Below are 57671 nucleotides of genomic sequence, written 5' to 3'. Positions count from 1 at the left end.
TATTTGCCGAAAATCTAGCCGCCGTGTTCTCCCGTCCCAGATGGGATATTTCTTTCCATGTAAACACAGACGCCTCCACCTTGATCGGCTGTGATACTTTTGCAGATGGAAAAGTCACTTTCCGTCCCGGTCCGGTCTTCCTCTGCGCAAAATACGGAGGTTTCGCCATATTGGATGAAATCAACATGGCAAGAAATGAAGCAATGGCAGTCCTGCATTCTGCTCTCGATTTCCGCCGTGTCATCGACGTTCCCGGATATGAACGCATACCGCTGCACCCTGCCGCTCGTTTTATCGCCACTATGAATTACGGTTACGCCGGTACGAAAGAACTAAACGAGGCACTCACTTCTCGTTTTGTTGTCATTCAAATGCCAATGATCACAGAGAAACAGCTGCAAAAGCTTCTTCGAGGAGAATTTCCCGCCATGAAGCAAAAATATATTGAGCAATTCGCAGCACTCTTTTTAGATCTGCAGAAAAAATGTGAGAACGCTGAAATTTCCTCCAAATCTTTAGATCTGCGTGGACTTTTAGACGCCCTCTCTCTTATGGCAAAGGGACTAGAAGCGCACACAGCTCTTGACTTGGGGATTACAAATAAATCTTTTGACACCTATGAACAGACTTTGATCCGGGATACCATCCGTGCGCGCCTTCCCCGCCATCTGGACCATAACATATTATTTGAGGTATAACTATGGAGCACCATCTACAGGAAGAAAAACGGGCAAAAAATATCGTCTGGTCCGCTGCCGGAGACTACGGTTTCGACCCGCTTTATCTCGCTTTTGACAGAACAGGAACAGCGGACGTATATCTGAACATCATCATCGGTCTGGTATATAAATGGTATGAACCTGCGGAAATAGAACGTCTTTTTATTTCTCTTGGCTCCGGAAAAAAGGCACTTTATGAAGGAATCTTCTGGCTTGGACTGGAAAATGCCGTCTACGAAAAAGAAGTGGCAAAACGGCCCGCTTTGCAAGAACTTCGAAAAGAGTATGCCGCTTTAAATCTAAAACAACTGCGAAAAGAAGGCGCTTCCTCCCTCCTTTTGCTTCTTCAAAAGGGACGCTGCTGCGAAATACTCGGACAGGACATCTCTCTGCCCGCATGGGAAAAAGACCTGCTGCAGGCTCTGTCCTACAGCGCCTCTCTTTCTTCTCTGGAGATCATAAAAAAAACAAAAGAAATCTATCGGATTTATTTTCAGTATATCCCTCATTCCGCCCCGCCAAAAACAGGGGTGTATTTTCTCCAGAAAGTGCTTCCCGCCTTTTATTCCCTTGGCAGAGTCCATTCCGGTTTTGTACGGATCCAGACTTCCGCAGAAAAAAAGACCTCTCCCGGTCCTGTCGGCTCTCTCACACGCCGATTCGGTATTCTGCTGCAATTTACCCACCCGGAAAATACAGAGCTTTCTGGACAATATATAAGAGCCTGTTTCGGCGAAAGCATACATTCCGAACACACGCTCTTAAAATTAGAACAAGTACTATGCACAGGAAACCACACCGGACTGCATCTGTATTTTACCCGGGGTGTTCTTCCTCCTATCGCAGAATGTCCTGCCAGGGTACAAAAAGAAGTGCAGACATTCCGCCAGGAGACTCTCCGGCAGAAAGAGCAAAATATAGCCTATTATAAACGTTCTCTGCCGCTTCACCACAGCAGTATCCTTCGCCTGACCGAAAGGCTTTCTTCCGTGCTGCATTCCCTTTCCCCGAAAGATATGAGCCGTTCCCGCTCCGGTCTTCTGGATCCTTCACAGATATGGCGTACTCTTCATCTGCATGACGACCGTATCTTTATCAAACAAGAAGAAACGATTTGTGCTGATTTTTCCATCGATCTACTTCTGGATGCCTCTTCCTCCAGAAAAAGCTGCCAGGAAAGTATCGCCGCGCAGGCATATATTCTTGCGGAGAGTCTCACCCGCCTGCACATCCCGGTACAGATCTATGCCTATTGCAGCATCAGAGGCTGCACCGTCATGCGCCTGTATCGTACTTATGAAGAAAAGGAACAAAACCAGGAAATCTTTTCCTACACTGCCGCCGGAAACAATCGTGACGGACTTGCCCTTAGAGGCGCCGCTCATCTGATGAAGTCCTCTCCCTGCGAACGCAGACTATTGATCATGCTCTCGGATGCAAGTCCCTGTGATGACCACGCAGCAAAAGAAGGTCCTTTTTACCGCAACAAAGAGTACACAGACCAGATCGGTATACAGGATACCGCAAAAGAAATCCGTGCCTTAAGGAAACAGGGGATCCAGGTACTCGGCGTATTTATGGGTATAGAAAAAGATATCCCTGCCGCAAAAGAAATCTTCGGCAGGGACTTTGTCAAGATCCGAGATATCAGTCATTTTGCCGACTCTGTCGGAAACATGATCGTCCGTTCTCTTCTATCCTCTTAAACTATTTATTTGTATATCTCCTTTACGCAAAGCGGCTACTGCTCCAGATATTCTTCCAGAGTCAGCCCCTTCTCTGTGATCTCTTTGGCCGCTTCTTTTCCTACATACCGGTAGTGCCATGGTTCATAAATGATCCCTGTCACATCTGCCTTTTCCGGTGGATAGCGGAGTATAAAACCATATTCCGCACAGTGTTCCATGAGCCATTTCTGCTCCGGAGTATCTCCCTGCGCTTCATCTAATTCTTCATAGTCAGACGCAATGATATCCACTGCTAATCCTGTCGCATGCTCACTCGTTCCCGGCACCGCAACCGACTTCTTCGTCTCGTCATATGCGTCCATCGGACCATACCCCTGCACGATCCAGTCCTGCATCGTAGTGTTAAATACTTCCCTTTGCTGCTCATAAGAACGATAGGCCGATGCCACATACATACTCAGTCCTTCGTCCTGCGCATCCTGCATCATCTTTTCCAGATCTTCCGCAATCCTCTTATCTACAGACCGTTCTGTGTCGATCTCCGTCAATTCCGGTACATAATCCGTTGCCAAAGGATGGCTGTCATTCACAAGTGCCAAAGCCCAGCCTTCTTTATCTCCGGCAAGAATCTCTGCGCTTGCTTCAACCGCCGTTTCTTTCTGCAGTTTGCTTTTTAATTCCTTATTCTCTGTTTCCAGCTTTTGATTCTGTGCAGTCAGTTTCTCTTCATGGGAATCCACGACATGTTTTGCCGCGGCGATCGTGAGCAGAATCCCGAATAAAACACCTGCTGCCAGTCCCATCATTAAAATTCTTTTTATTTTTTTACTCATTTTTTTCATCACAGTCTAAACTCCATATGTATTTTAGAATCTATCTCTTCCTGCGTGGAACAAACAGCCATTCTATAGGCTTCCCCCTCTGTCTCATATTCCCGATAATAGTATGGCTTATGAAACGCCTCCGGCTTTTTGACCAGTCTGGGCGGATCGTCCAAAACAATCTCAAATGCGTTAAGCGCAAGTCCCATACCTCTTCCGGTCGCTTTCATAAAACTTTCTTTCAACACCCAATATCGGCAGAATACAGTGTCCTCCTCTTTTTCACAGACAGCTTCTAAGATCCGTTTATACTCAGAAGGGCAAAAAAACCGGCTTGCCATTTGCAGATCTGCTTTTCTTATCTGTTCGATATCACAGCCAACCTGCACATTTGCATTCCCTTCCATTTCTGCGGCACACATCACCCAGAAACCAGAATGAGAAAAATTAAAGACACTGTTTTGTGAGAGCCCGTATTCTGTCTTTATCTTCTCCCACAAAGCCCATACGCCCACGCTCTGGGCTTTGTTTAATTTTCTTTTCATCCTGTCAGCCTTTTCCTGTCTAAAAGCCGGAAGTTCCTCATAATACTTTCTGTAGCGTTCTTCTTCCAGCAGAGAACGAATATCTGCAGCCCAGGCTCTTACCATATCATTTTTCCTTTTTCCCTCTTGCTCATCTGTCTTTTAAGTAGCGCACTTCAAACGTGTCTATTGTGATCGGCTTATTAAAAAGACTTCCTTGTGCATAATGGCATCCTAATTCGTTTAATACATTCAGCTGATCCTGCGTCTCTACCCCGGATGCCAAAACATAGGCGCCAAGCTGTCTGCATATATCGATCACAGCCTTTGCCACGATCCTGCTGCGGCCGCTGCTTACAATATTCGATACAATTCCTTTATCCAGCTTCAGTCCGTCAAATTCCATAACAGACAGTATAGAAAGGCTGGAATCCTTCGCACCGAAATGATCCAGAATCACCCGTACGTTTTCTTTTCGTATCTTATTACTTGTCTCTGTGAGCATTTCCTGATTCATATTTGCGTACGATTCCGAAACTTCCACTTCCAGATATTCACAGGACACATGATACTTTTCGATCAAAGCCATCATCCGATCCGCAATATCCACCTGGCACAATGTTGCCCCCGCGAAATTCACCGATATAGGAAGCATGGGGATGTCTTCTCTTTCCCATCTGCGCAGTGTTTTACATACTTCTTCAAACACATAGAGATCCAGGTAATGCGACAAACGTGTTTCCTGCAGAAGCGTGATATATCTCTCTGGATTTAAAATACCCAGGTCTTTGTGGTGGTAGCGTACAACCGCCTCGGCTCCCACGATCTCCTCTGTCGCGACATCCATCTTAGGTACCAGACATACTATAAAGCTGCCCTGTTCGATATCCTGCAGAAGGTCTTGTTTGATGATCGGCTCTTGATGTCCCTTTTTCAGGTTCCTATAATACTTCTGCTTTTCTTCCCGCATCATATTTTCCGCATGGGCTACCAGATTATCCACATTGATGTCTATTTTCTCCCATGCATATCCCATAGTGACCAGTCCAAGGCTTATATTATCCAGTTTGTCATGCGCCGCATGCACATTCTTCATAAAATCTTCATAGGACGCGTCCTCTGCGATCGCCAGATACTCATCTCCCGTGAGTCGAAATACCATACCGCTTTTGAAGAACTCTTCCAGAACCTCTCCCACACGGATCACGACTTCATCTCCATAGTCACGGCCAAACTCCTTATTAAAGTTCTTCAGTCCATTAATATCTACAGATAAAGCCCCGAGAGTCTTCCACTTTTTCTCTTCCGCTTCTGTCAGATATTGCACAAAGCTATTTCTGTTCAGCAGTCCTGTCAGATCATCATGGTAACTTAAATACTCCTGCTGTTTTTGCTGCTTTTGCAAAACGATCGCCTGCGTGATAAAGGGAAGTACCGCCCGCATCAAGGATAATTCACAGCCGCCTTTGTGTACACCGATGACAGCCAGGATCGCCGTCGTATCTTCTCTGATCTGCTCGAAGATACTGTAATTATCTTCTGTCGTATCTGTGATTTCCTGTTTCATCCATTTGGGCTGCTGCTCTGCCCCCATCATTTTGATCTTATCTCTCTGCCACGGTACATTCTCCGCGCACCATTCATAAATCATCTCTACGTCGTCATATTCTTTTTCTATATAATACACATACTCTGCATCATAATAATCCCTAACTGTACTTAATACATCATTCATGATCTCTACAAGAGATCGTTGTCTCTCTTTCTCGCCCATATGGGATACCTCTTTTTTCAAAATTCAAACTATTTTACGGATAAAAGGGCGCAAAATGCCCTTCCAGCCGATCGAATAAAATTATTGTAGTATAATCCCTGTCAAAATGCAAGTATACATACCTATATCCTGGAATATTTAAAGAAGGGAATACTCATGCCCCAGCATTGAACATTCCCTTCTCCTAGTGGTTTTTCCGTATTCTGCCCACCCTTTATCCAGAAAGTATATTTTATTCTTTTAAAACGACTCGCTTGATCTGCAGCAGAAGAAGTACTAAACTAACTCCCAACAGGATATGCCCGATCCCGGCAGTACCGGAAATCGCCGCATCCATGCCGGAAGACAGCGCAGGCTTTCGCACCTGTGTCACACCTCGCACCACAAACATCGCAGCAGTCAGATTCAGACCAATATGATAGACCGCCAGTATCCGTCCTGTCTTTGCCCCTGTAAAGGAAAAATTCTTTTCCAACAGAAGCAACAGCAAGAAAAATACCATCCCCAGCAGAAAATAATGCGTATGTACCACACCCAGTGTAGTTCTGCCTGTAAAACCATTAAATTTGGTGAACTCGCGATAAAACACACCGCCTGCCATAGCGAAGATTGCATACAACAAAGCCGTATTCATATATTTTTTCATAGTGATTTCTCCTCCTGTAATATTTTTTATCTACCTTCCTTTTTCATAGCAAAGTATCCGATAAGAACCGTCCACACATAGGCGCAGGTCTTAGGAATCATCAACATCCCGATCATGGGGATAGCATCCGCCCACAACACCACCGGGATATAAAAACCAAAACTCAGCACGATCGTCAGCCACATCCAGCGAAATGCTTGGTCTCCACGCTCTTTTGCGCTGCGATAGAACAGAACGATTACCAGAAGCCCCAGCAGCGCAAAAGGAATGTTGCGGCAGATTCCCCAGGAAAGCGGTGCTTCGGCATTGAGCCATTGGTTCTGCGGCATCATGCATAAAGCGATCCTCACACCGGCCAAAACATATACAGCAACAGTCAAGCCTCTCTTTCCCTTGACCTGGTATCGATACCGCCAGACGTAGTACAGCAGCACATAAAAAACGGTCATAGTGATCGAGGTTATCCATTTGCCCAGGCCAAGAGGCACCGTGTAATTCTCCAGCCCGGCAGTACACAATGCGACAGCCCGCGGAATCAAATGAAAGGAATCTCCCGCTCCCAGCACCACAGCCATCCAGCCAAACAAACGGAATTGACGTTCTCCTTTGCTTTCCTTAATCATCAGGATACCGATCGTGATCACAGAGATCAGATAGACTGTATCGAACAGTGTTTCTACAATTGCCTGCATACTTTATTCTCCTTTATATACATTTTTATTTTGCATGGCAGCCACATTAAATACTGCTCTGCAGAAGTTCCTGCCAAACAATACCCCTGCCAGCAGAAGCGAAGCGCCCAGGCCAGTATAAAACACTGCGATAAACCTCTCCGGCGCTATCCCACTTACACGCAGCCCAATACCGCCGGTCATCATCACAGCCATAATGGCAAAAGCTTTTTTATCAAAAAATTTGAGAAAAAAATGTCGTTCTTCCAAATAAGCATTGATTCTGGCAGTATGCTTTTTTACCAATTTCCCAAAAATATATTTCTGAAACACTCCGAAGACTAAGATAGACAATAAAAAATTCAGCACAGACAGATACGGCGGATATGCGATCAATCCGATGCGGAGTATATTGAAGCCCGCCGCGCTCCACACAAGACAAGCGAGAAGCAGCAGCGTATTACGTTTTACTTTCATAGTTCGCCTCCTTTTTTGAACATCGTTCAGTTTAAGGGATAAAAAATCCCCGCGGCGCAGCGGAAATTTTAGTAAAGCGTTCTGCGGATGATCTCCAGCACAGCGCCCGGATCGTAATCCTGCCGCAGCAGTGCGGATAACATCAGAGAAAAGAGAACATCCGAAAATTTCTCAGCTGTAAAGCTATCCGTAAAAGCATCTAAACGGACTTTGGCATCACTTTTTAAGACAAAGCACAGGCCCTCTAAAATATGCTTCCAAGTTTGCTGCATCCGGCGTTTTCCATCTGCTTTATCCTCCTGCATGAACCCCAGAGAATGAAGGGTAAAGAACCCCGGATACTGTTTGTGACCGTATTCCATCCGCTCATACATCCAAGTAATACAGGCCTGTGTATCTCGGAACACAACTTCTTCCTCCGGGCGGTGAAAAATCTCACACCAAATGCTTTCTACCGCAGCTCCCACCAGCGCCGCTTTGGAATCAAAATAATTATAGATAGATCCCACAGACACACCACAAGCGGCCGCAACGGAACGAATATTGACCGCAGACCACCCCTTCTGTCGGATCAGCTCTCGGCTGGTTTTCAAAATTTCCTCTTTTGATGTCACTACTGTATTCATTCTATCACCTCAATATGAACATCGTTCAGTATAGCAGTTTCATTTCTTTTCGTCAAGTAGTTGGCGAATTGCTTCCTACTTTCTCCCCCCTGTATTTTTTTCTTTTTTGTTCTATAATAAAACTGACATCTCATCTGCATATATATTCCTAGGAGGTTCTACATGGCACTTGTACACAAAAACAGACTCCGCGATTTCTTTTTCTGCGGAGTCTGTCTATTCATAAGCGAATTCTTAAAACAACTGCTGCTTACTTTCGCCGTAAACGGCGGAAATTATTACTGGTGGTATTTTCCTTTCCAGCTTTGCAGTATCCCTATGTATCTTATGCTCCTGCTTCCCTTTGTCGGTCCAAAAACGCAGGAAATATTTCTGCTTTTTCTCTCTACCTTCGGTCTATTGGGCGGAATAGCCGCCTTTGCCGATACGAGCGGGCTGAAGTATACCCTGCCTCTGCTTACTGTCCACTCGTATATCTGGCATTTTCTCCTCATCTTGTCCGGCATATATGCAGGCTGTACTCTATCGAAACACATACGATTCCACTTTTCTCTCTCCGCTTTCAGACTGAACGTGCTTGTATATCTTTCCTGCTGCTTTCTTGCAGAATGTATCAATCTGTCCTTTGATTCCTTAGGCACTATCAATATGTTCTACATCAATCCGGATTATCCCATGCAGCAGATCGTGTTCCGTGATATTGCAAATACTATCTCTAATCCCATCGCTATCCTGCTTTATATTTTCGCAACGATATGTGGCGCTTCTCTTCTATTTCTTCTATGGAGGTACGTCCAAAAGCAGTAGGATATCCGATCACTCCTTCTGCTCTTCTATCTGTTCTTCCTCTTCCCGCCCTACGTTTTCCGATACGATCTTTAAAAAATCTCGGTCACTTTTCTTTCTGCGAGGTATAAACCGACGTGCGACTTTCCCCTTCCCCCTGTTCTTTACGTAGAAAAATCCAAGCACAGAGAAGACAGCCGCTCCGATGAAATTGACGATCAGATCATACATCGTATCGATCAGTCCGATATCCAGATATCCGCCAAGTCCCAGTTCCGTTCCATTTACAGCTGTACTGGAAATATGATCGATCACTGCGGGCACGTTCCGTCCTGCCGGATCCAGCGTTACAGAACGGATTACATGGATCACCGTATCTTTCTGCATGTCATATCCCATGATCTGATCCATGCCAAATTCAAAAAATTCCCACACCACGCCAATCGTCATAGAAAAACAAAAAGCTACAATCGCCATGAAGACCGGAGATAAGGTAAAAGAAGTTCGTTCATTGCGGTTTAACAAGTCCACCAGGGAAAATCCGATCGCTGCCGCAAGAAAGCCATTGAGCGTATGCAGCACCGTATCCCAGAACGGAAACATCAGATAAAATTCGCTGATCTCCCCTAATATCTCCGCGGCAAATATAAAAATAAGGATAATGATCTCTAAAGTCGTAGGCAGCTCTATCTTAAAAGTCACTTGGACAAAACTCGGTATGACCAGCAAAAGTAATGTCAAAGCACACAGAAATACATTTTCATAGTTGTGATTTAAAATCTGTAAAACCATCATGACGATCACAAGGAACCGGAGCACAAAGTAGACGATAAAAGAACTTTTGTGCTCCCTCAGTTCCATACCCAAGGCTTTCTGCAAGTTTCTCAGACGTCCTCCTGCCTGTCTTTCTTCTCTATTCTGTTTTTCTCCTCTAATGTTTTTTTCCTTTTTATTCTTCATCCGACAACATACTTCTCCGTTTTTCTTTTTATTCTATCACACTCCCTTTCAAAAGTCACACAAAGACACAAACCGATCCTTTTCCATTACCGGCAGACAGTAAAATCTGCTGCCCCTCTCCATATCCTTGTTATCTTAATCTCTCTACCAACGGTTGTTTTTGAAATTTTCTAACCATGTATTCTGTCACCAGGATCGGAACCAGCAGTATAAATGCCGCATACCCCAGAAAATACCAAACAGGGAAGACAAAATGCATATAATCCGCCCCAAAATACCGAAGGATCTGTATCATTGCATATCCTGCCGCAGTACCGAATATAAGAGATATGACAAGGTTGCCTGCCGCCAGTATGAATCCTTCTATACGCAGCATTTTGCAAAGCTGCCTTTTCGTCATCCCAACAGACTGGAGCATTGCGAATTCATGGCTTCTCGTCAGTATATTCGTGATCAGTGTATTCAAAAGATTGATCAGCGCAAAACCGATGATAAAGATACTTAGTCCTAACATCACCGAGAATAGGATTGTAAACTGGGATTTTGCCATCTGCCGCTGTTCTTCCAACGTTCCCAATGATAAATGAGGATATTGCCCGATCAGGCTTTTTAGTTCCTTCCCGACCTGCGCCTCTTTTTCTGTATCGGTCTGAACTACCAGCTTATCCGTCAAATGGATTCCGTTTGCCATAGCAGCCAATGTCGGTTCTGGGATCAGAAATGTGGTGAATGTATCTCCCAGTTCTTTATCAAAATCATTAGCGTCTATGATCCCCATGACGGTAAATGTCTTCTCCTGTTCCTTCGCCCCATCATACCAGCGCAGCTTCACCGGATCCCCGACCTGGAATTCCCAGCCGTATGCCTCCTCCCAGGCGCCGCCCCGGGTAAATAAAACTCCATCCTCCTGAACCATTTCTTCATAAGAGAACTCCCCTGTATGTCTTTGCTCTTTTAATTTTTCTGTCCGTTCTTTATCCAGAGGTCTTGCGGTGTCGTCCCGGCTTTCCTCATCTCCGTGTGCTTCCCAGGATATTTCCATTGACTGTACCGTATGAACTTTCTCCACACCGTCTATTCCCTCTATTTTCTGCATGATCGTTTCATCCAAAGGATGCTCCTTTTGCAGCTGCATCTCTCCATATTCTGTGGTTTCCGCCACATTATACGAATACCCTATCAGGAATTCTCCATATTTATATTCTCCTTGTCTGGCATATCCCTCCAAATTAGTAGACGTTACGTAAAATGCCGCCAGCATATACAATACTCCGCCGATTCCCAGAGAAAGTGTGGTAAGCACTGTCTTTTTCTTATTTCTGGCATTATTCATAACAGCAAGACTTTCCGGAGTGATCTTTCTGACTGGTTTTTTTGTCTGCCTCTGTGTCCTTTTCTCTTTTTTATGTTCTTCTTCATATCCCGAATATTTTGCCGCTTCCACCGGAGAAATAGAGGCCGCCTTTTTCGCAGGTTTCTGCACGGAAACCAGTACGGCCGCGATATCCGCCAGTGTTACGATCCCTGCAACGACCAACGTATGCACCATATCCCAGCCGCCCGGACGGATAAAATAACTGACCGTGCCTCCGACAAGCAGACCTGTCGGGATTCCAACGGCGCTTAAAAGCAGCCCTTCAATACGTACCATCCTGCGTATCTGCTTCTTTGTCATGCCGATCGTCCGAAGCTGTCCAAACTGGCGTATCCGCCCTACGACGGAAAGATAAAATACACTGTAGATGACAAGTACGCTCACAAAAAGTATGCCGATACCGACGCAGATCACCAACATCGTCTCCTGGAAAGCCATGTCTCCGCCCGGAAGTGCATTTAGGAAATAGTTGTTGATGTTCATCTCTTTCCTGTCCACACCACAATCATCCCCAAAACTATAGACCAGTTCTTCAAAATCCGGCTGCGTCATCTCCTCCGCTTTCGCAAAACAGACGATCCCTTCCCAGGGGACGTCCTTTAACTGACTGCCTTCTCTGGCATACCGTTCGGAAAACAGCACTGTATACAGTGGCTGATGTTCCGCTGTATGATAAATACCGGAGATCGTATATGTCTCTGTTGTGCCGTCCAGCCATGTAAAGGAGACCGTTTCCCCCGGTTCTGCCTGGATATCTGCCAGCTTGCAGTAGGCGTCTGAAAGCATGACTTCATCTGCTTTTTCTGGTATTTTTCCCACTGACGGTGTCACAGTATCTATTTCTACGCCTTCGCTTTTCAAAGGATCCGCCCCATATGCCGCCGGCCGTACCATATGCCCGCCGATCTCCACCGACTGTCCTTCTTTCATTGCCAGCACATAGCTGCTCCGATCGTCTTCTGCCATCTGCATAAGCCGTTCTTCGTCCAGCTCATAATACACTGCATGCTGCATATTAGCAACAATTCGTTGCGTCTCTGTGTTCAGTCCTACATAAAACAGTGCCATAACCATCAAAAGACTGACCGACAGCGCGATCGTCAAAATGACGAAAACGTCTTTCATCTTGCTGCTCTTTACACTGCGCACGGCGAGAGAGCGCACCGTCCCCCGGTTATTATTGGAGGATATGCCTTTATCTCGTCTCATTGTGTCCACCTGCTTTCCGTGATTTTTCCATCCTCGATACGGATGATCCGGTCAGCCGTCTGCGCGATCTCTTCATTGTGCGTGATCATCACGACTGTCTGGTGAAACTGGCGGCTGGATGCTTTGATCAGCCCGATCACATCCTGACTGGTCTTAGAATCCAGATTGCCAGTAGGCTCATCTGCCAACACGATCGCCGGTTTAGATGCCAGGGCTCGCGCAATCGCCACTCTCTGCTGCTGTCCCCCTGAGAGTTTTCCCGGCAGCTCTGTCAGTTTCTCCTGCAGCCCTAACAGACTGATGATCTTCTTCAGATACAGTTCATCTGGCTTTCCTCCATCTAAGGATACCGGAAGGATGATATTCTCATACACATTTAAGATCGGGACCAGATTATAATTCTGGAAGACAAACCCGATACGGCGTCTTCTAAATATGGTCAGCTTCTCCTCGTCCATGCCGGAAAGTTTCTTCCCCGCTATTATGACTTCTCCGGCAGTCGGTACGTCTAAGCCTCCCATCATATTGAGCAGCGTTGACTTGCCGCTGCCGCTTGTACCGACGACGGCAACAAATTCCCCTTCCTCTACTTCCAGTGATACGCCGTCCAGAGCCCGCACGACATTAGGCGACGTCCCGTAATATTTTTTCAGATTTTCTGTAACAAGTATACACATTTTCCCGTCTCTCCTTTACTTTTGCTTGTATAAAAGGATAGCAGGCAAATGTTTCAAAAACCTCTCAAAAAGAAAAAATACATCTAAAAATTCTCAGTCAACATTCAAAAGGTACACAGAAACACTCGTTCCAATGCCTCTTTTTGACTGTATTTTCAAATAGCCGTTTTCTTTTTCTACGATCTCTCTTGTCAGATACAGACCGATCCCCAGCCCTTCTGTGCGTGCCGCCTGCTCTTCCCGGTAGAAGCGTTTGCACACGTCGTTTATATGTTCCGGTGCGATCCCCATACCCTCATCTTGTATTTGGATCCTCGTATATATTTCCATAGGATCAGACTGGATACGGATCGTACTGCCCGGAGCCGAGTATTTCACCGCATTGTCCAGCACATTAAAGAGCGCTTCCAACGTCCATTTTTCATCACAGCGCAGACTCTTTTCCCCGGTACCGCTGATTTCTACCTTTATCTGCTTTTTCTCTGCCCGCACCGCAATGCTTTCCTTAGCGTCTTCCAGAAGCTGTGTAAGCGATACGGTATCTGTATGCAGACAGATTATATTCTGTTCCATCCTGGACATCTGTATCAGCGACTGCACAAGAAATTCCAGCTTTCCCACTTGATGTTTCAGAACCTTCAGGCAGGTGTCCCGTTCTTCCGGCGGTAATTTTGGATTGACCGCTGTATCGCAGTACATCACGATATTTGCGATCGGCGTCTTGAGCTGATGAGAAATATCCGATACAATCCCCTGCACTTCCTGCTTCTGCCGCTCGCTCTCCCTTGCATGGAATTCCGTGATCTCCTGTAGGCGCAGCAGCTGCATCTGTATCTTGGACAGCAGTTCATCCGACTCCGTATCAAAGGCTTCTCCCGCACTCCCTTTCAGTATCTGCTCTATGCTTTCGCAGACTTCTTCCGTAAAGCGGATATACTTACGCCGCATATGCAGCCACACTGCTCCCACAAGCAAAAACAGCAGGACTGCGCTTCCTGCTGTGATCCAAATACAGCTCATCTTCTTCTCCTTTCTGACCACTGATATCCGGTTCCATAGATCGTCTGGATATACTGGTATTCTTCATCTGCGATCTTTGACCGGAGCCTGCTGACAAAAATCGTCAGCGTATGTTCATCCACAAAATCCCTTTCCTTGTCCCACAATTCTTCTAACAGAACGCCGCGGGTAAGGACGATGTCCGGATTCTCCAGAAATTTTCTCAAGAGCTTGAATTCTGTCGGCGTCAGGATCAATTCTTCTCCCTTTTTCCATACTTTATATGCCTTAAGATCCACCTCCAAATTACCCGCTTTCTTTCTGCTCTCCTGCCTTTTTCCGGCAGTATATCGGTTCAGGACCGCGCGTATCCGCTGTATCAGGATCTGCACATGGAATGGTTTTGTCACATAATCGTCCGCCCCGTTTTCAAATCCCGTCATCATGTCCGTATCCATATCCTTTGCCGTCAGAAAGATGATCGGTATGTCCTGCTGCTTTCGGATCCTTCCCGCAAAAGAAAAACCGTCTCCATCCGGCAGATTGACATCCAAAAGAAGCAGATCCCATTCTTCTTCCAGCAGCCGTTTCTCTCCTTCTTTCAGAGTACTTGCCGTCTCTGCGCCAAAACCGGCGAGAGAAAGATTTAATCTGACTCCCTGCGCCAGTATTTCATCATCCTCGATCAGTAAGATTCTTTCTGGTTCCATATTTTTGCTCCTTATTCTTGCACTTTTTTACTGTTCTTGCTACACTGACTCCTGTAGGAGGCGAGCGTATGAAACATCCATTTGACTATGAGATCATATACAGTAACAGAAAGACCACGGCGATCCAGATCACTCCCATGGGAAAAGTATGCGTACGGGCTCCCCGCCGCTGTCCCCGCTCTCTGATCGATACGTTTCTTTCTGAAAAGGAAAGCTGGATCTTAAAGCATCTGTCACAGATACAAAAACACGCCGCCGATACAGTCCCCCATCCTCCGCTTTCCCAGGAGGAACGGGCACGGTATATCCAGACAGCGCGCGATATTTTCACTGTAAAAACTGCTTATTACGCAAACTTAATGCAGGTTACGTATCACCGGATCTCCGTCCGGGAACAAAAGACCCGCTGGGGAAGCTGCAGCAGCGCCGGAAATCTGAATTTCAACTGGCGCCTGCTCTTTGCCCCGGAAGAAGTCCTGGATTATGTGGTCGTGCACGAACTCGCCCATCGGATAGAGATGAACCATTCCAAGGCATTCTATCAGATCGTAGCCCAGGTACTCCCGAACTATCAGGCAAGCCGCAAGTGGCTGCGTGACAATGGAGCCTCTCTGTGGGACGCTGTCTGATCTCCTTCCACATTTCCACTGCTTTTGTCTGTCCTGCCGCCCTACTCGGTTATCTGCCATTTCTTCAGAGTCTGATATACAGAAGAGACCGGCAGTCCGACCACATTATAGTAGTCCCCCTCGATCCGTTCTATGAAGGCGGCAAACCTGCCCTGGATCCCATAGGCGCCCGCCTTGTCCATAGGTTCTCCGGACGCGATATACGCCCGTATCTCTTTTTCCGTCATGGCATGTACATACACCTTTGTCCTGACCGCTTTCTTTACACACTCTCTTTTTCCTCTTGTAAAATACAAAGCTGCTGTACCTGTATAGACCGCATGTTCTCTTCCCTGGAGCCCCTGCAGCATAGAAAAAGCCTCCGCTTCTCCTCTCGGCTTCCCCAAGATCTTCCCATCCTGTACCACGATCGTATCCGCTCCGAGGATGACTTTGCCCTCCCGTTCTTCTTCGGTCAGTTTCTCCGCCACATACTCCGCCTTTAAAAGCGCCAGCTCCTGAACGATTTCTTCCGGCTCTGTACCATGGCAGACTTCTTCCTGCTCGCTGACCATCACGTCAAAATCGATCCCTATCTGGGTAAGTAATTCTCTGCGCCTGGGCGACGCAGAAGCAAGGATCACTCGTTTCATCTGTTCTTCTCCCTTCTTTTCTTCCTCTCACCGATCCCAAAATGTATCATGATCACAGTTACTGCCAATAAAGGCACGCTTAAGATCATCAGGATCCCGGTCGTCCACTCCGGCAAAAAGGCATTTTCTAGATCTACCACCACGGTTCCAAACAGATTATACAAAAAATGCATAAAAATCGGAACAAGCAGACTGTCATATCGCCATGCAAGATATCCCAACAGGAACCCTAACAGCGCCGCATAAACGCCCTGTATCAGATTCTGGTGGAAAATACCAAACAAAACAGCCTGCAGCAGATTCGCGAGCACAAAACATGCTCCCGCCCGCCGCAGATACCGCATGATCAGACCTCGGAATATGATCTCCTCTGTCAACGGCGGCAGGAGCAGCGTACTTACTGCCCACAAAAACGAATATTGCGTTATCCCTGCGCCTTCGACCATGGAATTGTATTCCTGCAGCGTCTCCGGACTGACAAGCTGAAAAAACACAAAAACCAGAGAGGTCGCATGCTGCATCGCCACGGTTAAGAGAATCGTCCAGCCAAAACATGCTCCCGACAGCCTCTTTGTATTCTCCTTCCAATACGTACCCACCCCTTCTCTATATATAATGGCAAAATAAAACCATATAGAAAACAAAAGCAGAACGGGCAGATATATCATAATAGAATAAAAATTCATATGCTCCTCAAGGAACAGATAGACCGCCTCTGTTCCCTGCTCTCCCCCGATGAGCGCTCCTTCCAGCATCGCAGCCACCGACCAGAAAATCCCCAGTCCGTTCATCAGCCCCATCAAGGCGATAAACACCAAGGCCGCATACAGATAGTTCCTCTTTTTTTTCATATATTTGTCCTCCTTTGCAGGTCGTGCCTTACAGGCAGGCGGGCTTCGCCCGACAAGGTATACCCTTTAGGGCATCCCGTAATCCATGCCTTACAGGCAGGCGGGCTTCGCCCGACAAGGTATAGGTTTATCTTATGTATCTTTCCTACTTTTGTCAATCTGTGTCTTTACGTTCTCTTTCTTTTCTTCTATGATAAAAAAGAGAGGAAATATTTCTAAATTTTCTTCTAAGTCTTACCACAAAAGAAAGGATTTTTTATGTTGAAAATCATTGTATCCCCGGCAAAAAAAATGCGGATCTGTGAGGAATATCCCTGTGGATTGACAGAACCTGTATTTCTCAGCAAGACCAAGCAATTACTGGAATTTTTAAAGAAGCAATCCATTACGGAACTGCAGGCGCTCTGGCAGTGCAGCGACAAGCTTGCCCAGGCAAACTTCCAGCGCCTCCATACCTACCATTTATCTCAGCAGACGACGCCTGCTCTGCTCGCCTACGAAGGCATTCAATACCAGTATCTTTCTCCTTCTATTTTTTCCGATACGCAGTGGGAATATGTAAACCAACATCTGCGGATCCTCTCCGGCTTCTATGGGATCTTGCGCCCCACAGACGGCGTCATTCCATATCGTCTGGAAATGCAGGCAAAGCTAAAAACAGACACCTTTCAGGGGCTCTATGATTTCTGGGGAGATCTGCTTTGTGAGGAACTGACAGGGGAAGACACTGACGAGCTTATCAACCTAGCTTCCACTGAATACAGCAAGGCAGTCCTTCCCTATCTGCCGGCGCATATCCGCTGCGTGACCTGTATTTTCGGAGAACTGCTGAACGGCAAAGTAAAAGTTAAAGCCACACAGGCGAAAATGGCGCGCGGAGAAATGGTGCGCTGGATGGCGGAAAAACAGATAAAAACAGCCGCAGAACTTACCGCTTTTTCCTCCCTTTCTTATCGTTATCATCCTGACCTATCCGATACAAATGAATTGGTATTTATAAAAGAAAGCGCACATAAGGGGACTGACACACTATGAAAAAGTGGTACGCAGCCTATCGGCATCAATTTTAATTTTCATTGTTTTCCGAAAATCGGCAAAATCCGTCCATTTTTCGGCTTTACATTTCTCTGTGGTTTTTTGTGGTTTTTATTTCTTTATTATGTGGTTTTATACCAGTTTCTTCAAACTTTATATTGCTATTCCCTTGTGGTTATTGTATAATACCAATATAAATATCGTTTATAAGGAGAACATGCCAAATGAAGCGTTCGAAACGAATCGAAGCATTGGACAAACGTCCGGTAAATCTGGACGGCTACATCAACGAATGGCCGGAAATGGGCTTTGTCGCTATGAAAAGTCCCTATGATCCAAAGCCGTCTGTCAAGGTAGAAAATGGAAAGATCACCGAACTGGATGGAAAGAAACGGGCAGATTTTGACTTTATTGACCAGTTTATCGCTGATTATGCGATCGACCTAGACCGTGCCGAGACTTCCATGTCTGTCTCTTCTCTTGCTATTGCCAGGATGATCGTAGATATTCATGTTTCACGAAAAGAAATCTTGGATTTAATCTCCGGCATCACGCCCGCGAAAATGGCAGAGGTGATGAACCATCTAAATGTCGTGGAACTGATGATGGGAATGCAGAAAATACGGGCAAGAAAAACACCGGGGAACCAGGCGCACATCACCAATCTGAAGGACGATCCGGTACAGATAGCCGCAGACGCCGCAGAAGGCGCTCTTAGAGGCTTTGCCGAGGAAGAGACGACCATGGGTGTTGCACGGTACGCGCCTCTGAGTTCTATCGCTCTGTTGATCGGCTCTCAGGCAGGACGTCCCGGCGTGCTGACGCAGTGTTCCGCAGAAGAAGCGACGGAACTGGAATTAGGGATCCGCGGACTGACAACCTATGCAGAGACACTCTCTGTATATGGTACGGAGAAAGTCTTTATTGACGGAGATGACACGCCGTATTCCAAGGCATTTTTAAATTCTGCCTACGCTTCCAGGGGATTGAAGGTACGTTTTACTTCCGGCTCCGGCTCTGAAGTATTGATGGGAAGCAGTGAGAAGAAATCCATGCTGTATCTGGAATGTCGGTGTCTTTACGCTACGAAAGGCGCCGGAAGCCAGGGGATCCAGAACGGAAGCGTAAGCTGTATCGGTGTCACAGGCTCTGTTCCTTCCGGTATCCGGGAGGTACTTGCGGAAAATCTTGTGGCAGCGCTGCTCGGACTGGAATGTGCTTCTTCCAATGACCAAAGCTTTTCTAATTCAGATATGCGCAGGACCGCGCGTACCATGCTGCAGTTTTTACCGGGAACAGACTTTATCTTCTCCGGTTATGCCGCAGAACCCAATTACGATAATATGTTCGCCGGTTCCAATTTTGACGCGGAAGATTTTGATGATTACAATGTACTGCAAAGAGATATGCAGGTAGACGGAGGTCTCCGTCCCGTCACGGAGAAAGAAGTCATCCATGTCAGGAACCGAGCCGCCAAGGCAGTACAGGCAGTTTTCCAGAACCTGGGGCTCTCTCCTGTCACAAACGAACAGGTCGAGGCCGTCACCTATGCCCACGGAAGCAAGGATACGCCTGCCCGAGATGTCACCGCTGATCTGATGGCGGCAGAAGACGTATTAAAAAGAGGACTTACCGGTATCGATGTGGTACGTGCTCTGGCAGAAACCGGATTTGAAGATATTGCCTCCAGCGTACTCAACATGCTCAAACAGCGTGTAGCAGGAGATTATATGCAGACAGCCGCTATACTGGACGAGCAGTTCCATGTGCTCTCTGGCGTCAATACGCCGAACGACTACATGGGACCGGGCACAGGATATCGTGTCGAAGGAAAACGCTGGGAGGAGATCAAGAAGATCCCTCACATCATCAATCCTAAAGATATATAGGAGGACAGGAAATCATGCAGATCAATGAAGATTTAATCAAACAAATCACAACCGCCGTCCTGACACAGATGGGACAGACTGCTTCTTCCACAGATGCCTCCTCCCCGGATGCTTCTTTGTCTGAAGAGAATATTTCCCTGGCAGGAAAAGAGCGTATCAATGAAGAAAAAACTTCTTACCGAGCGTATCCGCGCGCTGTCAAAGGCACGGACCCCAAGGAAGTCGTGATCGGCGTCGGCGCCGCTTTCCAAAAGGAGATCACGAAAACAATCAGCGGGATCCCGCTGGACGAGGTACTCAGGAATGTAAAAGCAGGGATCGAAGAAGAAGGAATGCTGCCACGAGTCGTCAAGATCCTGGATACGTCCGATGTCTGTTTCATGGCATTGGAAGCGGCAAAACTCTCTGGTTCCGGCATCGGTATAGGTATTCAGTCCAAAGGGACGACTGTCATCCACCAGAAGGATCTGTACCCACTCTCGAACCTGGAGTTATTCCCCCAGGCTCCTCTCATGACGTTGGAAACTTACCGCCAGATCGGAAAAAACGCGGCAAAATATGTCAAAGGGGAACAGGTGGTGCCTATCCCCTGTACAAACGACCCTATGTCCAGACCAAAATATCAGGTCAAAGCGGCGATCATGCATATCGCGGAGACAGAACAGCTGGACCCGGAAACCGGAATCATTGAATGGGAGGGAAAATAAATGCAGTACCCTTTAGGCGAACTGGAAAAGGAACGTATCACTTCTAAAACAGGAAAAAAACTCACGGACATCACACTGGATGAGGTCATGAAAAACCATATCTCGCCGGATGACATCAAAATATCAAAAGAAATACTCCGCGCACAGGGGCAGGTAGCAAAAGAAAACGGCAACGCCCCTATGGAAAAGAATTTCGAGCGCGCCGCAGAACTGGTAGATGTTCCAGATGATGTAATCCTGAAAATGTATGACAAACTACGCCCGAACCGTTCTACAAAGTTAGAATTGGTAATGATGGCACAAGAACTGTTAGAAAAATACAACGCAAAAAACTGTGCAAAGCTTGTGATGGAAGCTGCAGAAGTGTATGAAAAGAGAGGTATTTTACTTTGAAATATATCGCAGGAGTTGATATTGGAAATTCCACAACAGAAGTCTGCGTGGGAGAAGCTGCCGAAAACGGAGCACTTATCTTCCGTGCCAGTTCTTCATGCCCTACTACGGGCACGAAAGGTACCCTGGAAAATGTACACGGCATAAAGACTGCGCTCTCTCGCGCAATGGAAAAGATCGGAGAAGGGATCTCCAGCCTGCGCTGTATCCGTTTGAATGAGGCGGCCCCTGTCATCGGGGACACCGCTATGGAGACGCTGACAGAGACGATCATCACCGATTCTTCCATGATCGGACACAATCCCTCCACTCCTGCCGGCGCCGGCCAGGCGACAGGCGAGATCCTGCTGTATGACAATCTGGTCCGCGCTGTCAAAGACACGCCTTATATCATCGCTGTATCCCGGGAGCATCCTTATGAGGAAATCGCCGCACAGATCAATCTTTTGGCGCAGCAGCTTAAGATCACAGGCCTCATCCTGCAGGCAGATGAGGCGGTTCTTGTCTATAACCGCCTCCGCAAAAAGATCCCAATCATCGATGAAGTCCTGCATATCGATAAGCTGCCGGACGGGGTACCTGCCGCAATAGAAGTCGCACTTCCCGGGCAGACTATCCGCATGCTCTCCAATCCGTATGGAATTGCCACACTTCTCGATCTAAACGCAGAAGAAACACGTACTGTCACCCCGATTGCCAAGAGTCTGATCGGAAAACGCAGTGCCGTCGTCTTAAAGACACCCGGCGGAAATGTGCATGAAAACGTGCTTCCCGCCGGAGAAATCTACTTAAACGGCAGCCAGACGATCTCCATCAATCTGGATGAAGGCGCAGACCAAATCATGAAAGCCGTATCTGATGCCGGCAGTATATACGACATCAGCGGACAGCCTGACACAAACGTCGGCAATATGTTCACCCGTATCAAACAAGGTATGCATGCTTTGGATCCTGCCGCCTCGGCAGATATACGCATTACCGATATCCTGGCTGTAGATACACTGGCTCCTGTACTTATTTCCGGCGCTCTCGCCGGGGAGACCTGTCTGGAAAAAGCCGTAGGGATCGCAGCCATGGTCAAGACACAGAAGCTCCCTATGCAGGAGATCGCAGCTCGTCTGAAAGCAGACTTAGGCACAGAGGTCACTATCGCCGGAGTCGAGGCTGTCATGGCAAGTCTGGGCGCCCTGACCACACCGGGCACACAGCTTCCTCTTGCCATCCTGGATATGGGAGGCGGCTCTACCGACGCCGCTGTTATTTCCGAAAACGGGCAGGTAACGATGACACACCAGGCCGGCGCCGGAGAATTAGTCTCCATGCTCATTGAAACAGAACTGGGACTCGGAGACAGGCGGATTGCAGAGCAGATAAAGAAATATCCGCTTGCTAAAGTGGAAAGCCTGTTCCATATGCGTATGGAAAATGGACAGATGACCTTTGTCGAAGAATCTATCGATCCACGCTTTTTCGGCAGGGTGATCCTTCTGACTGAACATGGATATGTCCGCATAGAGCAGGATATACCGATGGAGAAGATCGTCCAGGTACGCCGGGACGCAAAGCGAAAAGTCTTTGCCGCAAATGCCTTCCGGGCGCTTAGGCAAGTCGCTCCGGGACACAACTTAAAGAATATTTCCAATGTCGTATTGGTAGGAGGTTCAGCACAAGATTTTGAGATACCGGAAATGCTGATGGAAGAATTGGCAGAATACCGTATCGTATGCGGACGCGGCAATATACGCGGCACAGAAGGTCCACGCAACGCAGTTGCCACCGGACTGGTTCTCTCCTATGTTGGTGAACCCTCTGCCTAGGAGAAACAAAGTGTCTTTCACACTTTCCTCTATCTCCATAAAAGAAAAGGAACAAACAGATGATTATAAAAAAGCCCTCTATTTTTATTTATACACATGAGGCAGATTCTGCCGTACTGCGAAACGTATGTGCCGGGATCGAGGAAGAAGGTGTCTTCTATGAGACAACAGAATTTCCCGATACCTGCATGGAAAAGCTTGCCTATAAGGCGGCAAGAGATTCTATGCTTGGTTCGGGCATCGGCATCTTCGGTACCGCCGTATGCTTAAAAATGCGGGGACTGGAAAAGGGACGCAACATAGAAAGTTATCTTCATCCCACCTGGGAAGAAGCCCGCAATATCGGTTCAAATAGCGCGCGCGCAGTCAAAAAGCTGCCGTTTCGATAGGAAAATAAGGAGGACGATCCTATGAACATATACACAAAACAGGGAGACCGCGGAAAGACTTCTCTGATGAATGGAATCACGGTTTCTAAATCTGACGATCGTATCGAACTGCTCGGTACGATCGACGAGTTAAGCAGTCATCTGGGACTTGCAAAAGTGCTCTGTGACGAACCTTTACACAGCCAGATCTCACAGATACAAAAAAATCTGATCCAGATCATGGCCAAGATCGCCGACCCACGCAATCTGGACTATAATCTGGATCCTAAGGAAACTGCTATATTGGAGGAGTCGATCGACCAAATGGAAGCGTCCTTTCCTCGTGCCAAGGAATTTGTTTTATACGGCGGCTGTGAACAGTCTGCCCGTCTGGATGTGGCACGCGCCGTTGCCCGGAGAGCCGAACGGCGTTTCCGTAAAGTGGAACAGAATTACGGCTGTGACGCAAAGGCCATGCAGTATATAAATCGGCTTTCTGATTTTCTGTATATAGCGGCACGTTTTGTTGACTATCAGGCAATGCATACACAGGAAGGAATGATCAAAGAAACTGTCGTACAAAATCTATTGAAAAATAAATAGACTCTGCTACACGATCGTTCCGCTGTTTACAATTGGCTGCGCATCTTTATTTCCGCACAATACAACCAAAAGGTTGCTTACCATCGCAGCTTTTCTATCTTCATCCAGTTGGACGATTTCCTGCTCGTTTAATCTGGCAAGCGCCATTTCTACCATTCCTACGGCGCCTTCTACAATCTTCTGCCGCGCGTCGATGATCGCTGCCGCCTGCTGTCTCTGCAGCATTGCAGAAGCGATCTCCGGCGCGTAAGCAAGATGTGTGATCCTTACTTCTAGAATCTGTATTCCCGCATTTTCCGTTTTTTCCTGCAGTTCCCGGCTCATGATTTCGGCAATCTCCTGGCTGCTTCCCCTCAGCGATTTTTCATCCCCTTTCGCACTCGTATCATAAGGATACTTACGGGCGGTATTTCGTATGATCGCATCACATTGAATAGATAAATAGTTCTTATAATTCTCTACATTGATCACCGCCTTGGTCGGGTCACTCACCTTCCATATTACGACTGCGCCGATTTCCACCGGATTGCCAAGCTCATCATTGACCTTTTGTTTCTCATTATTGAGTGTCATTGTACGCAATGATACTTTTTTATTTGCCATACTCACAGAAGCAGACCGTGCCGAGCCGTTTGCCGTCACAACAGGCGCTGCCGGGCGTACTGTGGGGTTGAGCGCTGTGCAAAATGGATTGACCCAGAAAAACCCTGCTTCTTTTATCGTTCCATAATATGTTCCAAATAATGCAAACACATACGCCTCGTTTGGATTCAACACCTTCAGTCCACATAAACCTATGATAGAGATCAACAGCAATGCAATCCCCAGCATAAGTACCGTTCCCATAATTCCTCCATTCACCTTTTCATATGAATAAAGGAGAGGTCCTGCGATCATAAGACCAATACTTATTATCATCCCCAGGATCCATAATAACAACATGCCATATCCATTTTTTGCCTTTACTGCTTTTTCCTTTCCTACTTGCTTTTCTTCTCCGTTCATCCGATAACCTCCTTCGCTTTCTCTATGATCTCTTTCGGAAAATCTGCAAACTCCAACAATTTTATCGCATTTTGTGAAACAGACGGGCCTTTCTGTATCTTATAACTAAAATAAATGTCCTCATCTCCGATTTCTTCACTGAAATGGTAATTCTCATACTCGTCTGCCAACAGTTCCGTCAGTTCTCTGTCATGGGTTGCCACAAATGCGATACAATTTTTATCATACAGATATTTCAGTATCGCCATAGAGGCTCGTATCCGCTCTCCTGTATTCGTTCCACGCAATATCTCATCGACTACACAGAGCGTCGTTTTTTCCTCCGACAGACTGTCCAGGATCCGTTTTAGATATTTGATCTCTCTAATAAAATAGCTCTCCCCGGCAAACAGATCGTCTTTTACCGACATGGAAGTGATCACCTGGCATTTCGGCAGTTTCATCTCCCTGGCCGTACATGTGTGTATAGACTGTGCCAGGATCGCGCAAACCGCTACTGCCTTTATAAAAGTAGATTTCCCAGACGCATTGGAACCGGTAATAATGCAGCCCCTCTCCAGGAACAGCGAATTTTCCACCGGCTGTTCTAAAAGCGGATGATAGATTTCCTTCATATCGATGATTTTCTTATCTTGAAACTCCGGTATGCAGTACCAAGGCACACTTTCTCTGAAAGACGCAATACTGACAGCCATATCCAGTTCTCCGATGGAACGATATACGATCATATAGTCTTCTATATCTTTACATAGTTTTTTAATAACCTTATTGTATGTAACAATCTGCCACATCGTCACACCCAGAATATAATCCAGCAGTATACCGAAAACATCTCCTGAAAATCCCCCGTTTTTTTGCGACTGCAGCAAGGTAACACTGCGTGTCACATTTTGTAATGCCCGCAGACTCTTCTTTAACTCCGGATATAGATCAGCTACCACTTCCTTCTTCACAAGCTGTCTTCCATGTCTGAGCATATCCACCGCCGTTCCAACCATCTGCAGTTCGACCTCATACCGCATTTTCAAAACAGCGTACAAGACCAGATTCACTCCAAATACTGTACACAGCAATGTGCTTGTCACGGTCCCCGGGATGATAAAGAAGAAGATAAGCGCCGCAAAGAATAAAATTTGCAGTGTCTGATAGAGCCACGTATGTTTCATCCGATATTCTTCCAACGCGTCCATGTAGGATGGGATAAAATACGAACCTCTGTATTTTCCGATCTTCATCAGTTCCCTTTCGATGTCCAGACGGTCTTCTTCCTTTTCTGCTGCCTTGATCTTCCGTTCCAACTGTCTGTATTCTGTATCAGAAAGCTGCCCTTTACGGAGCTGGGCATATAAAAGTTCTTCCCCCGCAGATGTGTCACACTGATTGATCCGGCAGAAAACAGCATCCATAGACAAGTCATTCCAGGTAATATCATCCACGCCCGGCGTATCCACAAATGTCTCGTAATAATTTCTTATGTTTTCATTAAATTCTATGTCCGGTGGAACTGTCCCGAACTTCTCTTCAAGATATATTTTCTGCTTTTTTCGCACTGCTCGCCTGTTCAGCAAAGAAATTGACAGCGCAAACAGAAATATACCCGCCGCAGTCAAAATACCAACCAATATTACGCCTCCCTTTTGTATTATCATGTTAATACAATAGTACTGGCATGATCAATTGTCAATAGAAAAAATATTTTTTCTGTCTTCGGCACTTTTTCTATACTCTTGACATACTGCTGCCCAACTGCTATATATAACATAAAGATGAAAAAAAGAATTCTGCACTACAAAATTCTGCACTTTTGACTATCAATACACGAGGTATGACAAATGACGAAAAAAAGAGCTTCCACACTCAAAAAAACACGAAAAGCACTGTTTCTTTTTTTAATTCTTTTGGCGATTTACATAAGTGCCATTGTGATTCCTTATATTCCACATAAAAAAGTCTCTGAAAATTTTAAAAAACAATTTCAACCGGATTCTTGTTATGGAGATTCCCCCGGAAACGAACGGATTGCCTATATTACAGACAACATGGAGGCGCTTCTTTTTCGTCTGAAGCTTATAGAGAGCGCAGAAGAAGAGATCATCCTCTCTACTTTTGACTTTAATGCAGATGAAAGTGGAAAAGATATGATGGCCGCCCTGTTACATGCAGCGGACAGAGGCGTGCACGTCCGGATTGTGGTAGATGGGATCAGTGGATTTCTGGATATTAAAGGCGATCCCTTTTTTCAGGCTTTCGTTTCCCATGAGAATATCCAGCTGAAGATCTATAATCCTGTCAATTTATTAAAACCATGGAAACTACAGGCCCGGCTCCACGACAAATACCTGCTCATAGACGATTCCATGTATATGTTAGGCGGGCGTAATACGACAAACCTATTTTTAGGAGAGTATTCTTCTCACCAAAATATAGACAAAGAATTATTTGTCTATGAAACTGCCGAAGCTTCCGGCACGTCATTAGCACAACTGCGGGAGTATTTTGAAACGATATGGGCATTGCCTGACAGCAAAGACTTCCTTTGTAAAAAGGAAACCCAAAAGATACAGGACTGCCGGGACACTCTGAAAAACCGCTATACTACTCTGCGTTCCGATTATCCAAAAGCCTGGGAAGAATGGGACTGGAATTCCTGTACAATGTCTGCCAATAAGATCACACTTCTTTCCAATCCTGTAGAAGCCCAAAATAAAGAACCTCATGTATGGTATTGTATCACACAGCTCTTATATACCGGGCAGGATGCATTGATCTATACACCTTACATCATCTGTGGAAAGGAAATGTATCAGGATCTTACTTCCGCCCGCCAGTCGTTGTCCAGTCTGGATATCATCACCAATGATGTCTCCAGCGGAGCGAATCCCTGGGGATGTACAGACTATCTCAATCAGAAAAAACGTATCTGGGATACGAATGTACGCGTGTATGAATATCTGGGACCGCACTCCAACCATACAAAAGCAATCCTGATCGACGACCGCATGAGTATCATCGGTTCTTTTAATATGGATATGCGCAGCGCCTATCTGGATACAGAATTAATGCTCGCGGTGGACTCGCCGGAATTAAATCAAATCATGCAGAAGATGGCGGTCACAGACAAAACCTACAGCCGCTATATGGATGCAGACAGCGGTAACTATCAATATGGAGAAAACTACGTTCCAAAAGAAATGTCCTTTGGGAAAAAAATCTTTTATGCGCTGCTACGTATCATAACCTTACCGCTTCGCAGATTTTTATAATCTTTTCCACTTTTTATTATAGAAAGTATGAGCCTGCAGCACAAAAACTTCTATAAAAAATCTGAGTGCCAACAAAATCGGCACTCAGATAAAATCATATATTGTATTAGAAAAAATAGGGTATACTCGTTCAAACATGCCACAGTACATACGCATGCCATGTACTATATTCTATGCTTTTTTTCTGGCATACAGGATTGCCGATCCAATACCTACACTCAGCACCATAGCCGCCAGAAGTCCATATGTACTACTGTCATCTTGCGTCTGCGGACTCACTTTTTCTCTGTCGTTCTTTTTCTTCTTTCCGCCTTCATCTGAACTTTCTTCCTTGGGAATCTCCTGATTCTCAAAAGAAGCATACGCTGTATCTCCATCCGGTATGACTCCCGCGTCCCCCGTCTTTGTTACAAGATACTCTTTACTTTCTTCTTCCTCCACCGTATAAGAAATTCCGGCGGGAAGACCGGAAGCCGTCTTGCTCTCGCTGTGTTTTAACGTAAAGCGGGCTATCCCTTCTATGAATTCCATATCCCCATATGCTCCTGCTATCGTTGTATCAGACAGCGTAACGGTAAAAGGAAATGCGCGATCTTTATCTGCGCCTGCCACAGTCTTTGAGACAATAAGATTACCGGATGGCTTTACTCGATTTTTAATCGTAAGTGCCATCCTTTTATTTTTCTCATCTCTTGATACATCTGTGTATTCTACCAGATATTCATCTCCTTCTTCTATTGCTGTGATTATCATCCCTTCGCTCAATGAATCTGGATTAGGCAGCTGTGTAAAAGAAGCTTTCCATCCATTCTCCTGATTCAGTGTCACCGTATCCAGAGTATACTCCCCGATCTTCAGGCGTACAGTTACTTCTTTTTTCTGCTCTTCTGGAATTCCATCTGCCCATTCTTTATATATATCCAGATTCCATTCATCCTGCGGTATTCCGATGATAACAGCTCCATTAGATCCCACACCGCCTCCCCGCGGCGCCATGTTTCCTGTTACAAACAGCTGTGCTTCCTTCCGCGCCAGCTGTGCTGCTTCCTCGGATACAACAGATTTAAGGGCGATTCCTTCTTTATTATTCTTAATCTCTGTGATCCTTTCGCCAGGATCATGCGCATCATATCTGGCAGAATCATCCGGCAGTCCTAATACATTGTTCCACTCAAGCGTTGTGGTATACGAACCGCCGTCCTTATACCACGAAACTTCTCCACCGCCCAGCATACGGTCTGCCAGCGTCACAAAATGATTCTTATTCTCCTGAGGTACTGCTACGAAATCATCCCCTGCAGCTTCCGTTTTTAAACCTGACTCTGCCTTTGCCTCATTTCCAAATACTGCTCCGCCATTTGTCACAGTATTCTGGGCATCTCCCGTCGGACAGAACCACAAGCCGCCTCCTAGAATTGTTGCCGTATTTTCTGTGATCAGCGTATCATACATATATAATCTATATGGAACAGCGCCTACATACACACCGCCCCCTTGTCTATTTGCAGTATTGTTTGTGATGTATCCCGCGTGCAGCATTACGCTGTCAGAGCCAACATAGATTCCTCCTCCACATCCTCCATCATTTACTCCGTTTCCAATTGCCATATTGCCATCAATTTTCCCGCCATTCATGATAAATTCTGCCGGAAAAAATTGTTTCCATCTATCTATATCATACACCCCGCTGCCGCCTGCAGAATAATATAAATCATATGTCGCGATACCTCCGCCCGTCCGCGCCTTATTATTCGTAATCTCTCCATCTTCCATAGTAAAAGAGGCCGGACCGATCACCGCAACTCCACCGCCATATGCCTGTGCTGTATTTTCCGTAATTTTCCCGCCATCCATCTTCATAACAGCCAGGGAAGTAAAATCCGGATATGCCGATTCTCCCAAAAACACACCGCCATAATACCCGTGATTGCCTCTGATCTCCCCTCCGCTCATCTGAAAACGGGAATTGCCTTTAGCTTCCACAAACACAGCCGCATTGTTAATCTGCCCTTCAGGACATGTATCATTGTCCATAATATATCCGCCCTCCATTACAAACGCGGCTCCTGCAGAAACTCTCACAATACCGCCAAACTGTTGGGCATATACATTTTCTTTCACCACGCCGCCCTTCATATTAAAATCGGCATTCTTTCCTGCTATAACAATGGTCCCTGTCCAGCTATCATTACAATAATTGTTTTGCAGCGTACCGCCTTCCATAACCAATTGTCCGTTACACGTGATCATCTGCCCCGTATCCTTAGAATGATAATGGGTAAAATTCTCTCCATCCATGATCAGTAATTCATCCTGCCCCGGAATACTTGTCTTTAAAGTCAATTTTCCGCCTTCTTTAATTTCAAACATGCGTTTTGCGTCAGGCACTCCGGAAATCGTCCTAGCCGTCCCATCATCGACGATCGTAATATCCTGTCCGTCCTGAATAATGATCGGTTCCTCCATGACAATATCATTTCCAAGTGTCACTACTATCGACCCGCCCGCCCCTTCGACAACCTGTTTTAATTCTTCGAAAGAACTGACACCCATGCTCGTCCTTGTATTATCCGGTTCCTGCGCACATACTGATATGCCAAAAACAAAAAGAAAGCTGCTCAAGACGAGCCCGCTCCACAAATTTTTCCACATTGCCTTCATACTTTTCCCCCTTAATCAGCTAATTGCATTATATTATATTGAAATATTTCATTCTGAACCAACAATTACAAGCAAAAAATACCAAAAAGGTCAATATATACAATTTTTTTAATACTATATACAATTTTTTAATATATTGTTATTAAGCATAAAGACATGCAGGCAAATTAAACTTTTCCCGTTTAACAATGCTTTTCTGCTCCGGCTATCCAAGAATTTCAGCCGCAGGGAACACAAAGCAAGTTGGAAGAATTTTTTTAGAACAGTCCGTACTAGTTCCTTGATAACCAAAAATTACTTTACTTCTATCTCAAACTGATACGTACTAAGATCTGCTTTAAGCACCGCCTCTGCCTCTTCACTTCTTCTCGTGATGAACAGCTTATCTCCTTCGCTCTCACAGATACACTCTCCGTCAAATGCCGGACATGTATTCCTAAATATCATCAGATCCCGTAGTTTTTCTACAACCGGACGTTTTAGATTTTCTTCTACTTCTTCTGGTGTATAATAATGCCGATTGATATTACGTCCTTCCTTTGTACTCTCCAAAAGCTCCAGATCATTTTCTCCAGCGAGCATACCTACATAATATACCTGCGGAATGCCCGGCGCAAAAAACTGGATCGCCCTTGCCAGCAGGTAGGCGTCATCATTATTGCCAAGAGCAGAATAATAGCTGCAATTAATCTGATAAATATCCAGATTATTATATTCCTCACTGCTGTATTTTTTCTTGACATTCGCCCCTTTTGCATAGAGCAGCTCTTTTGTTTCTTCTATCTCTTCAGGGGAAAGCAGATCTACCACATCCACCACGCCAATCCCGTCATGGGTATCCAGTGTCGTCATCTGCTTTCTAGGACAGATCGTAAGCCAGTGCTTTAACCGATCTCCCCTATGCGTATAAAGCGCATGTAATACCAGCATAGGAAGTGCAAAATCATAGACCCAGAATCCTTTTTGCGCAATTTTAAGCTGGATAGAATAATGCTCATGGATCTCCGGCAGGATATCTACCTCATACTGCTTTGCCATATCTTCAATCTCATATAGCAACTCCCACATCTTGGGCTCTACAAAAAAGCAGCTCGTATCCGGTTCCTTCACCGCATAGGCAAATGCATCCAGCCGGATGACACCTGCTCCGTGTTCACACATAGAGCGGATCGTCTGTTGTATGAATTCTTTCACATGCGGACTATTCACATCCAGATCGATCTGTTCTTCCCCAAATGTGCACCAGATCTTCTCTGTTGATCCGTCTGCAAAAGTCAAATTAACATAAGGCGCTTTCGGTTTTCTTTTATATATTTTATCTACTTGTTCCTGCGTAGGTTCACCATTCTCCCAAAAATCTTTATAACGGATAAAAAAATCTTTATACGCCGAATTTTCCTTTTTTTCTTTAAAATCCAGATAATACGGCGAATGGGCAGAAATATGGTTTACCATAAAATCATACATCAACTCATATTTCTTTCCCAATCTTTGAAGATCTGCAAAGTCTCCAAACTTCTCGTCCACCTTATCGTATCTTTCCGGCGCAAAACCTCTATCCGCTGAAGAAGGAAAGAAAGGAAGGATATGGATACTTCCTATGGCACCCTTATAATGTTTATCTAGGATTTCCTCCATCTCCTTGAAGTTCTTTCCCAAACTGTCCCCATAAGTAATCAACATAATCTGGTTTTTCATATAGCTTCCTCCTTTTAGGAAATCGTTTTCCTATTTTTTATTTTAAAAGAGCTGAAGTCACATCCAGCTCTTATTTTTACTATTTTAATACCTTCACAGTCCCTCTGCGTATGATCTTATGCGGGATGTAATGGGTAGAAGCCTTTGGCTTACTGCCGCTCATATATTTTAACAATTCTTCTGCCGCAGCTTCCCCTTCCTTAAAATACGGTATCCGCACTGTGGAAAGTTCCGGTCTGAAATACGTAGCAAAATCCAGATCATCAAAGCCGATCACCGAGATCTCCTCCGGCACCTGCACACCTTGCCCGTTTAAAAACTGTATGGCTCCTATGGCGATCAGATCGCTCCCTGTGACGACTGCCGTCGGCAGGACACTATTTTCTTCATATATGCGTTTCATCCCTTCGTATCCGCCCTGAAAAGAAAACTGTACTTGCTCTATATAGGAAGAAGGAACCGAAATCTTCAGTTCCCGCAGCGCTTTTCTATATCCTTTCAAGCGTTTCTGTCCGGAAGAGAAATCGTACTCCGGACCGCCCAGATACGCGATCCTCTCATGTCCATTTTCATGCAGAAACAAAACCACATCATAGATGGCCTGAATATTGTCATGTGTCACTGTATCGATGACTTCGCCCTGCACAGATGATTCCTGAGTCACAAGTACGACCGGATACGCTTTCTTCTGCATCGTTTCTATCAATTTCTGATTGACATTTACGCCCGCAAAGAGTACGCCGTCGATCTGCCGTTCCTCCAGTATATGTAAAAGACTCAATTCTCTCTCTAATTCCCCGCCCGATTCGCATACCATAATAGTATATCCCTTGCGGGAACAGACACTGTTTATCCCTTTTGTCAGCGCTCCGAAAACCGCATTTGAAATATCCGGCACGATCACACCTACGATATTTGTCTTCTTTGTGATCAAGCCCTGTGCCAGCGTGTTTGGCGCAAAATGATTTTTCTCTATGACCTGATATACTCTTTCCCGTAATTTAGGACTCACTGGCTTTGTATTATTTATGACCCGTGAAACAGTGGAAATAGAAACCCCTGCCTCCTTTGCGATATCTGCGATCGTAACCCCCATATACATTCTCCTTCTGCAAATAGGAAAACGTTTTCCTATTTCTCTAGATTATAACACTGTATTTTATCTTCTGCAACGCATTTTCCACTCTCGAATCTTTTTTGTAGATTCCCATAATTCTGTGCTTCTATTTTTGTGCAGAATCGCAATAAATCAAGGTTCTTCTATCGGTTTTATGAATTGTTCCTTTGTTTTTTCCACATCCGGCTGTGTATACCCTATTTCCATGGTCAGACATTTTTTGGGGCACATATTGACACAGTTTTCACACTGCACACAGTCAAAACGGCTAATTTCCCATGTTCCTGCCTTGCGGTCTACCCGGATAGCCTGCGAAGGGCATGCCCGCATGCACAGTCCACATGTGATACAGTTCTGCATGTCTATCTCCACATGACCACGCATACGCTCCGGATATTGAGCCGGCTCAAAAGGATATTTTGTCGTTGCCGGCTTTCTAAACAGGTTTTTGAGTACTGTCCCCACAAATGCAAAAGCTTTTACCTTTTCCATATCCTTTCCTCCTATCTCTCCGTACAGCTGATACACGGATCAATCGTCAAGATCAAAAGCGGCACATCTGCTAGCTGACAACCTTTGAGCATCTCCACCATAGGAGGGATATTACTCGTCGTAGGTGTACGCAGACGGAAACGGTCCAGGTTCTTCTTCCCGCTTCCTTTCACATAATAGATTGCCTCTCCTCTGGGCTGTTCTATCCGCATAAAGAATTCTCCGTCCGGGTTTCCTTTCACCGGTATGTTGATCGGCCCATGCGGTATTTTCCCGATTGCCTCCCGAATAAGAGAAAAAGACTGTAAAAGTTCTTTTAAGCGCACCACACAGCGGGCATAGCAGTCTCCGTCCTGTTCCGTGATCGGCTCCACCGATAGATCGTTATAGGCTGCATACCCCAACAGACGGGCGTCATACGCTTCCCCGCTTGCCCGCAGGGTAGGTCCTACTGCTCCTAGGGAGACAGCCTGTTCCTTGGTAAGAATACCCGTATCTTTCAAACGGCTTAATACCGTATAATCCTTCATAAATGTATGAAGAACCGGCTTTAACTCTTTCTCCAGTTCCTGGATCGTATCCAGCACTGCCTGCAGCATAGTGCTGTCCATATCTTTTAAGACGCCTCCTACACAGTTTACGGACAGGATCACTCTGCCGCCCGCAGTAGCGTCAAACATATCCAGGATTTTTTCCCTAAGCCTCCAACTTTCCATAAATAGGCTTTCAAAGCCCATGGCATCTGCCAGAAGCCCCAACCAAAGCAGATGACTGTGTATACGACTCATCTCCATCCAGATCGTTCGCAGATAATCGGCTCTCCTCGGAATTTCCAGTCCCATTACCTTCTCGACTGACTCACAGTATCCTATTCCATGCCCGCAGCTGCAGATACCGCACACTCTCTCTGCTATATATACATATTGTTTAAAATCTCTTTTTTCTACTAATTTTTCCAATCCTCTGTGGATAAAGCCGATACTTGGTATCGCCTCCACTACTGTTTCATCCTCCAACACAAGGTCCAAATGTACCGGCTCCGGCAGTACAGGATGCTGCGGACCAAAAGGTATGATACTTCTCTTTGCCATATCTTTACTCCTCTTTCTTAAATGGTGTTGTTTTATCTATACGGTACAGACGGTCTTGGTAATCCGGGCTGATATTTTCTATCTTTACTCCAAACAATTCCGCGGCCTCATTTTCCTGCAGAAACGCACAAGGGTAGATCTGTGTGATACTAGATATTCTTTCTTCCTCTTTGATCACAAGCCGAAGCGTGATCATCTCATAGTCTTTGCAGAAAGAGTAACTCATCTCATAACCGCCTTCCACAGATACGGCACATAGTTGTACAAGCCTCCAATCTTTTGTTTTCATATCTACCACAGCAGGGAAAAATTCCTGCAAGGTAATTTCTTCTATCCGGCTTTTTTCTTCTATGCAGCTTTTTTCTTTCGTCTGATTTTTGTCTTCCATTGGCGTATCACCCCTTCTTTGCTATCATTTTGGCGCGCTTTTCATCCAGTATCGCCACCGCTTTTATGACTCCGTCTATGATCGATTCCGGTCTTGCGGCACAGCCGGGCACGTATACATCTACAGGGATCACAGTGTCGATCCCGCCTTTGATATTATAACATTCTTTAAACACGCCTCCTGTACAGGCACAGATTCCTACTGCTACCACTACTTTCGGATCCGGCATCTGACTGTACAGCTGAGAGACGACCTTCTCCGTCTGACTGTTCACCCCTCCAGTGATCAGCAGAATATCTGCCTGGAAAGGATCTCCCGTATTAATGATCCCAAACCGCTCTACATCATATTTCGGAGTCAGACAATCCAATACTTCTATATCACATCCATTGCAGCTGCTGGCATCATAGTGCAGCAGCCAAGGCGATTTTGATATTTTTTTCATAACTTTCTTCCTCCCGCTATCGGATCAACATCAAGATCAATATATTGGTACCGCCGGCGACCAGCGTCACTACCCAGCAGCTTGTCAGTACCGTTTTCCATTTCAGTCTAGCACTTATATTATCCCATACGATCTCCAGAAAATAGACGATCCCACAGGCAAAAATCGCCACGATCCAGCTCCACCATTCTCTATTTACAAAAAACAAAAAGAAAATACCAAGCAGAAGGATCTTTTCATAATATTCCGCAATATTCATGATCGCCAGCGTTGCTCCCGACATCTCCGTCGTGATTCCCTTGACCATCTCCTGATGGGCATGATGGCTGGTAGAGAGATCAAAAGGAGATTTTCTGAATTTTAACGCCGCCGTAAACATAAAGCCAAACAGAAGTCCCGGCATCCAAAGAACCGCGCTGTGCGGTGCCTGCACGATCGTTCCTACATGGAACGTCCCCACAGAAAGATAAAAACCTACCGCCACAAGCAGTGTCAGAGGCTCATACGCCATCATCTGCAGCATTTCCCTGCTGGCGCCCATATTCGCATAGGGAGAAGAATCACTGGAAGCCGCCATGATCAAGAACATATCCGCAGTACTCAAAATAAAGAGTACCATCAAAATATCCGCTCCTGCAAAGAGCATCGCCCCTGCGATCATAAGGATCACCAGATAACTTAAGTTCAAGAGAAGCTGCACATTATTTACCGCTATCATCTGTTTCGAAAATAATTTCCCAATATCATAAAATGGCTGCAAAAGCCGCGGGCCTTTTCTGCCCTGCATACGCGCAGTGAGGATACGATCTACTCCATCCAGCAGACATCCGGCAAAAGGAGCCAGCAGCAGATAACATATAACAGAGATTATACTGATCATATGGCACCTCCTATCACAAGACAGAATCCAAGGATCAAAATAGTAAGAGCCACCAATATAGACGGCAGCCGCAGATGTCTCCGGCCAAATTCAAACCGCAGATACCAGTTGCTCAAATATAGATGTTCTCTTTCTCCAAGACTATTTGTAAAGTATCGGTTGTCCCCTTCATTGATCCCATTCATATAAATGGGCACAAGCCGTCTGTGTGACGCACGGCTGATAAAAAACATCACTGTCGGCACGATCAGCACCGAAATCAGCATCACTGCCATTGTCGTCAGCACACTCATAGAGAGAACCTCCTTCGTCTGTCCAAATAATTCCTCCACGATCGGATTCACCAATATCATGGCAATAAACGGAAGTAAAAGGCAAAGCAGGAGCATACTCGCCGCATGAAAGAACATGGACGCATACTCGTCTTTGCGTGTCACATCCTTTATCCCTTCCCTAGGTACATGCTGGCATAAAAGCTTTGCCAGCCATTTTGTCCAGTAAAACATCGTCATCGCACTGCCATAGGCAATAAAGATCACAAGAAGGACATTGCCTGAATCGACAAATGCTTTCAGCGCCACCCATTTCGAGATCAGCATGCCAAAAGGCGCCAGATACATACCGGCAATTCCGATTCCCATGATATACGCAAGTTTCGGTATCTTTATGATCAGTCCATGCATATCCTCAATATCTCTGGATCCCAGACTATTTTCCGTCGCCCCCACAGACTGGAAAAGCATGGATTTGCTGACAGAATGGAAGAGCATAAGGAATACTGCTCCCCAGACCGTTTCTTCCACTCCGATCCCGGCACATCCTACGATCAGTCCCAGGTTAGACACCGTAGAAAAGGCAAGGACCTTTTTCCCGTCATTCTGTGCGATCGCCATAGCACTGGCCGCTATAAAGGTAAAACCGCCGATGCTGGATACGACCATTCCAACCAGATTGCCGTGCAGCGCCGGGGCGAGGCGTATTAACAGATACACGCCTGCCTTTACCATAGTCGCACTATGCAAAAGAGCACTGGACGGAGTCGGCGCCACCATCGCTCCAAGAAGCCAGGAAGAAAACGGAAGCTGCGCGGATTTGGTAAGTCCTGCAAGCGCAAGGAAAAGCAGTGGTATTTCCGCCCCTGAAGCGATCACATCTGTCAACTGTACGGAGCCGCCCGTCACTGCCATATAAGCGATCGCCGCCGCAAAGCCAAAGCCGCCTAACAAGTTCATCCACAGCGCCATAAAACTATTATGCACCGCTTCTTCTGACCGCGTGTAGCCGATCATCAAGAAGGAAACCACACTCGTGATCTCCCAGAAAAAGTACATCCAGATCAGATTCTGCGCAAGTACAAGCCCAAACATGGCTGCCAAAAATAAAAACAACATAGCAAAAAAGAAGGGCTGCCTGTCTTCTACCTCTTTATGGTGTGTGTGATACCCTTTCATGTAACCAACCGTATAAATACAGATAAAACCGCCGATAAACGCAATGATGATACACATCAATATACTCAGCCTGTCCACACTCATATGTGCCCCTTCGGCAAATTCTGTCGTATGTTCGATATAAAACATCAGAGCCGTCTGTGAAACCGACAGGATGATCGGCAGCACCTTTTTATATTTTATGCTTAAATATACAATCAGGCACATCAGGAATATCTCCCCTGCCATCATCCATGTATCCACCATTTCTGTGGATGTATACAAAAGGATCGTACCTGCCCCTGCCTGCTGCCACTGCACAATAAACGCCACGGTAAGAAGCATAATAAGCCCTGCGCCTATATATACTGCTATATCCCGTACTTTTTTCTGGCGGATACATGCCATCAGAACCGCAAGCACTGCCGGAACTCCCATCAAAACTGGAACTAATGTCATAATCCAACCTCCCTCCATTCTCTATTTCACTCAGATTCTATTTTGGGTATATATTTAGTCTGTCATTTTCAGACTATTTCACATCATCCCAAAACATACATTTCTGTTATAGTACTTATTTGCAAATTTTACAATAGATATCATGAGAATTTTTACACTTTTTTGCATATTTTTCATGGTTTCCTCAATTTCCATTCTCCACCCATTGACAAATGTGCTAAAATAGGAATGATTAAATCACAGGAGGGCGTCTCTCATGCACGAACTAAGCATCACCGAACATCTGCTCGAATACTGCATCACGAAAGCTGCTGAACAAAATGCTGTAAAAATACGCTCTGTCCGGCTTTGTATCGGCGCGCTTAAGGGAATCGTGCCGGAGTGCATACAGGTGTACTTAGATCTGCTTTCTGAGGGCACCATTGCAGAAGGTATGCAGGTGCAGGCTGAGATCCTGCCTTTAAAGGTCTGCTGTAAGGACTGCGGCAGAAACAGTGAGATCTCCTCCCGCCAGCTTTTTTGTCCCCACTGTAAAGGTCTGCATCTGCAGATTTTATCAGGAAAAGAATTTTATATTGACAGTTTGGAGGTAGACATAGATGGAAATCAAAGTCTTACATCAGATCATGGAATGGAATGAAGATGTCAGTCAGGAAGTCAAAGAGATTTTACATACGCACCATATCTGCATGATCAATATCATGGGCAGTCCCGGTACCGGAAAGACCAGCCTGATCACTGCCCTGATCCGCAGATTAAAGGATACATGGAAGATCGGCGTCATCGAAGGAGACATAGCAGGACAGATCGACGCAGAACGTATCGCTGCTCTCGGAGTTCCTGCTGTACAGCTGAACACAGACGGAGCCTGCCACATCGAGGCAATGAGTATCCAACATATCCTCCCTAGTCTTCCGTTGGATGACCTGGATGTGATCTTTGTAGAAAATATAGGGAATCTGGTATGTCCGGCCGAATTCAATATCGGCGAATCTCTGCGGATCACTCTGCTTAGTATACCGGAGGGAGATGACAAAGTAGAGAAATATCCGCTGATGTTTACGGACACCAATTGTCTTGTACTTAATAAATCGGATATGCTTCCTTATTTTGATTTTGATATGTCCCGTGTATCTTCCAATTACCGGACGCTCAATCCTGACGCTCCTCTCTTTTGTGTCAGCAGCCGGAACGGAGATGGACTGGATGAACTTGTACATTTTATTTCTGATCAAATAAAAAAAGCAAAATAAGGCCAATGGAGAATCAAAAGCAACAACACGTCAAACTACATATAACGGGTATCGTCCAGGGCGTCGGTTTCCGTCCCTTCTTGCACAGGCTGGCGTCCCGATACAGTCTGCAGGGATGGGTACAGAATACCCTGCAGGGAGTGGAGGGAGAGTTAGAAGGCAGTGCCGGGAATATCGACTGTTTTCTTAGAGAACTGCAGACTTCCCCGCCGCCTCTTTCCCGTCTTGAAGAAATCCGCGTGACAGAGGAAGGTCTTTTTGTCGGGTATCCAGATTTCTCTATCAGAGAGAGCCGTACAGACGACGGTTTTACGCTGCTCTCTCCGGATATTTGTACTTGTCCGGAATGTGAAAAAGAGCTGTATACCCCTTCTGACCGCAGATACCGCTATCCATTCATCAATTGTACCAATTGCGGTCCTCGATATACGATCATAGATGACATTCCCTATGACAGGATCCGTACCTCCATGCAGACATTTTCCATGTGTGCAGACTGTGAAAACGAATATACGACTATACAAAACCGTCGGTATCATGCACAGCCTGACTGCTGCCCTGCGTGCGGGCCTCACGTTTTCTATATGGACAGTACGCACCGTCGGCTTTCTTCTGATCCCTTCCAGGCTGCGCAGGAAGCGCTCCGGGAAGGAAAGATTCTGGCCGTCAAAGGACTGGGCGGCTTTCACCTGGCCTGTGACGCCCGCAATGAAGACGCAGTACAGCGTCTCCGTCAGCGGAAACACCGTGCATCTAAACCATTGGCACTGATGTGCCGCTCCATAGATACTGCCAGGGAATTCTGTATTCTAAATGATGCTGAAGAAAGGCTTCTGACCGGCATACAGCGCCCCATCCTATTGCTGCGCAAAAAGCAGCCGGCCCTTATGAAAACGATCAGTTCCACCTCCCGGCTGGGTATCATGCTTCCTTATACGCCTCTCCATATTCTTCTCCTGGATGGCATGTATGGAGGCCCTGACTCCCTCGTCATGACAAGCGCCAATCTCCCCGGCTGTCCTGTTATGCTTACTAACGAGGAAGCACTCTGTGGACTGTCTGGTATTGCAGACGGGTACCTGCTGCATGACCGGCCGATCCGAAACCGTTGTGACGATTCTCTTGTCATGGAATGGAAAGGAAACCCTTATTTCTTCCGCCGCAGCCGTGGTTTTACCCCACAGCCTTTTTTATCGAGGCAGGACGCAGACGGTATTTTTGCACTGGGGGCGGAACAAAAAGCTTCTTTTGCACTGGGAAAGGAGAAATATGTTTTTTGCAGCCCCCATATCGGTGACCTCAAAAATGCAGAAACGCTTTCCCATTACCGTGAGACGCTTCATACTTTCCGTCGTTTGTTCCGCCTGAAGCCCGCTCTTCTCGTTTGTGATCTACATCCCGATTATCTATCTACACAGGAAGCTTTCCGGCTGTCTGAGAAAGAACAGCTTCCTCTGCTGCAAGTACAGCATCACTGGGCGCATATGGCCTCCTGCATGGCAGATAATCATCTGCATGCACCTTGCTTTGGCATCATCTGGGACGGTATGGGGCTGGGAGATGACGATTCCATCTGGGGCGCAGAATTTATGAAAGGAGATTTTTCCGCTTTTCAAAGGATCGGTACCATCCGCCCGGTTCCGCTCCCCGGCGGCGACCGTGCGACACAGGAGATTGCTCGTATCGCCCTGGGACTTCTTTTGGACGCAGGTATACAAGATACATCTTATATCCCACTTTCTTCGGCAAAAACGACCGCTTTGTCCCGACTCATCGACTCTGGTCTTTGTCTGCGGGCCACCAGTATGGGGCGGCTCTTTGACGGGGTCGGCTCCTTGCTCTTGCAAAAGGTTAAAGCCGATTATGAAGGAGAAGCCGCAGCTTTGACAGAGGCCCTCTCTCCTTATGAAAGCCCAGACGTATATCTGGCTTCTAAGCATATGCGCGCCACTGCTCTTTCGGAAATGTGTTATCCGATCGAATTTTATAATAAAAATGGACTGCGCATCTTTGATACCCGTCCTCTTATCCAGACTTTATACAAAGATCTGGAAGAAAAAACAGACAAGGGGCTCATTGCCTTTCGTTTCATGTATACCCTCTGCCGGATGGCGCTTGAGCAATGCCTTGTTCTAAATCCGCAAAGGCTCCCTGTGGTTCTGTCCGGCGGTGTATTTCAAAATCGCTTTCTTCTCTGCACAGTGACAGAACTCTTAGAACAAAATGGATTTACCGTTTATACTCACAGACATGTGTCTCCCAATGATGAGGGCATTTGTCTTGGACAACTGGCGGTTGCGGCCAGCAAAAAGGAGGAAATAATATGTGTTTAGCAATCCCTATGAAGATCAAAACGATTGAAGGAATGTCTGCTGTCTGTGAGGCAAAAGGACTTTCCCAGACAATCCGCATAGATTTTATCCAAAACGCGTCTCCCGGAGACTATGTCATGGTGCATGCCGGATTTGCCATACAGAAAATGTCGGAACCGGAAGCGCGCGAAAATCTACAATTTCTGGAGGATATTTACGATGCTCTATGAAAAGGAATTCAAATCTCCGCAAAAAACGCAGCAGATCCTTGCACGGGTAGAGGAACTGACTGAAAAGACCGGCAGCATCAGACTAATGGAGATCTGCGGCACACACACCATGTCGATCGCACGTACAGGCATAAAAAGTATCCTGCCTTCCTCCATCCGCCTGCTCTCCGGCCCCGGCTGTCCGGTATGCGTCACGCCGGCAAATGTCATAGACTCGATCCTTTCTCTTGCGGAGGATCCGCATATTCTGATCGCCAGCTATGGAGACCTCCTGCGTGTCCCAGGCACGGATCCCGAGGAAAATCTCCTCTTAAAAAAGGCCAAAGGCGCACATGTCGAGATGGTATATTCTCCCATGGATGCCCTGGAATTGTCCTATGCATATCCCCAGCTGGATGTTCTGTTTTTAGGTGTCGGTTTTGAGACCACCGCTCCCGGTACTGCTGCCTGTATTTTAAAAGCCGCAGAAGAACAAGTGAAAAATTTCTCTGTGCTCAGTCTTTTGAAAAAGACAGAGCCGGCGCTGCGCTCCCTGATCACGGCAGAAGATTTCGCCGTAGACGGTTTTTTATGCCCCGGTCATGTGGCTGCTGTCACAGGTTCTGACGCATTTGCTTTCCTTCCCCGAGAATTTCATCTTCCTGCTGTTGTGAGTGGATTTGACGCGGCTGACCTTCTGTATTCTATCCTGGAACTGACACATATGCTCGCCGTGCACAGACCCGCTCTGGTAAATACCTATACACGTCTCGTACGCCCGGAAGGAAATCCTCTCGCGCAAGAATATATAAACGCTGTATTTCAGACCTGCGAAAGTACCTGGCGCGGTCTTGGAACGATTGTGGACAGTGGGTATACTCTAAGAGATCAGTATCGTCAGTGGGATGCCTGGGAGAAGTTTCACTTCAGGCCTTCTTCCAATGCAGAACACCCCGGCTGCCGCTGTGCGCAAGTAATCCGAGGCGTAGCCTCACCCCTGGATTGTCCGCTTTTTAAGACGGTCTGCTCCCCTGCCCATCCCATCGGCCCTTGCATGGTTTCTTCGGAAGGCGCCTGTGCGGCAGCTTATCAGTATGAAGTTTGATCGATTCTATGGAGGTATACAGATATGGAAGATATTATCACATTAGATTATGGAAGCGGAGGCGGCAAGACCGCAGAACTGATCGATTCTATCCTGCTTCCTGCTTTTAAAAATCCCATCCTTTCCCAGTTAGGAGACGGTGCCCTGTTAAAAGATAGGAGGGGGGAAAATTCTTTTGTCTTTTCCACTGACAGTTTCGTTGTCTCTCCGTGGAAATTCCCCGGAGGCAATATTGGAAATTTATGTGTATGCGGCACAGTAAATGACGTATGTATGGCGGGAGGACTCCCCCAATATTTAAGTCTCTCTTTTATTCTGGAAGAGGGTTTTTCCTTCCGGGATTTCAAAATGATCGTAGACACGATTGCAGAAGAGGCCCGACAGGCAGGAGTACTCATCACAACAGGCGATACAAAAGTGGTAGAAGCGGGCAAAGGGGACGGTATCTACATCAATACAGCCGGCATTGGCTTTCTGCGCGCCCATTTCCCCGGGAAATCCGGTATCCGTAAAGGAGACACGGTCATCTTAAGCGGCAGCGCAGGCTGCCATGGCGCTGCTGTTATGATGGCACGTTCCGGACTGCTCTCTTTACAAGATGCCCAAACATCTTCCTTACGTTCCGACTGTCAATGTCTCCATCTCCTAACAGAAGCTGCCATCCATGCGGCAGAAAAAACACAGACAGCTCTCCCGAACAGTTCTCCCGCCTGCTCCGGCATCCGCATCATGCGGGATCCTACCAGAGGCGGAATCGCAACGGCCTTAAATGAATTTACGGAGAACATGCCTTTTTCCATCGAGATAGAAGAAGATGCCGTCCCTGTAGACGCGCCTGTGGAAGCAGCCTGTGATCTGCTGGGACTGGACCCACTCTACTGTGCCTGTGAAGGCAGGATGCTTCTTGTGACCGCTCCGGAAGCATGCGCGCCTGTCCTGAACGCTCTAAAAGAAGTGTCCGGCGGTGAACATGCGGCAGTGATCGGAACGGTTACAGAAGATATGCCCGGTCATGTGCTCTTAAAAACAAAGATTGGAGGCAAAAGGATCCTTGCCAAACTCAGCGGACAGCAGCTTCCCAGGATCTGTTGACATTTTTTTCTTCCGGAATATCCGCAGAGACTTATTCCAGTGCCATCTGACGGATACGCTGCAGTCCCTTCGACACGGCCGGAACAGACAGAAGAATGACCGTCAGGATCCCTTCTGCCAAAAGGTAGCTGTAGTTATAAACGATCGGATAAATACTCTTCAAAGACTGCGGGAATGTATCCGGCATGTAACTCATCCAGTATAAATATCCGCCCAGCGCATGGAATGCGCCTCTTGCCAGCACGCCGGCAATATAGCCTTTCACCAGCCCATGACTGCTCTTTGCGAAGAAACCTGCCACACCAAGAGCCGCAAAGGCAAGTATATAATCGCAGCATACCTGGAAAAAGGATAAGACGTACGGTTCTTGTAAAAATTGCAGAAGTCCATAGGCAAGTCCCACCAAAACACCCGTTTTCACTCCATACCAGTTGCCTACGAGGACAATGAACAACATGCTGCATAAAGTGACGCTTCCGCCCCATGGAAGCTGAAATACCTTAAGATAGGACGTCAGAAATGCCAGCGCGATCGCCATTGCGCAAAAGACAAGCTGTTTTGCCGACATCTTCTTTTTCCCTGCGCTTTTTCCGGCGAAAAACAACGCTGCGATAAACAGTACGATCCCTGCGATTATACTCACTGCATAGCCGGCAGTAGTCAGTCCTCCCTCTGCATTGACTAAAAAATTTAACATAAAAATCCTCCTTGCTTTTTTCTGAAAACAAGGAGGGCTTAAAAAACCACATATGTATATCCCTACGTTGGCATTATCCAAATCAGGTTACGGGTCGAAGCTTAAAACTTCCTCTCAGCCTGCAACACAAGCTCCCCTTGTCATCATTTTTATATTATTTCGATTCTATATTTTAAACAGAATACCGAGAAAAGTCAAGCGCGGCTCTTTTTTCGGTTATCCTATACAAGATTTTTAAAAAGGAGAAAAAGATGAAATCAGCAGAATCTTTTCAAGCACCCGAAATCCTGTGTATCGGCCAGGTCCTCATGGATTGTATCATCAAAGGCTGGAATGCGGCTTCCGAAAATACACGTGTGCAGACCGCAGACTCTGTCACCCTTTCTCCCGGCGGAGATGCCTTCAACGAATCTGTTATCTTCTCACGCCTCGGACATACTGTACGCACAGTCTGCGTCCTTGGAAACGACCTTGCCGGAAAAACTCTGCATGAACTGCTTGCGGATAACGGTATATTGACCGATTCCATCCTGCACAGCAATAACGTACCTACTCCTGTTTCCCCCTTATTGGTCAATACAGACGGAAACCGAAAATCCATCAATGCGGTTTCCCGCCTAGATGATTTCCTGCATATACCGCCCACATTATTCCAAGATGCGCGGCTTGTCTGCCTTGCCAGCCTTTTCCGCCCGCCTCTTACCCGGCCGGAAACGATTGCCTCCATTTGCCGGACCGCCAAGGCAGCCGGCGCTATCGTAGCGGCAGATACCAAACTGCCCCTGCATTCTCCGCTTTCCCTCACAGATCTTAAAGCTGCACTGCCTTACATAGATTATATCTTTCCCAATGAAAGCGAAGCCGCATTTTATACACAGGAAAAAGACTATACAGCTATGGCAGATGTCTTTTTAAACTATGGTGTAAAAAATGTCATCATCAAAGCCGGCGAGAACGGCTGTTTCGCCAAAAATGCAGCGGCTTCTTTCACTCTGCCAGCATTTCCCGTACATGTCGCAGACAGTACAGGAGCCGGAGATAATTTTGCCGCCGGTTTCCTCTCTTCCATCCTCCGGGGCAAAGACTTCAAGCAGGCGCTCACTTTCGCTTCTGCCTGTGCTGCCCTTTGCATACAATCAGTAGGCGCCACTTCCGGTGTACAAGATCGAGACCAAGTAGAAAACTTTCTTACATAGGACAGCGGTACCGTGGCTTTCCTGCACTTTTTCTTCCATATTCAATAGCCTTTACAGGGCAGACCGTGATGCATGCCATACAGTGTGTGCACATAGCATGCCACTGCGGTCTTTGCTCCTCCATCGTAATATTGTTCAATGGGCAGGCGTCTGCACACCTGCGGCAGCCGATACACTGATCGTCTGCCCAGAATTTCTTCGCATGAACGACCGCCGGATAAAATACTGCATTGACCGGGCCGCTCAAGAAAGCGCCCAAAAACCCTTCCTTCTCTTCTTCCAGCGCTTCTCCTGCGGCGATCTGCTGTATGACTTTTTCTATTTTGGGTTCTGCTTTCTCTATGATTGCTTTAGCCTCTTCCTCCTTGGGGACCTGAAACATAGCAAGATAATTTTCTGGCATGATGATCTGCGCACACCCTTTATAGCAAAAGTCTTTCTCTTTACACAGCCGTCTTATATACTTCGCGGCACTTCCAATCTCGGAACCGCAATTCATTACGAAATATACGTCCGGTTTTCCCGTAAATCTGGATTTTAGAATCCACTCCTCCACCACCTTTGGTATACGCCAGGCATATGTGGGAAGTACAAAAATCATCCGTTTTTGTGTCGGACCTGCGAAAAGTCTGTGCTCTTTGATCTTCTGGTTTAAGGAGCAGATTTCTTCTTCCAAAGCCTGTGCGATCCTCTCTGCAATATACGCACTGTTCCCAGTGCCTGAAAAATACAAGACCATTTTCTATCCCTCCTTCAAATTCAGATATTTATTTCACTTTGAACTCTATCCATTCATTTCCAATTCGTACTACTACCATTCCATCTTCTGCATAAGAGTTAGTATAAAAGCGGTAAAACTATCATTGCTGTCAATCTTTTCAAATTATTTACCTCCATCAATTCCGATTCTTCCTTCGTCAAATTTGAATTTACCGTTTTCTTCACGTCTCTATTATAACAGTTCCAAATATACGCCACAATAAAAAGTCAACTATCCCAGTACGCCAACACTGCTAAAAACAAACTCCAAAAGCAAAACACACAAAAAAACCACCGTCCCCGCGGCTCACAACGTCCGCAAAAACAGTGATTTCTAAGTGCGCGATCAGGGGTTCGAACCCTGGACACCCTGATTAAGAGTCAGGTGCTCTACCAACTGAGCTAATCGCGCGTCCTGCAATATTTTATCTGTTATTTTCATAACGCAAGGGTTATTATATAACAGTTTTTTCAGTATTGCAAGAGGTTTTTTCAATTTTTTCCGGTTTTTGACCTTTTTCTTCATCTCTGTGCCAGGTTTTCTATCCCAGCACAGAAATTCTGCTTTTCATTTATAGTCCTCTATCATCGTTTCCACTCTATCTTTCCCGATCACTCCACTGGCAGCTGCCACTGGTTTCCCTTCTACAAAAAGCACGAAAGTGGGAACTACCGTCACCTCAAACTGTGATACGATCGCCGGCGACTCATCAATGTCAATCTGGCATACCTTTATGATACCCTTATATTGTTCCGTGATCTGCTCCACGATCGCCTGCATCATGGCGCATTTCCCACACCAGGATGCATAAAATTCCACCAGGACAGGCAGATCGGATGACAGTACCTCAAGACTGTAATTCTCCTGTGTGACCCGAATCTTTGTCTTTTCTTTCCTTTGGAACTTATCATTCACTTTATTCACCTACATCTTTTTTCTTTTTCCTCCCCATGACAAAAACCGGTATTTAAAATTCGGTACACTTCATCAAAGGAACATCTTATACACATCAGCCGCCTGTTGATTCCCGGCATACGATACATTTTCTCCCGCATACAGATCTTCCAGCTCTTCTTCCATCTCACAGCATTTTCTCTCCCTTCATGCGGGTACTGATATATATTACTATATGAATAAAGTATGCAAATGTGAAACTTGCAGCGTCTATTTCTTCATTGCGATCAGTTTATTGATCGGATTCCCTTTCGCAGAAAATTTTTCTTCATATTCTGTCATCACATTTCCCTGGTTCATTTCTTCATTATGATGTAAGTCATACGTATACCTGACCAGAAGCCATTCTGCTTCTTTGACCTGTTCCAAAGAAAAATTAAATAACTGTGTATTGTCTGTCTTAAATTCTACCTCACCTTTGTCTGCAAGGATTCCTTCATATCTTCTCAGAAATTCTACAGAAGTAAGCCTTCGTTTCGCGTGTCTTGCCTTTGGCCATGGATCTGAAAAGTTCAGATAGATCTTTTCAACCTCTTGCGGCGCAAACACATCCTCCACATTCCTTGCATCCATACAGATAAAACGGATATTTTCCAACGACTGAAACTCTTCTGTATCGAATTTTTCAATAGCCCGCAGAAGCACGCTGGAATATCTTTCGATCCCGACAAAATTCACTTCCGGGTGTTGTCTTGCCATCTCCAGAATAAACTGCCCTTTGCCCATTCCGATTTCTATATAAATAGGATTCTTATTTCCAAATACTTGTCTCCAGCTGCCTTTCTGCGCTTCCGGTCTTTGTATCACTGCCCTGTGCAGTCTGATCATTCCTTCTGCTCTGGGAATATTGCGTAATCTCATATGCTGCCTCCTTACTATACTATGTATAAAAACTTCCCTCTTTTTCCAATACTCATCTTATATATTTTTTCCTATATCATAACATAGCACAGCCCCCATGCAAGGTCAAAGGGGTTTCATAAAAATATCACATTCTTTTTTGCGTTCTTTTTTGAAAAAATTGACACTTCCTTAACTTGCATTTTTTCAGAAAAGGTGTATGATAAAATAGATTAGTATTCAATTAGTATTTTTCAACAAATAGGAGGGGTGTTATGGACTCTATTGTAAACAAATTGACGGAAATAGAAAAAACTGCTTCCGCTATTGTAGAACATGCCGAAGCGCAAAAAGAGGTTCTGGACAAAGAGTATGACGAGAAGCGACGAGCCTTTGATACCCAGCTGGAAGCAAAGACACAAACGCAGATAGATAAGATTCGTTCTGAACTGGAAAAGAATACCAACCGCCTTTTGGAGTCTCAAAGCGGTGCGAGCAGTTCTGCTATCGAACTTTTGCAAAAAGAATATGAAGAAAAGCATACCTTATATGCACAGGAAATATTAAAAAAAGTTACCGAGGTGTAGCCTATGGGAAATATATTAGCTTACAGCGGTATTGTAACAAAGATCCGAGCAATGGAGGCCAAGCTTTTAACGCCGGCTCAATTTGAGGAAATCGCCAATCTTGGCAATGTCCTTGAAGTAGTCTCTTATCTTAAGGAACATTCCGCTTATGCCGAAGTTTTGAGCGCGCTGGATGATGATAAACTCCACCGAGGCAATATTGAAAAAGTCCTGGTTCAGTCACTCTATCACGATTACAGTAAGATCTATCGTTTCTGCGGGCAGACGCAGCGTCGCTTTTTAAAACTTTATCTGAAACGTTATGAGATCGATCTGATCAATTACTGTTTGCGGATCGTCATCAATCATTACCGGCAGCCTTTTGATCTACTTTATAAGAAGAACTTTTTTGACCACTACTCACAGATCTCTATTGAAAAATTGATCACATCCCGCACAACGGACGAACTGATCGAAAACCTTAAAGATACAGAGTACTATGCTCCCTTGAAAAAAATACAGGAATCCCAGCATATTTCCCTGTTTGATTATGAATTAACATTGGATCTGTACTATTTTTCCACTCTCTGGAAAGAACGAAAAAAAGTACTGAAAAAGGCCGACTTAGAATTATTTACAAAGGACTGCGGTTCGAAAATAGATTTGTTAAATCTGCAATGGATATACCGGGCAAAAAAATATTACCAGATACAGCCCGCAGATATTTATTTAATGCTGATCCCAATCCAGTACAAAATACATGTCGCTCAAATGAAAGAGCTCGTTGAAACAGCTTCTTTGGAAGAATTCATGCAGGTATTGGAGAAAACTTCTTATGCCAGGCATTATAATTTCAAACAGAATCTTACGATCGAGCAGATGTATAACGAATGTCTTCATCGTCTATATTTGATAGACCGGCGTAGAAATCCTTACTCTATCGCTGCCATTAATACCTATCTCTTCTTAAAAGAAGAAGAACTAAATAAGCTGACCACCGCCATGGAATGTATACGCTACAGTTTGTCCCCAGGTGAAACGTTGGCATATGTGGGAGGTAGAATACAATGATCGTCAAAATGAAATTCATCAATATATCCGGTCCGCGCGCTGATATAGACCGCGTAACGGATCTCTATCTTTCCAGATACGAGATCCAGCTGGAGTCTGCACTGTCAGAGCTCAAGACAGTAGACAATCTGCGCCCTTTTGTGGAGATCAATCCTTACCGTGACGCGCTCAACAGAGCCAGCCAGTTTGTCGATCTTCTTCCCAATGCGGACGAGGTCACGCCAGACAGCTCTCTGGGCTTAAACGATATGTTTGAACTCATAAGACAGGCAAATGAAGACTACATGTCTTTGCAGGAAAAAAAGGAAAAATTAAATAAACAGATAGAACAGCTTCGTACAAAGCAGCAGGTGATCGCCCCTTTCCGTCCACTGGACTGCGATCTGCATCGCCTCTTGAATTTCCGTTTTATCTCCTATCGGTTCGGCCGGATCGCTGTGGAATACTACCACAAAATGATCAAATATCTGATGGACGACTTAGGCGCGATTTTTGTAGAAGGAGAACGAGATGATAGTTATGTATACGGAGCGTATTTTGTTTCTCCCGGAGAAGCCCAGAAAGTGGACGCCGTATTCCGCTCTCTGCACTTTGAGCGTATTGAACTAACGGATGAATTCGAGGGGACTCCCTCTAATGCTTACCAGTCTCTTGACAGTGAGATCGCCCACATCCGCTTAGAAGCAGAAAACTTAGATAAAACCGCCGGAGAAATGCTTGCCGGGAGAGCAGCACAGCTTGTTGCCTCAAAAAACCGCCTGGAGGAATTATCCAACAACTTCGACGTGCGAAAACTTGCCGCCCGTGTAGAAGATAAAAAAGAAGATTACTATATACTATGCGGCTGGATGGCAGAAGAAGATGTAGATAAATTTTTAGAAGAGATCAAACAGGATGATAAAGTATTTGTCGTCGTAGAAGACGATCACGATACCTATTTCGGGGAACCGCCTACAAAGCTGGAAAATCCTAAATTGTTTAAGCCCTTTGAAATGTTTATCCAGATGTACGGACTTCCCGCTTCCAACGAACTGGATCCGACCGTATTTGTAGGCCTGACCTACTCTTTTATCTTCGGCGTTATGTTCGGAGACGTAGGGCAAGGACTTTTGCTTGTGATCGGCGGCGGGCTGATCTTCTACTTCAAGAAGGCACCCCTGGCCGGTATTATCGCAACTGCCGGTATTTTTTCCACTATTTTCGGTTTCCTGTTCGGCAGTATTTTCGGTTTTGAAGACGTACTGCCCGCGTTGTGGCTGCGGCCTATCGACCATATGACCACCCTGCCTTTCCTGGGGAAACTAAATACTGTATTTATCGTAGCTGTTGCTTTCGGTATGGGGATCATCCTTGTTTCCATGATCATCCATATTGTCAATGCGATCAGAAGTCATGACGTAGAGGGGGCCTGGTTCGATGCGAATGGAGCCGCCGGTTTTGTGTTTTACGCCTCTGCGGTCGCCACGGTCGCGCTGTTTATGACCGGTCATCCCCTTCCTGCCGGTATTGTTATGGCAATCATGTTTGGCGTCCCACTGCTGCTGATCTTTTTCAAGAAACCGCTCGCAAGGATCATACAAAAACGGGCCGATAAAATGGAAGAAAGCAAAGCCATGTTCATTGTGGAAGGTTTCTTTGAATTATTTGAAACTTTATTAAGTTATTTTTCCAACACCATTTCTTTCATCCGTATCGGCGCCTTTGCCGTCAGCCACGCAGCCATCATGGAGGTAGTCCTTATGCTCGCCGGCGCGGAAGAAGGAAATCCTAACTGGATCGTCGTCGTACTGGGGAACTTATTCGTATGCGGCCTGGAAGGGCTGATCGTAGGCATCCAGGTACTGCGTCTGGAATATTATGAAATGTTCAGCCGCTTCTATAAGGGCACCGGAAGAGTATTTCAGCCTTATACAAAAAAGACAAATAAAAAATAGGAGGATCATACCATGACAATTACAACGAAAATCATCTTCATTATCGCTCTCATCTTAAGTATCATCATCCCATTCGGATATTATCTGATCGGAGAAAAGAACAAAAAACGCTATAAACGTACGATCGGAGTCAACGCCTTTTTCTTCTTTGGTGCCTTTGCACTGGCTTCCATCATGATGCTCGGAGGCGATGTACAGGCAGCCCAGGGCGTTGCGTCCGACTCTGGTTTCGCCACAGGCATGGGCTATATCGCAGCCGCACTGGTTACCGGTTTATCCTGTATCGGCGGCGGTATTGCTGTTGCAAGCGCAGCAAGCGCAGCATTAGGAGCAATCAGTGAGGACTCTTCTGTACTCGGTAAATCCCTGATCTTCGTAGGTCTTGCAGAAGGTGTCTGCCTCTATGGACTGATCATCTCCTTCATGATCCTGGGGAACCTGTAATATGAAAATGTATTTGATCAGTGATAATGTCGATACCTATACAGGCATGAGACTTGCAGGAGTAGACGGCGTCGTTGTGCATGAGCGGGAAGAACTCCGAAAAGCGCTGGAAGATGTCCTGACAGACAAAACTGTCGGCATCGTACTTTTGACTGAAAAATTCGGACGCGAGTTCCCCGACATCATCGATACATTCCGTCTGGAACGCAAGATCCCGCTCCTAGTTGAAATCCCTGACAGGCACGGAACCGGCCGTAAAAAAGACTTTATCACCTCCTATATTACCGAGGCGATCGGATTAAAACTATAAAATGCTCTGAACAAAAGGAGGGATCCCCCTTGACTCTGGAAGAAAAAATCGCACATTTACAGGCCACCTCTATGGAGCAGGCAAGAAGTGAAGGCAATGCCATTATCGACTCCTACAAAGAGGCGCTGGAAAAAGTATTAAAAGATCATAAAGAAGAAGCCATCCGCCAGTCCCAGACCCGCATCAAGGCCGAGACGACAAACGCCCGCCAGCAGTTAAACCAGGCGATGGCCAAATCACAATTGGAAATCAAACGACAGTATGGAAAAATACAGCTCGACCTGAAAGAGAAGATCTTTGAGGAAGCCAAAAATCTGATCGATGACTATATGAAGACAGAAAGTTATATGGATTATTTGATCAAATGTATCCGTCATGCCCAGAATTTTGCCGGCGAGGATCCTGTCATTATCTATATCAATCCCTCTGATGAGACAAAACGTTCCGATCTGGAGGACGCGACAGGACTGCATCTGACAATAAGCGCAGAGGATTTTATCGGCGGAGTCCGCTCCGTGATCCGTGCGCGCAATATTTTGATCGATCATTCTTTTAAGACAAAACTGCGCAATGAATATGACGCATTTCTCTTTTTAGGAGGTGACGGAATTGCTTAAAACCGGAATCATTTATGGAATCAATGGACCTGTCATCTATCTGAAGGGAAATACAGGTTTTCGCATGTCGGAAATGGTCTACGTAGGCAGTCAGAAGTTGGTCGGCGAGGTTATCGCGCTGGATAAGGACAGAACGACGATACAGGTCTATGAGGAAACTACCGGACTGAAACCCGGTGAGGAAGTCGTCGCCAGCGGAAACGCCGTTTCCGTAACACTCGCTCCCGGCATACTGAACAATATCTTTGACGGTATCGAACGCCCGCTGGAGCGTATTTCTGAAGCTGCGGGAGCGTTTATCACCCGCGGCGTAAGCGTAGATTCACTGGACAAAGAGAAAAGATGGCGTGCGCATATGACCGTCACAGAAGGTCAGTACCTGCACGGCGGCGATATTATCGCTGAGGTGCCTGAAACCCACGCCATCCTGCATAAATGTATGGTTCCGCCGGATACGGAAGGCACTGTTTATTCCGTTGTCCCCGATGGCGACTATACCATTGAAGAGACGTTGGTTATTTTGGAATTAAAGGACGGATCTAAAAAAGAACTTTCCATGACGCAGCATTGGCCGATCCGCACCGCACGTCCTACACATCACCGTTTTCCTGCTTCTGTCCCGCTGATCACGGGACAGCGTATCATCGACACCATGTTCCCGATCGCCAAAGGCGGCACTGCTGCTATCCCTGGCGGTTTCGGAACAGGAAAGACGATGACACAGCATCAGATCGCCAAATGGGCAGACGCGGACATCATCATCTATATCGGCTGCGGAGAACGTGGCAACGAAATGACGCAGGTGCTGGAAGAATTCAGTCAGCTTACCGACCCGCGCACTGGTAATCCTCTGATGGACAGGACGACCCTGATCGCCAATACTTCCAATATGCCGGTAGCTGCCCGTGAAGCAAGCATCTATACGGGACTTACCCTGGCGGAATATTATCGGGATATGGGTTATGACGTAGCGATCATGGCAGACTCTACCTCCCGCTGGGCAGAAGCCTTGCGTGAGCTTTCTGGACGTCTGGAAGAAATGCCTGCCGAAGAAGGCTTCCCTGCCTATCTGGCTTCCCGTCTCTCTGCGTTTTATGAAAGAGCCGGCATGATGCATAATTTAAATGGAACGGATGGCTCTGTGACAATCATCGGGGCAGTTTCTCCGCAGGGCGGTGATTTTTCTGAACCTGTGACACAAAATACTAAGCGTTTCGTGCGTTGTTTCTGGGGACTAGATAAGAGCCTTGCCTATTCCAGGCACTTTCCTGCCATCCACTGGCTGACAAGCTACAGTGAATACTTAAACGACTTAAGCCACTGGTATCAGGACAATGTCTCCCCCAAGTTCGTAGATTACCGCAATCGCCTCATGGCGCTTTTAAACCAGGAGAGCAGTCTCTTAGAGATCGTCAAGCTCATCGGCAGCGATGTCCTGCCTGACGATCAGAAACTGGTATTGGAGATCGCACGTGTCATCCGTCTTGGTTTCCTGCAGCAGAACGCTTTCCACAAAGACGATACCTGTGTCTCCATGGAAAAGCAGTATCTGATGATGGACACCATCTTATATTTATACAAACAGGCTCGTGCCCTTGTCACAATGGGACATCCGATGTCTGTTTTGAAGGCAGAAAATATCTTTGACCGTGTCATTGCCATCAAATACGACGTGCCAAATGACAGACCAGAATTATTCGCCGGATACCGCCGTGACATCGACGCCTTTTATCAGCGGGTCCTTGAGAAAAATGCATAGATCAGAAGGGAGGAATACAGCATATGTCAATCGAATATTTAGGCTTGAGCAGTATCAATGGTCCTCTCATTGCTCTTGAGGGCGTACAGGACGCCTTTTTTGACGAGATCGTGGAATTTGTCGTAGACGGTACAGAACGCAAGATTGGACGTATCGTCGAAGTATATGAAGACCGGGCCGTCATCCAGGTATTTGAAGGCTCTGAAAATATGTCTTTGAAAAACACACATACCCGCCTTACAGGGCATCCAATGGAGATTGCGCTCTCCCCGGATATGCTGGGCCGTACTTTCAACGGGATCGGGCAGCCCATTGATGATCTGGGACCTCTGCTCTCTACTGTAAAACGAGATGTAAACGGACTGCCGCTCAATCCGGTAAAACGAGAATACCCCAGAAACTATATCCACACAGGTATCTCCGCTATTGATGGACTGACGACCTTGATACGTGGACAGAAGCTTCCGATTTTCTCCGGAAACGGACTTCCCCACGATCAGCTTGCGGCGCAGATCGTCAAGCAGGCCTCTCTGGGAGAAAATTCTGACGAACAGTTTGCCATCGTGTTCGCCGCCATGGGAGTCAAACATGACGTAGCAGACTTTTTCCGGCATACATTTGAAGAAAGCGGCGTAGCAGACCATGTCGCCATGTTTTTAAATCTCGCCAACGATCCGGTCGTAGAACGTCTCATTACGCCTAAAGTGGCGCTGACCGTCGCCGAATACCTTGCTTTTGAACAGAACATGCATATATTGGTCATTCTGACGGATATGACTTCTTTTGCGGAGGCCATGCGCGAGGTCTCTTCCTCCAAAGGAGAGATTCCAAGCCGTAAAGGATTCCCCGGTTATTTATATAGTGAGCTGGCAACCATCTATGAGCGTGCCGGTATCGTACAGGGGGTGGACGGCTCTGTCACACAACTTCCGATCCTTACTATGCCCAACGACGATATCACACATCCAATCCCTGATCTGACTGGATATATCACAGAAGGACAGATCGTATTAGACAGACCTTTACATGGGCAGTCTGTCTATCCGCCGATCAACATCCTGCCTTCCCTTTCTCGTCTGATGAAAGACGGCATTGGAGAGGGCTATACAAGAGAAGACCATCAAGATCTGGCGAATCAGCTCTTTTCTGCCTATGCCAAGGTGGGCGACGCAAGAAATCTGGCCTCTGTCATCGGTGAAGATGAGCTCTCCCCGATCGACAAGAAATATCTGGAATTTGGAAAAGATTTTGAAGAACATTATATCGGACAGGGGTCTGAGGAAAACCGCAGTATGGAGGAGACTCTGGATCTGGGATGGAAACTTCTGGGACGTCTGCCTAAAGAAGAATTAGACCGGGTAGATACAAAAATCCTGCAGAAATATTATCATCCTATGGAAGAATAAGAAAGGAGGAGCTGTATGGATCCACGCACCTTTCCCACAAAAGGAAATCTCATGCTGGCAAAGAACTCTCTTGCTCTTGCAAAGCAAGGGTATGATCTGATGGACAAAAAACGGAACATTCTCATCCGGGAACTGATGGATCTGATCGATGAAGCACGCAATATACAGGACGAGATCGACAATACATTTACGTATGCCTATCGCTGTCTGCAGCGTGCCAATATCGAACATGGGATCAGCATGGTCGATCAGCTCGCCTACACCGTCCCCATTGAAAATTCGATCACGATCCAGACAAGAAGTATCATGGGTACCGAAATTCCCCATGTAAAATATATTCCTGATGACAAGACACCCACATATTCCTTTGGAACAACGCACGAGTCCATTGATACTGCCAGGGAAGCTTTCCGCAAGGTAAAAGATCTGACCGTTAAACTTTCCATGGTAGAAAACGCAGCCTATCGGCTAGCCTCTAATATCAAAAAAACACAAAAACGTGCCAACGCATTGCAAAATATCACGATCCCTATGTACTCTCAATTGGTATATACTATCACGAATGCGTTAGAAGAAAAAGAAAGAGAAGAATTCACAAGACTAAAAGTGATCAAAAAAATGAAGATGAAAA

At 46.1% G+C, this 57671-nt stretch carries 57 protein-coding genes, 1 tRNA gene and 1 riboswitch (1 of these 59 running past the window's edge); of the genes, 28 read left to right on the top strand and 30 right to left on the bottom strand.

Annotated features, from left to right (window positions below):
* Both WKT01_RS02300 and WKT01_RS02295 read left to right on the top strand, forming a co-directional pair.
* Window positions 1-698 carry the 3' portion of a MoxR family ATPase gene (locus tag WKT01_RS02300; protein ID WP_330671084.1) on the top strand. Its footprint begins 238 nt before the window's first position, so the window shows 698 of its 936 coding nt (coding positions 239-936); the start codon falls outside the window, past its left edge; the stop codon is at window positions 696-698.
* 2 nt (window positions 699-700) lie between these two features.
* Window positions 701-2425, top strand: coding sequence for a hypothetical protein (locus WKT01_RS02295; RefSeq protein ID WP_117973810.1), 1725 nt, complete (start codon window positions 701-703; stop codon window positions 2423-2425).
* A 35-nt stretch (window positions 2426-2460) separates the two neighbouring features.
* Here WKT01_RS02295 and WKT01_RS02290 read toward each other — a convergent pair whose 3' ends face one another.
* The 7 genes from WKT01_RS02290 to WKT01_RS02260 form a co-directional block, all read right to left on the bottom strand.
* Window positions 2461-3249: a M15 family metallopeptidase gene (locus tag WKT01_RS02290; protein WP_117973808.1), complete on the bottom strand. Its 789-nt coding sequence runs from the start codon at window positions 3247-3249 to the stop codon at window positions 2461-2463.
* On the bottom strand, window positions 3249-3878 hold the full coding sequence (locus WKT01_RS02285) for a 4'-phosphopantetheinyl transferase family protein (RefSeq protein WP_117973806.1): 630 nt from the start codon (window positions 3876-3878) through the stop codon (window positions 3249-3251). The genes WKT01_RS02290 and WKT01_RS02285 overlap by 1 nt, the downstream gene beginning before the upstream one ends.
* Window positions 3879-3903: 25 nt before the next feature.
* Entirely contained in the window at window positions 3904-5526 is a 1623-nt protein-coding gene (locus tag WKT01_RS02280; RefSeq protein ID WP_059067614.1) for a bifunctional diguanylate cyclase/phosphodiesterase, read from the bottom strand.
* Window positions 5527-5758: 232 nt separating this feature from the next.
* A complete protein-coding gene (locus tag WKT01_RS02275; protein ID WP_117973804.1) occupies window positions 5759-6172 on the bottom strand; it encodes a DUF2871 domain-containing protein in 414 nt (137 codons plus the stop codon).
* 26 nt (window positions 6173-6198) lie between these two features.
* A complete protein-coding gene (locus WKT01_RS02270; RefSeq protein WP_059067611.1) occupies window positions 6199-6864 on the bottom strand; it encodes a hypothetical protein in 666 nt (221 codons plus the stop codon).
* Between the two features lie 3 nt (window positions 6865-6867).
* The gene (locus WKT01_RS02265) at window positions 6868-7320 is read right to left on the bottom strand and encodes a hypothetical protein (RefSeq protein WP_059067609.1); all 453 of its coding nucleotides are present in this window, start codon (window positions 7318-7320) and stop codon (window positions 6868-6870) included.
* Window positions 7321-7388: 68 nt separating this feature from the next.
* Window positions 7389-7946 (bottom strand): TetR/AcrR family transcriptional regulator, encoded by a 558-nt coding sequence (locus WKT01_RS02260; protein ID WP_059067608.1) that lies wholly within the window; start codon window positions 7944-7946, stop codon window positions 7389-7391.
* Between the two features lie 162 nt (window positions 7947-8108).
* Between WKT01_RS02260 and WKT01_RS02255 the strand changes: the two genes are divergently transcribed.
* Complete coding sequence (locus WKT01_RS02255) at window positions 8109-8753, top strand: TMEM164 family acyltransferase (protein ID WP_117973802.1); 645 nt, start codon at window positions 8109-8111, stop codon at window positions 8751-8753.
* Window positions 8754-8762: 9 nt separating this feature from the next.
* Here the strand turns inward: WKT01_RS02255 and WKT01_RS02250 are convergent, their stop codons facing one another.
* The 5 genes from WKT01_RS02250 to WKT01_RS02230 form a co-directional block, all read right to left on the bottom strand.
* Window positions 8763-9593, bottom strand: coding sequence for a hypothetical protein (locus WKT01_RS02250; protein ID WP_205408556.1), 831 nt, complete (start codon window positions 9591-9593; stop codon window positions 8763-8765).
* Window positions 9594-9822: 229 nt separating this feature from the next.
* Window positions 9823-12276, bottom strand: a complete 2454-nt coding sequence (locus tag WKT01_RS02245) for an ABC transporter permease (RefSeq protein WP_117973799.1) — start codon at window positions 12274-12276, stop codon at window positions 9823-9825.
* Complete coding sequence (locus WKT01_RS02240; protein ID WP_059067600.1) at window positions 12273-12953, bottom strand: ABC transporter ATP-binding protein; 681 nt, start codon at window positions 12951-12953, stop codon at window positions 12273-12275. The genes WKT01_RS02245 and WKT01_RS02240 overlap by 4 nt, the downstream gene beginning before the upstream one ends.
* Window positions 12954-13046: 93 nt before the next feature.
* Entirely contained in the window at window positions 13047-13973 is a 927-nt protein-coding gene (locus tag WKT01_RS02235; RefSeq protein ID WP_117973798.1) for a sensor histidine kinase, read from the bottom strand.
* Entirely contained in the window at window positions 13970-14662 is a 693-nt protein-coding gene (locus tag WKT01_RS02230) for a response regulator transcription factor (protein ID WP_340311384.1), read from the bottom strand. Before WKT01_RS02230 ends, WKT01_RS02235 begins: the two co-directional genes overlap by 4 nt.
* A gap of 68 nt (window positions 14663-14730) precedes the next feature.
* Between WKT01_RS02230 and WKT01_RS02225 the strand changes: the two genes are divergently transcribed.
* Window positions 14731-15291: a M48 family metallopeptidase gene (locus WKT01_RS02225; RefSeq protein ID WP_340311383.1), complete on the top strand. Its 561-nt coding sequence runs from the start codon at window positions 14731-14733 to the stop codon at window positions 15289-15291.
* A 41-nt stretch (window positions 15292-15332) separates the two neighbouring features.
* On the opposite strand, the gene WKT01_RS02220 is transcribed toward WKT01_RS02225, so the two are convergent.
* Both WKT01_RS02220 and WKT01_RS02215 read right to left on the bottom strand, forming a co-directional pair.
* Window positions 15333-15923 carry a Maf family protein gene (locus tag WKT01_RS02220; protein WP_340311382.1) on the bottom strand — a complete coding sequence of 197 codons (591 nt, stop codon included), beginning with the start codon at window positions 15921-15923 and terminating at the stop codon, window positions 15333-15335.
* Window positions 15920-16774, bottom strand: a complete 855-nt coding sequence (locus WKT01_RS02215) for a CPBP family intramembrane glutamic endopeptidase (protein ID WP_117973792.1) — start codon at window positions 16772-16774, stop codon at window positions 15920-15922. Before WKT01_RS02215 ends, WKT01_RS02220 begins: the two co-directional genes overlap by 4 nt.
* 258 nt (window positions 16775-17032) lie before the next feature.
* On the opposite strand from WKT01_RS02215, the gene yaaA reads away from it, so the two are divergent.
* The 7 genes from yaaA to WKT01_RS02180 all read left to right on the top strand — a co-directional run bounded on the left by yaaA (window position 17033) and on the right by WKT01_RS02180 (window position 23586).
* Window positions 17033-17809 carry a peroxide stress protein YaaA gene (yaaA, locus tag WKT01_RS02210; RefSeq protein WP_340311381.1) on the top strand — a complete coding sequence of 259 codons (777 nt, stop codon included), beginning with the start codon at window positions 17033-17035 and terminating at the stop codon, window positions 17807-17809.
* A gap of 224 nt (window positions 17810-18033) precedes the next feature.
* Window positions 18034-19698 (top strand): propanediol/glycerol family dehydratase large subunit, encoded by a 1665-nt coding sequence (locus WKT01_RS02205; protein WP_059067586.1) that lies wholly within the window; start codon window positions 18034-18036, stop codon window positions 19696-19698.
* A 14-nt stretch (window positions 19699-19712) separates the two neighbouring features.
* Window positions 19713-20405 (top strand): propanediol/glycerol family dehydratase medium subunit, encoded by a 693-nt coding sequence (locus WKT01_RS02200; RefSeq protein ID WP_059067584.1) that lies wholly within the window; start codon window positions 19713-19715, stop codon window positions 20403-20405.
* Window positions 20406-20798 (top strand): diol dehydratase small subunit, encoded by a 393-nt coding sequence (locus WKT01_RS02195; RefSeq protein WP_059067583.1) that lies wholly within the window; start codon window positions 20406-20408, stop codon window positions 20796-20798.
* Entirely contained in the window at window positions 20795-22615 is a 1821-nt protein-coding gene (locus tag WKT01_RS02190; protein ID WP_340311380.1) for a diol dehydratase reactivase subunit alpha, read from the top strand. Before WKT01_RS02195 ends, WKT01_RS02190 begins: the two co-directional genes overlap by 4 nt.
* Before the next feature lie 59 nt (window positions 22616-22674).
* Entirely contained in the window at window positions 22675-23004 is a 330-nt protein-coding gene (locus WKT01_RS02185) for a glycerol dehydratase reactivase beta/small subunit family protein (protein ID WP_117973785.1), read from the top strand.
* 21 nt (window positions 23005-23025) lie between these two features.
* Window positions 23026-23586 carry a cob(I)yrinic acid a,c-diamide adenosyltransferase gene (locus WKT01_RS02180; protein ID WP_340311379.1) on the top strand — a complete coding sequence of 187 codons (561 nt, stop codon included), beginning with the start codon at window positions 23026-23028 and terminating at the stop codon, window positions 23584-23586.
* A gap of 6 nt (window positions 23587-23592) precedes the next feature.
* Here the strand turns inward: WKT01_RS02180 and WKT01_RS02175 are convergent, their stop codons facing one another.
* Together WKT01_RS02175 and WKT01_RS02170 are read right to left on the bottom strand one after the other, a co-directional pair.
* Window positions 23593-24591 (bottom strand): SPFH domain-containing protein, encoded by a 999-nt coding sequence (locus tag WKT01_RS02175; RefSeq protein WP_059067575.1) that lies wholly within the window; start codon window positions 24589-24591, stop codon window positions 23593-23595.
* The gene (locus WKT01_RS02170; RefSeq protein WP_340311378.1) at window positions 24588-26213 is read right to left on the bottom strand and encodes a MutS-related protein; all 1626 of its coding nucleotides are present in this window, start codon (window positions 26211-26213) and stop codon (window positions 24588-24590) included. Before WKT01_RS02170 ends, WKT01_RS02175 begins: the two co-directional genes overlap by 4 nt.
* 210 nt (window positions 26214-26423) lie before the next feature.
* Between WKT01_RS02170 and WKT01_RS02165 the strand changes: the two genes are divergently transcribed.
* A complete protein-coding gene (locus WKT01_RS02165) occupies window positions 26424-27854 on the top strand; it encodes a phospholipase D-like domain-containing protein (protein WP_117973779.1) in 1431 nt (476 codons plus the stop codon).
* A 171-nt stretch (window positions 27855-28025) separates the two neighbouring features.
* Here WKT01_RS02165 and WKT01_RS02160 read toward each other — a convergent pair whose 3' ends face one another.
* The 9 genes from WKT01_RS02160 to WKT01_RS02120 all read right to left on the bottom strand — a co-directional run bounded on the left by WKT01_RS02160 (window position 28026) and on the right by WKT01_RS02120 (window position 38515).
* On the bottom strand, window positions 28026-30515 hold the full coding sequence (locus tag WKT01_RS02160; RefSeq protein ID WP_340311377.1) for a DUF7601 domain-containing protein: 2490 nt from the start codon (window positions 30513-30515) through the stop codon (window positions 28026-28028).
* Window positions 30516-30809: 294 nt separating this feature from the next.
* Window positions 30810-32213, bottom strand: coding sequence for a sucrose phosphorylase (gtfA, locus tag WKT01_RS02155; RefSeq protein WP_117973775.1), 1404 nt, complete (start codon window positions 32211-32213; stop codon window positions 30810-30812).
* Between the two features lie 79 nt (window positions 32214-32292).
* Window positions 32293-33309 carry a LacI family DNA-binding transcriptional regulator gene (locus WKT01_RS02150; protein ID WP_270395404.1) on the bottom strand — a complete coding sequence of 339 codons (1017 nt, stop codon included), beginning with the start codon at window positions 33307-33309 and terminating at the stop codon, window positions 32293-32295.
* A gap of 153 nt (window positions 33310-33462) precedes the next feature.
* A complete protein-coding gene (locus tag WKT01_RS02145) occupies window positions 33463-33822 on the bottom strand; it encodes a 4Fe-4S dicluster domain-containing protein (protein WP_059067564.1) in 360 nt (119 codons plus the stop codon).
* A gap of 11 nt (window positions 33823-33833) precedes the next feature.
* Window positions 33834-34913, bottom strand: a complete 1080-nt coding sequence (locus WKT01_RS02140) for a hydrogenase large subunit (protein ID WP_117973770.1) — start codon at window positions 34911-34913, stop codon at window positions 33834-33836.
* Window positions 34914-34917: 4 nt separating this feature from the next.
* Window positions 34918-35301 (bottom strand): NADH-quinone oxidoreductase subunit C, encoded by a 384-nt coding sequence (locus tag WKT01_RS02135; protein ID WP_117973768.1) that lies wholly within the window; start codon window positions 35299-35301, stop codon window positions 34918-34920.
* Window positions 35302-35308: 7 nt separating this feature from the next.
* Complete coding sequence (locus WKT01_RS02130; RefSeq protein ID WP_059067560.1) at window positions 35309-35746, bottom strand: NADH-quinone oxidoreductase subunit B family protein; 438 nt, start codon at window positions 35744-35746, stop codon at window positions 35309-35311.
* Between the two features lie 16 nt (window positions 35747-35762).
* A complete protein-coding gene (locus tag WKT01_RS02125) occupies window positions 35763-36626 on the bottom strand; it encodes a respiratory chain complex I subunit 1 family protein (RefSeq protein ID WP_059067559.1) in 864 nt (287 codons plus the stop codon).
* A complete protein-coding gene (locus WKT01_RS02120; RefSeq protein WP_340311376.1) occupies window positions 36623-38515 on the bottom strand; it encodes an NADH-quinone oxidoreductase subunit 5 family protein in 1893 nt (630 codons plus the stop codon). The genes WKT01_RS02125 and WKT01_RS02120 overlap by 4 nt, the downstream gene beginning before the upstream one ends.
* Before the next feature lie 256 nt (window positions 38516-38771).
* Between WKT01_RS02120 and hypA the strand changes: the two genes are divergently transcribed.
* The 6 genes from hypA to hypE are packed head-to-tail and all read left to right on the top strand — an operon-like array spanning window position 38772 to window position 44486.
* A complete protein-coding gene (gene hypA, locus WKT01_RS02115) occupies window positions 38772-39155 on the top strand; it encodes a hydrogenase maturation nickel metallochaperone HypA (RefSeq protein WP_340311375.1) in 384 nt (127 codons plus the stop codon).
* Window positions 39115-39768 carry a hydrogenase nickel incorporation protein HypB gene (hypB, locus tag WKT01_RS02110; protein WP_340311374.1) on the top strand — a complete coding sequence of 218 codons (654 nt, stop codon included), beginning with the start codon at window positions 39115-39117 and terminating at the stop codon, window positions 39766-39768. Before hypA ends, hypB begins: the two co-directional genes overlap by 41 nt.
* A 5-nt stretch (window positions 39769-39773) precedes the next feature.
* Window positions 39774-42101, top strand: a complete 2328-nt coding sequence (hypF, locus tag WKT01_RS02105) for a carbamoyltransferase HypF (RefSeq protein WP_340311373.1) — start codon at window positions 39774-39776, stop codon at window positions 42099-42101.
* Window positions 42092-42310 carry a HypC/HybG/HupF family hydrogenase formation chaperone gene (locus WKT01_RS02100; RefSeq protein WP_059067550.1) on the top strand — a complete coding sequence of 73 codons (219 nt, stop codon included), beginning with the start codon at window positions 42092-42094 and terminating at the stop codon, window positions 42308-42310. Before hypF ends, WKT01_RS02100 begins: the two co-directional genes overlap by 10 nt.
* Window positions 42300-43394 carry a hydrogenase formation protein HypD gene (gene hypD / locus WKT01_RS02095; protein WP_059067548.1) on the top strand — a complete coding sequence of 365 codons (1095 nt, stop codon included), beginning with the start codon at window positions 42300-42302 and terminating at the stop codon, window positions 43392-43394. The genes WKT01_RS02100 and hypD overlap by 11 nt, the downstream gene beginning before the upstream one ends.
* Window positions 43395-43418: 24 nt before the next feature.
* Window positions 43419-44486, top strand: a complete 1068-nt coding sequence (gene hypE, locus WKT01_RS02090; RefSeq protein WP_340311372.1) for a hydrogenase expression/formation protein HypE — start codon at window positions 43419-43421, stop codon at window positions 44484-44486.
* 31 nt (window positions 44487-44517) lie between these two features.
* On the opposite strand, the gene WKT01_RS02085 is transcribed toward hypE, so the two are convergent.
* Entirely contained in the window at window positions 44518-45183 is a 666-nt protein-coding gene (locus WKT01_RS02085) for an energy-coupled thiamine transporter ThiT (RefSeq protein WP_059067543.1), read from the bottom strand.
* A gap of 42 nt (window positions 45184-45225) precedes the next feature.
* Window positions 45226-45331: riboswitch (TPP riboswitch) on the bottom strand.
* Window positions 45332-45434: 103 nt separating this feature from the next.
* On the opposite strand from WKT01_RS02085, the gene WKT01_RS02080 reads away from it, so the two are divergent.
* Window positions 45435-46379, top strand: a complete 945-nt coding sequence (locus WKT01_RS02080) for a carbohydrate kinase family protein (RefSeq protein WP_059067541.1) — start codon at window positions 45435-45437, stop codon at window positions 46377-46379.
* On the opposite strand, the gene WKT01_RS02075 is transcribed toward WKT01_RS02080, so the two are convergent.
* The 4 genes from WKT01_RS02075 to trmB all read right to left on the bottom strand — a co-directional run bounded on the left by WKT01_RS02075 (window position 46372) and on the right by trmB (window position 48954).
* Window positions 46372-47118, bottom strand: a complete 747-nt coding sequence (locus WKT01_RS02075) for an EFR1 family ferrodoxin (RefSeq protein WP_340311371.1) — start codon at window positions 47116-47118, stop codon at window positions 46372-46374. The two genes, WKT01_RS02080 and WKT01_RS02075, sit on opposite strands and share 8 nt — an antisense overlap.
* A gap of 359 nt (window positions 47119-47477) precedes the next feature.
* Window positions 47478-47550 (bottom strand) — tRNA-Lys (locus tag WKT01_RS02070).
* 156 nt (window positions 47551-47706) lie between these two features.
* On the bottom strand, window positions 47707-48054 hold the full coding sequence (locus WKT01_RS02065; RefSeq protein WP_340311370.1) for a thioredoxin family protein: 348 nt from the start codon (window positions 48052-48054) through the stop codon (window positions 47707-47709).
* 249 nt (window positions 48055-48303) lie between these two features.
* Window positions 48304-48954, bottom strand: a complete 651-nt coding sequence (gene trmB, locus WKT01_RS02060) for a tRNA (guanosine(46)-N7)-methyltransferase TrmB (RefSeq protein WP_117973748.1) — start codon at window positions 48952-48954, stop codon at window positions 48304-48306.
* A gap of 254 nt (window positions 48955-49208) precedes the next feature.
* Here trmB and WKT01_RS02055 point away from each other — a divergent pair, with 254 nt between their 5' ends.
* The 9 genes from WKT01_RS02055 to WKT01_RS02015 form a co-directional block, all read left to right on the top strand.
* Window positions 49209-49520: a hypothetical protein gene (locus WKT01_RS02055; RefSeq protein WP_117973747.1), complete on the top strand. Its 312-nt coding sequence runs from the start codon at window positions 49209-49211 to the stop codon at window positions 49518-49520.
* 3 nt (window positions 49521-49523) lie between these two features.
* The gene (locus WKT01_RS02050; protein ID WP_340311369.1) at window positions 49524-50570 is read left to right on the top strand and encodes a V0D/AC39 family V-type ATPase subunit; all 1047 of its coding nucleotides are present in this window, start codon (window positions 49524-49526) and stop codon (window positions 50568-50570) included.
* Complete coding sequence (locus WKT01_RS02045) at window positions 50567-52504, top strand: V-type ATP synthase subunit I (RefSeq protein WP_117973742.1); 1938 nt, start codon at window positions 50567-50569, stop codon at window positions 52502-52504. Before WKT01_RS02050 ends, WKT01_RS02045 begins: the two co-directional genes overlap by 4 nt.
* Window positions 52505-52516: 12 nt before the next feature.
* Window positions 52517-52948 (top strand): ATP synthase subunit C, encoded by a 432-nt coding sequence (locus WKT01_RS02040; protein WP_059067529.1) that lies wholly within the window; start codon window positions 52517-52519, stop codon window positions 52946-52948.
* A gap of 1 nt (window position 52949) precedes the next feature.
* Complete coding sequence (locus tag WKT01_RS02035) at window positions 52950-53258, top strand: V-type ATP synthase subunit F (RefSeq protein WP_117973740.1); 309 nt, start codon at window positions 52950-52952, stop codon at window positions 53256-53258.
* Between the two features lie 29 nt (window positions 53259-53287).
* Complete coding sequence (locus WKT01_RS02030) at window positions 53288-53875, top strand: V-type ATP synthase subunit E (protein WP_270395385.1); 588 nt, start codon at window positions 53288-53290, stop codon at window positions 53873-53875.
* A complete protein-coding gene (locus WKT01_RS02025; protein WP_117973738.1) occupies window positions 53868-55634 on the top strand; it encodes a V-type ATP synthase subunit A in 1767 nt (588 codons plus the stop codon). The genes WKT01_RS02030 and WKT01_RS02025 overlap by 8 nt, the downstream gene beginning before the upstream one ends.
* Window positions 55635-55657: 23 nt before the next feature.
* The gene (locus WKT01_RS02020; protein WP_117973736.1) at window positions 55658-57040 is read left to right on the top strand and encodes a V-type ATP synthase subunit B; all 1383 of its coding nucleotides are present in this window, start codon (window positions 55658-55660) and stop codon (window positions 57038-57040) included.
* Between the two features lie 15 nt (window positions 57041-57055).
* Window positions 57056-57671: V-type ATP synthase subunit D (locus WKT01_RS02015; protein WP_340311368.1), on the top strand; the 616-nt coding region annotated here is incomplete at its 3' end.

It is taken from the genome of Mediterraneibacter sp. ICN-202921, from assembly GCF_037890075.1.
GTDB classification, from domain to species: domain Bacteria; phylum Bacillota; class Clostridia; order Lachnospirales; family Lachnospiraceae; genus Mediterraneibacter; species Mediterraneibacter massiliensis.
The sequence above is the reverse complement of the archived record's forward strand: the minus strand, read 5'-3'. Positions and strand labels throughout refer to the sequence as shown.

What these genes read in the sequence shown, in the direction of transcription:
- WKT01_RS02150 (WP_270395404.1), bottom strand. Translation starts at nt 33,309, where the DNA reads ATGGGGGTTACGATCGCAGATATCGCAAAGGAGGCAGGGGTTTCTATT.
- WKT01_RS02165 (WP_117973779.1), top strand. Translation starts at nt 26,424, where the DNA reads ATGACGAAAAAAAGAGCTTCCACACTCAAAAAAACACGAAAAGCACTG.
- WKT01_RS02075 (WP_340311371.1), bottom strand. Translation starts at nt 47,118, where the DNA reads ATGGTCTTGTATTTTTCAGGCACTGGGAACAGTGCGTATATTGCAGAG.
- WKT01_RS02195 (WP_059067583.1), top strand. Translation starts at nt 20,406, where the DNA reads ATGCAGTACCCTTTAGGCGAACTGGAAAAGGAACGTATCACTTCTAAA.
- WKT01_RS02040 (WP_059067529.1), top strand. Translation starts at nt 52,517, where the DNA reads ATGACAATTACAACGAAAATCATCTTCATTATCGCTCTCATCTTAAGT.
- WKT01_RS02205 (WP_059067586.1), top strand. Translation starts at nt 18,034, where the DNA reads ATGAAGCGTTCGAAACGAATCGAAGCATTGGACAAACGTCCGGTAAAT.
- WKT01_RS02295 (WP_117973810.1), top strand. Translation starts at nt 701, where the DNA reads ATGGAGCACCATCTACAGGAAGAAAAACGGGCAAAAAATATCGTCTGG.
- WKT01_RS02135 (WP_117973768.1), bottom strand. Translation starts at nt 35,301, where the DNA reads ATGGAAGACAAAAATCAGACGAAAGAAAAAAGCTGCATAGAAGAAAAA.
- WKT01_RS02180 (WP_340311379.1), top strand. Translation starts at nt 23,026, where the DNA reads ATGAACATATACACAAAACAGGGAGACCGCGGAAAGACTTCTCTGATG.
- WKT01_RS02100 (WP_059067550.1), top strand. Translation starts at nt 42,092, where the DNA reads ATGTGTTTAGCAATCCCTATGAAGATCAAAACGATTGAAGGAATGTCT.
- WKT01_RS02185 (WP_117973785.1), top strand. Translation starts at nt 22,675, where the DNA reads ATGATTATAAAAAAGCCCTCTATTTTTATTTATACACATGAGGCAGAT.
- WKT01_RS02125 (WP_059067559.1), bottom strand. Translation starts at nt 36,626, where the DNA reads ATGATCAGTATAATCTCTGTTATATGTTATCTGCTGCTGGCTCCTTTT.
- WKT01_RS02285 (WP_117973806.1), bottom strand. Translation starts at nt 3,878, where the DNA reads ATGGTAAGAGCCTGGGCTGCAGATATTCGTTCTCTGCTGGAAGAAGAA.
- WKT01_RS02050 (WP_340311369.1), top strand. Translation starts at nt 49,524, where the DNA reads ATGGGAAATATATTAGCTTACAGCGGTATTGTAACAAAGATCCGAGCA.
- WKT01_RS02120 (WP_340311376.1), bottom strand. Translation starts at nt 38,515, where the DNA reads ATGACATTAGTTCCAGTTTTGATGGGAGTTCCGGCAGTGCTTGCGGTT.
- hypB (WP_340311374.1), top strand. Translation starts at nt 39,115, where the DNA reads ATGGAAATCAAAGTCTTACATCAGATCATGGAATGGAATGAAGATGTC.
- WKT01_RS02020 (WP_117973736.1), top strand. Translation starts at nt 55,658, where the DNA reads ATGTCAATCGAATATTTAGGCTTGAGCAGTATCAATGGTCCTCTCATT.
- WKT01_RS02235 (WP_117973798.1), bottom strand. Translation starts at nt 13,973, where the DNA reads ATGAGCTGTATTTGGATCACAGCAGGAAGCGCAGTCCTGCTGTTTTTG.
- WKT01_RS02215 (WP_117973792.1), bottom strand. Translation starts at nt 16,774, where the DNA reads ATGAAAAAAAAGAGGAACTATCTGTATGCGGCCTTGGTGTTTATCGCC.
- WKT01_RS02160 (WP_340311377.1), bottom strand. Translation starts at nt 30,515, where the DNA reads ATGAAGGCAATGTGGAAAAATTTGTGGAGCGGGCTCGTCTTGAGCAGC.
- WKT01_RS02260 (WP_059067608.1), bottom strand. Translation starts at nt 7,946, where the DNA reads ATGAATACAGTAGTGACATCAAAAGAGGAAATTTTGAAAACCAGCCGA.
- WKT01_RS02045 (WP_117973742.1), top strand. Translation starts at nt 50,567, where the DNA reads ATGATCGTCAAAATGAAATTCATCAATATATCCGGTCCGCGCGCTGAT.
- WKT01_RS02240 (WP_059067600.1), bottom strand. Translation starts at nt 12,953, where the DNA reads ATGTGTATACTTGTTACAGAAAATCTGAAAAAATATTACGGGACGTCG.
- hypF (WP_340311373.1), top strand. Translation starts at nt 39,774, where the DNA reads ATGGAGAATCAAAAGCAACAACACGTCAAACTACATATAACGGGTATC.
- WKT01_RS02140 (WP_117973770.1), bottom strand. Translation starts at nt 34,913, where the DNA reads ATGGCAAAGAGAAGTATCATACCTTTTGGTCCGCAGCATCCTGTACTG.
- WKT01_RS02035 (WP_117973740.1), top strand. Translation starts at nt 52,950, where the DNA reads ATGAAAATGTATTTGATCAGTGATAATGTCGATACCTATACAGGCATG.
- WKT01_RS02275 (WP_117973804.1), bottom strand. Translation starts at nt 6,172, where the DNA reads ATGAAAAAATATATGAATACGGCTTTGTTGTATGCAATCTTCGCTATG.
- trmB (WP_117973748.1), bottom strand. Translation starts at nt 48,954, where the DNA reads ATGAGATTACGCAATATTCCCAGAGCAGAAGGAATGATCAGACTGCAC.
- hypA (WP_340311375.1), top strand. Translation starts at nt 38,772, where the DNA reads ATGCACGAACTAAGCATCACCGAACATCTGCTCGAATACTGCATCACG.
- WKT01_RS02085 (WP_059067543.1), bottom strand. Translation starts at nt 45,183, where the DNA reads ATGTTAAATTTTTTAGTCAATGCAGAGGGAGGACTGACTACTGCCGGC.
- yaaA (WP_340311381.1), top strand. Translation starts at nt 17,033, where the DNA reads ATGTTGAAAATCATTGTATCCCCGGCAAAAAAAATGCGGATCTGTGAG.
- WKT01_RS02080 (WP_059067541.1), top strand. Translation starts at nt 45,435, where the DNA reads ATGAAATCAGCAGAATCTTTTCAAGCACCCGAAATCCTGTGTATCGGC.
- WKT01_RS02230 (WP_340311384.1), bottom strand. Translation starts at nt 14,662, where the DNA reads ATGGAACCAGAAAGAATCTTACTGATCGAGGATGATGAAATACTGGCG.
- WKT01_RS02145 (WP_059067564.1), bottom strand. Translation starts at nt 33,822, where the DNA reads ATGGAAAAGGTAAAAGCTTTTGCATTTGTGGGGACAGTACTCAAAAAC.
- gtfA (WP_117973775.1), bottom strand. Translation starts at nt 32,213, where the DNA reads ATGAAAAACCAGATTATGTTGATTACTTATGGGGACAGTTTGGGAAAG.
- WKT01_RS02290 (WP_117973808.1), bottom strand. Translation starts at nt 3,249, where the DNA reads ATGAAAAAAATGAGTAAAAAAATAAAAAGAATTTTAATGATGGGACTG.
- WKT01_RS02265 (WP_059067609.1), bottom strand. Translation starts at nt 7,320, where the DNA reads ATGAAAGTAAAACGTAATACGCTGCTGCTTCTCGCTTGTCTTGTGTGG.
- WKT01_RS02130 (WP_059067560.1), bottom strand. Translation starts at nt 35,746, where the DNA reads ATGAAAAAAATATCAAAATCGCCTTGGCTGCTGCACTATGATGCCAGC.
- WKT01_RS02055 (WP_117973747.1), top strand. Translation starts at nt 49,209, where the DNA reads ATGGACTCTATTGTAAACAAATTGACGGAAATAGAAAAAACTGCTTCC.
- WKT01_RS02220 (WP_340311382.1), bottom strand. Translation starts at nt 15,923, where the DNA reads ATGAAACGAGTGATCCTTGCTTCTGCGTCGCCCAGGCGCAGAGAATTA.
- WKT01_RS02255 (WP_117973802.1), top strand. Translation starts at nt 8,109, where the DNA reads ATGGCACTTGTACACAAAAACAGACTCCGCGATTTCTTTTTCTGCGGA.
- hypD (WP_059067548.1), top strand. Translation starts at nt 42,300, where the DNA reads ATGCTCTATGAAAAGGAATTCAAATCTCCGCAAAAAACGCAGCAGATC.
- WKT01_RS02250 (WP_205408556.1), bottom strand. Translation starts at nt 9,593, where the DNA reads ATGGAACTGAGGGAGCACAAAAGTTCTTTTATCGTCTACTTTGTGCTC.
- WKT01_RS02175 (WP_059067575.1), bottom strand. Translation starts at nt 24,591, where the DNA reads ATGAACGGAGAAGAAAAGCAAGTAGGAAAGGAAAAAGCAGTAAAGGCA.
- WKT01_RS02280 (WP_059067614.1), bottom strand. Translation starts at nt 5,526, where the DNA reads ATGGGCGAGAAAGAGAGACAACGATCTCTTGTAGAGATCATGAATGAT.
- WKT01_RS02270 (WP_059067611.1), bottom strand. Translation starts at nt 6,864, where the DNA reads ATGCAGGCAATTGTAGAAACACTGTTCGATACAGTCTATCTGATCTCT.
- WKT01_RS02225 (WP_340311383.1), top strand. Translation starts at nt 14,731, where the DNA reads ATGAAACATCCATTTGACTATGAGATCATATACAGTAACAGAAAGACC.
- hypE (WP_340311372.1), top strand. Translation starts at nt 43,419, where the DNA reads ATGGAAGATATTATCACATTAGATTATGGAAGCGGAGGCGGCAAGACC.
- WKT01_RS02245 (WP_117973799.1), bottom strand. Translation starts at nt 12,276, where the DNA reads ATGAGACGAGATAAAGGCATATCCTCCAATAATAACCGGGGGACGGTG.
- WKT01_RS02200 (WP_059067584.1), top strand. Translation starts at nt 19,713, where the DNA reads ATGCAGATCAATGAAGATTTAATCAAACAAATCACAACCGCCGTCCTG.